Below are 56,012 nucleotides of genomic sequence, written 5' to 3' on the forward strand. Positions count from 1 at the left end.
CCGTTACGAAGCAACGGTAACCATCGCCTCAATCATGATCTGGCTACGCGCGAAACCCGACCGGAGCCGACCATGATCCGTCAGATGCGCTCTAGGAATTGCGCCTCGATGCCGCCGAGGAAGGTGGCGTCATCGGTCGCCGCGCGGGCGGCGAGCAGTTCCGCCGCGCACGGGCCGGCGGTGTAGCGAAGTTGATCGGTGCCGTCGGTGGCCGCTCGATAGATGACCTCGGCGACCACCTCGGGCTCGTCGCCGTCGGTGGCCAGCCGGGTCAGGAAGGCGCCGACCAGCTTCTGGTACTCGGTGAGGCTCTCGTCGTTGGTGAAGTCGAACGAGCGGCCGCCGAAGTCGGTGTTCACGAAGCCCGGCTCGACGATCTTGACGTGGACGCCGATGGCGGCGAGCTCGTAGTGCAGGGCCTCGCTCAAGCCTTCGACCGCGAACTTGGTGCCGTGGTAGAGGGTGCCGAGCGGGAAGGTCACCTTGCCGCCGATCGAGGAGACGTTGATGATCGTGCCCCCACCGGCGGCGCGCAGGTGCGGCAGGACGGCCTTGGTCGTCTCGAGCAGGCCGATCACGTTGACGTCGAACTGCCGGCGGATCTTGTCCATCCCGGTGGCCTCGAGCAGGCCGTACGCGCCGTAGCCGGCGTTGTTGAGCAGCACGTCGATCCGGCCGAACCGCTCCAGCCCGGTGCCGACCGCCGCCGTGATGGAGTCGGAGTCCTGCACGTCGAGCCGCGTGACGAGCACGTTCGCCGACGTGCTGGGCTCGGGCACGCGCATCGTGGCGATGACGTTCCAGCCCTGGTCGGCGAAGTGCTTCGCGGTCGCCTTGCCGATGCCGCTGGAGCTGCCGGTAATGAGAATCGTCTTGGTCATGCCTTCGACGTCAGGGACGTGAGGCCGCCTGGGCACTAGCGGATGACGCCTGGTCACTTGCCATTCGCGCCATCTAGGGTGGATGGATGCGGTTCACCATCGATCCGGGCACCGGGCCACGATGCGCGAGGCGCCGTTGTCCTCGGCCGCCACCACGGCGTACTTCGGCGTCTCGATCGGCGAGGGCGACGCCGACGCCGTCACCTTCTCGGCCGAGGACGCCGCCCGCCCGTTCCTCACCGAGGACGAGTCGATGTGGACCTTCTTCGCGCCGGAGCTGCGCCGCCGCCTCGCCGAGATCGAAGCGCCCGCCACCACGGCCGACCGGGGGCGCGCCGCGCTGCACGAATGCCTGCCGGCCGGCGGCAGCTCGATCAACGCCGTCGCGGCCCAGCTGATCACCAGCCCGCGGACGCTGCAGCGCCAGCTCCAGGTCGAGGGCACCAGTTACCAGGCCGTGCTGACCGGCACCCGGGAGAAGCTGGCCCGCCGCTATCTGGCCGACAAGTCCCTGACCGTGGCCCAGATCGCCTACCTGCTGGCCTATGACGACACCAACTCGTTCTACCGCGCCTTCCGCAGCTGGACCGGCGCCACCCCCGAGTCCGTACGGGCAGGAGTCTGATGGAGATTCTCGAAGGCCCCGCGGTCGTCGCCGAGCCGGAGCGGCGCTGCGTCGGCATCCGGGTGGTCACGCCGTTCCGGGGCATGTTCGCCGTTCGCGACGAGCTGATGAAGGAGCTCTACGCGTACGCCGGCCTGATGTTCTTCCGGCTGCATGTGGTGGACATGGACGGGCCGATGGAGATCGAGGCCGGCGTGGTCACCGACGAGCCGCCGGCGGGCGGCCGGGTCCGGGCCGGAGTGCTGCCGGCCGGCCGCTACGCGACGATGACCTACGTCGGGCACGGCCGGCGCGCGAACGGCACGCTGATCGACTGGATCCGGGCGAACGACCTGGCGATGGACGTCGCCGAGGACCCGGCGGGCGACCGGTTCGGCTGCCGCTACGAGGCCTACCTCACCGACCCGCGCACCGAGCGGATGAAGACCCGCTGGCAGATCGGGTTAGCGATCCGGCTGGCCGATCACTGACGCCGCGTCGCGCAGGTGCCGCAGGAACGTGGTGACCGCGGGCGCGACCGGGCGCCCGGCCGGGGTGGCGGCGAAGACCTGACGGACCGGCTCGTCCTTCGGGTCGAGGCGGACCAGCACCACGCCGGCCGGCGCGATGCGCAGGGCGAGGGCCGGCACCAGCGCGACGCCGAGACCGGCGGCGACGCAGCCGAGCTTGCCGGTCCAGTCGGCGACCACGATGTCGATCTTCGGCGCGAACCCACCCGGCAGGTTCGCGTGCAGCAGGGCGCTCTCGTTGCCGGCCGAGCCGACGATGAACGGGTCGTCGGCCAGCTCGGCCAGGGCCACCGCCGGGCGGCCGGCCAGCGGGTGGCGTGCCGACAACGCGACGAGGAGATGCTCGTCGAGCAGGTGGTGCAGGGTGAACCGGGCGGCGTCCAGGGGCGCGGCCGGCGACGAGCTGACCACGGCGAGGTCGGCGCCGCCGGCCACGACGCGCTCCAGCAGCGCCGGCGTCAGCCCTTCGACCAGGGTCAGCGCCGAGTCGGGAAAGGCGGCCCGGAACGAGGCGAGCGCGCGGGGGACCAGCTCGGCGACGGCGGTGGGGAACGCGCCGACCCGCAGCCGGAGCGGACCGGCCCGCAGCTCGTCGAGGTCCTGCCGGGCGGCGGCCAGGCGATCGAGGATGGCCTCGGCATGGGGCAGCAGCGCCCGCCCGGCCTCGGTGAGCGTGACACCCCGCGGGACCCGGTCGAAGACCCGCGCCCCGGCGTCGGCCTCGAGGGCGGCGATCTGCCGGGAGACCGCCGACTGGGTGAACCGCAGCCGGCGCGCCGCGGCCGTGATCGAGCCGAGGTGCGCGACGGTCCGGAAGACGTGCAGCAGCTGGGTGTCCACGACACGCCATGCTAGTCGCGCATGGCAGGCATGCTCAGCAGTCGTTGGCGGTATGGATCCGGCCACCCTACGGTGGCGGCATGATCGTGGAACTCGACAACCCGCCGACCGTGGCCGCGCCGTTCGGCGACCGCTTCGCCCACGTGGCCCGGGCCGGCTCCCTGCTGCTGCTCTCCGGCCAGGTCGCTGTCGACGACGCCGGGCGGATCGTGGCGCCCGGCGACGTGGCCGGCCAGGCCGAACGCATCTTCGAGATCATCGCCGGCATACTCGCGGGCTACGGCGCGGGCCTCGCCGACGTCGCGCACATCCGCACGTTCCTGACCAGCCTCGACGACCTGCCCGGCTATGCGTCGGTGCGCCGCCGCCTGTTCCCGGCGGCCGGCCGGTCGCTGTCCCCGGCGAGCACCACGGTCGAGGTGAGCCGCCTGTTCCTGCCGGGCGCGCTGCTGGAGATCGAGGTCACGGCGGGCGTGCCGGCATGAACGTCGCCGTCCTCGGCACCGGCATCATGGGCGCGGCGATGGCCCGCAACCTGGCCCGGGCCGGCCACACCGTTCAGGCCTGGAACCGCACCCGCGCGAAGGCCGAACCGCTCACCGCCGACGGCATCACGGTCGCCGGCACGCCCGCCGCCGCGGTGCGCGACGCCGACGTGGTGCTGACCATGCTGTTCGACGGCGCGGCCGTGCTCGGCGTGATGCGTGCGGCGGCGCCCGCGGCCCGGCCGGGCGCCAGTTGGGTGCAGTCCACCACCATCGGGCCGGACACCGTCGACGAGCTGCGGGCTCTGGCCGCGGAGCACGACCTGGTCTACTTCGACGCCCCGGTGCTCGGCACGCGCGAGCCGGCCGAGGCGGGCCAACTCACCGTGCTCGCCGACGGGCCGGCCGAGCACCGCGATGCCGTGACGCCGGTGTTCGACGCGATCGGCGCCCGCACCGTCTGGGGTGGAGGAACGCGCCTGAAACTGGTCGCCAACTCCTGGCTGCTGGCCGCCACCCACGGCGCCGCCGAGACGCTCGCCCTGGCCGAGGCGCTCGGCGTGGACCCGGACGCCTTCCTCGACGTGATCGCGGGCCGCCCGCTCGACATGGCCTACCTGCACCACAAGATCGGTCTGATTCGTGAGGACCGGCTGACGCCGGCGGGCTTCGCGCTGGTCACGGCGGCGAAGGACGCACGGTTGATCGTCGAGGCCGGACAGGCCCATGGCGTACGGCTGGATCAGGTCGCCGCCGGTGTCGAGCGATTCCGTCGCGCCGAGCTGATGGGCCACGGCGCCGAGGACGTGGCGGCGAGCTACTACGCGAGCTTCGACGAACGCTGATGGGTGAAGGTCCTGTCGGAAAGGTGACAAGGGGATTGGTTTGACCTCGCTCGCTGTGTCGAAGGTGGACCTGCCGGCCCACCCCGCCGCCCCAGCCCGTCGCGAGGAGGCATCCCCAGGTGAGTGCGACCAGCGATCAGACGGTACTGCCGGAACTGCGGCCGTCCTGGTGGGAGACCGGGCTGCGGGCCCGGGCCTCGACCGGGCTGGCCGGGGTGTTCACCGAGCTGCCGGGGCTGGCCGGCCGGGCGGTGCGGGTGGCCTGGCGGGCCGACCGGTGGCGGACCGGCGCGGTCGCCCTGGCCACCATCGGGTCGGGCGCGCTGGCCGCGTTCGGGCTGCTGGCCACGCAACGGGTGCTGATCGAGCTGTTCGCCGGCGGGCCCACCCCGGACCGGGTGCGGGCGGCGCTGCCCGCCCTGCTCTGGCTGGCCGGGGCGACCGCGATCCGGGGCGCGCTCGGCATGGCGGTCGGCTACGCGCTGAACGGGCTGACCCCGCGGGTGCACCAGGTCGCCGAGCGGCAACTGTTCGAACGCACCACCTCGGTGGCGCTCGCCGCGTTCGACGACGACGGCTTCAACGAGGGCATGGAACGCGCCACCCGGGGCAGCGAGGCCGCGATCGACCTCGTGTCGGACACCATGAACCTGTTCGCCGGCGTGGTCAGCCTGCTCGCGGTGACCGTCGCGGTGGTGGCGATCAACCCGCTGCTGCTGCTCGCGCTGCTGGTGGCCACGGTGCCGACCGCCTACGCCGCGCTGCGCGCCGGGCACGAGCAGTTCAAGAGCTACCTGGCCAGCTCCACCCGGCGGCGCCGGCAATGGGTGCTGCAGACGCTGATGGCCGAGCGGAAATCGGCCGCGGAGCTCCGATCGTACGGACTCCGCGGTTTTGTTCTCGGCCTTTATGACCAGGTGATGGGGGCGCAGATCGCGGTGGAGCTGGCGGTCGCGCGCCGGGTCACGACGACGATCAGCATCGGCTCGGCGGTCGGCGGCCTCGCCCTCACCGGGGTGTACGTGCTGCTCGGCACCCTGCTCCTGCAGGGCCAGATCCCTCTCGCCGCCGCGGCCACCTGCGTCGTCGCCGTGCAGGCCGCGCAGCGCTCGCTCGCCCAGGTGACCTTCCAGGTCGACCGGGTCTACGTCTCCGGGCAGTTCTTCAGCGAGTACGTCAAGTTCCTCGGCACCGCGGACGACTACGTGCCGACCCACCCCTCGTCGTCCGCGGTCCCGGACGGATTCGCCGAGCTCGGTGTGCACGGCGTCTCCCTGCGCTACCCGGAACGGGAGAAGCCCGCCGTCGACGAGATGTCGCTGACCATCCGGGCCGGCCAGACCGTCGCCCTGGTCGGCGAGAACGGCTCCGGCAAGACCACCCTGGCCGCGATGATCGCCGGCCTGCGCGACCCGACCGGCGGCCACCTCACCTTCAACGGCCGTCGCTACGACGACTGGGACCCGGACGGCCTGCGCGAGCAGATCGCGGTCGTGCAGCAGGAGCACCACAAATGGCCGTTCAGCGCGGCCACGAACATCGCCATGGGCGACATCGACTCGGCCACCGACCCGGCCCGCATCGAGACGGCCGCCGCGATGGCCGCCGCCCACGAGATGATCCAGGAGCTGCCGCACGGCTACGACACGCTGCTCGACCGCACCTTCAAAGACGGACAGGACCTCTCCGGCGGCCAGTGGCAGCGCATCACCGCGGCCCGCGGCTTCTACCGCGACGCCCCTCTGCTGATCATGGACGAGCCGTCCTCGGCGCTGGACCCGCGGGCGGAGGATGCCCTGTTCCAGGCGCTGCGCAACCGCCAGGGCCGGCGCACCACCATCCTCATCACGCACCGCCTGGCCAACATCATCCACGCCGACCAGATCTACGTGATGCACCAGGGCACCCTGATCGAATCCGGCACCCACGCCACCCTGATGGCCCTGGACGGCCGCTACGCGGAGCTGTTCACGATTCAAGCGGCCGGCTACCTCTCCACCTAGGGAGGATGTCGACCGCGCCCGAGCCGGGAAGGTGGGATCAATCAAGCTATCCTCAACGGACATCTCGGCGGGGCGCACGGCCGACCAGTCGCGCAGTGGGGGAAGAATGGCGTTGAGCGCGAGCAATCAGAAGCGCCTGCGCAAAGTGACGAAATGGCTGCTGGGTTCGTTTGCCGGCCTCCTTATCTCGGTCCTGGACCAGTCGCAGGATATTTTCACCGGCAAAGCGACATTAAATGGCATGGTGTCGAACGGCACTGCATGCACCGTCGTCATCGGAGCGCTGATCGCCTCGATGTCGGATGTGCTCTTCGACTTTCAGCATGCTCAGGGCCAGGCACGATGGCCGGTCCTCGCCATGCAATGGGGGCATATTCTGACGCTGAGCACCGCCGCATTCATCATGGGTGCGATGAAGATGCAGCTGACGAAAGACGGTTTTGATCCAAGTCTCTGGTCCGGTTTCAATACCATGTCCCTGATACTCTTGGGCTTCACGCTTCCGCTCGGTCTCGTATCCGTCTTCTTGTCGGAGGGAAGCTGAAGTGGCCGGATTTGAAATCGCGGCAATCGAAGCCGTTGCGTGGATCGGGACCGCTATCACGTCGGCGCTTGCGGGCACATCCCTGGCCGGAAGCATCCTCTTCCGGCGGAAGCGTCAACAGCGAGCAGGCGAGGAACAGGGCGAGCAACCGCCCGCTGCGCTCGATGAACAGCAGATCATCGAGCTGCGGACGCGAGTCATCGAAAGCGCCCGGTCGATGGGGATCTCCGAAGACCGCGCCGAGGCGCTCGGTGAGGCAGTCCTGCGCTCCGCTGAGCAGCAACGTGCCGACCCCGACGCGACGTAGTCCAACCCCGGTTCGGCCGAGCGAGCTTGATCCGGCTGGACGAGGAGGCCCTGACACTGACCGCGACCTGGGCCGTGACGCTGCTGATCGGGCCCCCGCACGGCCTGGAGCACGCGAAACACCACACGGCCCATCAACCAACCTTTCGACCCATTCCGGGGTCGCCGATTGTCTCACTGCGGATCCCGCATCCGGATCCTGTGCCGATCACAGAATTCCGAAGTACGCTGCGATTCGCTAGCGCGGTCCAGGAAAGAAGGGCGAGCGGATGGCCACCTCGGACAAGCAACGTCAGTTCGACCAGATAGTGGAACGGCTGACGACCGATTATCCGTCTCTGCGGCGGGTTCCCCGGCAGTGGCCGCGGCCCGTGCTCATCACGGTCCTGTGCGTCGGCGGCGTGGTGTGGGGCCTGCTGTCGGTGGCCATGGTGGCGTGGGGTGCCGCGGGTGTCGCGCTGACCTGCGCGGTCGTGGCGATCACGGTGGCCGCCCTGGTTGCGGACAGCCACCGGATACGCCGTTAGAAGATCAGGCTCAACAACTTCGGTGATGCCGTACGCATGGCAGTGCCGTTGTCGATGAGCACGCGCTTGCAGCCGTCCGCCTCGACGTAGACGTCGCCGGACGGTGTGCGCAGGAGCGCGAAGCGGGCCGACGGTGTGGTGCACGCGCCCGTCGCGGTGGCGGCCGTGCTGAGTTCCTGGCGGACGGCCGGCCACGACGCGAACTTGCCGCCCGACTCGAAGTCGCCGCCCGGTTTGCCGCTGCCCTGCTCGCCGGCCGGCACCCGGAAGCGGCAGATCTGCACGGCGGCGCCGCTGTCCGCCAGGACCGGCGTCGAGCCCTTGCCGCCGCCCATCTGGCCGGTCGCCCACACCATGTCGGCCCACTGCTGCTCGCACCCCGCCGTGGCCGCCTCGTCCGACTTCACCTGGCCGACCGTGCGGCCGGACACCTTCGTCGTCTTCAGCCCGCCGAAGGCGTCGCGGAACTCCAGGCGGGGTTTGTGGCACCCGTCGACCGGGACGCCGGGGCGGATCCACCGGCCGTCCGCGTCCAGCAGGACCAGGTAGGGCTGTATCCACCCCTCGGCGGTGCAGGCGCCGTTGGTCGGCGGCTCGTCCGGCAGGCGCAGGGCGGCCACCAGGGCGGTGATGTCGTCGGCGCGCTCCTCGACCGCCTCCAGGTCCTCGCCGCCGCCCGGGCGCATCAGCGGGGCGGTCCGGCACAGCACCGCGAACACCGGGGTGAAGCTGCTGTCCAGGTGGGGCAGCGGGCCGGGGGCGCCGCCGTCGCCGAGGACGGGGCCGGGGCTCGGTGCGGGGAGCGCGGCTGCGCACGACTCCCAGCGCGGTTGCACGTCCGGTGGTGCGGCCGCGTCCGGCTGTGTGCCGGTGCTGCCGGCGCAACCGCCGGCCAGAAGTGTCAGAGCCAGGAAAGCTCGCCCGCGCATGGTTCCCCCAGTGTCGTACGGCGAAAGTCGTGGGGTTGAGACGGCGGCCTGCCGCCTGTCGTTCCGCGCCGGACAAACCGATGGCCCGGCCGGCGTCGCCGGTCGGGCCATCGTCGCTAGCGAAACCTCAGAGCCGGAAGCGGCCGATCACCTGCTGCAGCTCGGTGCTGATGCCGGCCAGCTCGCGCACCGCGCTGTTCGCCTCGGCGAGGCTGGCCGTGGTGCTCTGGGTGGCGCTGGCGACGCCGGAGATGGTGCCGGCGATCTCGGTGCTGCCGGCGGCCGCGTCGCTGACGCTGCGGCTCATCTCGCCGGTGGTGGCGGTCTGCTCCTCCACCGCCGAGGCGATGGTCAGCTGGTAGTCGTTGATCCGGGCGATGATCTGGGAGATCTCGCCGATCGCGATCACCGCGTTGGCGGTGTCGGCCTGGATGGCCTCGACCCGGTGGGAGATGTCCTCGGTGGCCTTCGCCGTTTCCTGGGCCAGATCCTTGACCTCGCTGGCGACCACGGCGAAGCCCTTGCCGGCCTCGCCCGCCCGGGCCGCCTCGATCGTCGCGTTGAGAGCGAGCAGGTTGGTCTGCTGGGCGATCGCGGTGATCGCCTTGACCACGTTGCCGATCTCGGCGCTGGACGCGCCCAGCTTGGAGACGGTGGCGTTGGTGTGCTCGGCGACGCCGACCGCCTCGGAGGCGACCCGGGCCGCCAGGTTCGCGCTCTCCGCGATCTCCCGGATGGACAGACCCATCTCGTCGCTGCCGGCCGCGACCGTGCTGACGTTGACCGAGACCGTGCCGGCCGCGGCGGCGACCGCGTCGGCCTGCACGGCGGCTTCCTGGGCGGAGGCGCCGATCCGGTCGGTGGTGCTGGTGAGCCGGGTGGCGCTGGCGCCGAGGGCGTGCGAGCTGTCGGTGAGCTGGCTGACCACCTCACGCAGGCCGTTGCGGGCCTCGTTGACGGCGACCGCCATCCCGCCGAGCTCGTCGCGGGACTGCACCTCGGCGACCACCGACAGGTCGCCCTGGGCGACCGCGGCGAGCGAGGTGGAGACGCTGGCGAGCTGGCGCAGGATGAGCCGGCAGACGAACGCGGCGAGACCGAGCGCGACCAGCAGGGCGACGGCCATGATGGCGATGAGCTGGTTGCGGGCGTCCTGGTAGGACTTCTCGGCGGCCGTGGTCATCACGGTGGCCTCGGACTCCTCGGTGTTCTGCAGCGTGACGATCGCGTTCTTCAGGTCGGCCTGCGTCTGCCGCCAGACCGTGGCGATCTTGTCGCCGGTCGGGGTGTCGAAGCCGGCCGGCGGGGCCTCCTTGAACACCAGCACGTTGCGCAGGTTCTCGTAGTAGTCAAACGTGTCGGCGAGCTTGGTGGCGGCCGCCGTGCTCGCGGCCGAACCGGCGGCGAGCCGGCGGTAGTTGGTCAGAGCCGCCTCGAACGCCTTGTCGGCGGTCTTGGTCTGGGTGAGGTAGGTGTCCTTGCCGGTCGGGATGAGCGTCCAGAGCCACATGCCCTGGAAGCTGTCGCTGGACGCGCCACGCATCGTGCTGAGCTGCACGAGCGCGTCGACGTGCCGCGCCTTCATGTCCTTGATGTCATTGCTGAGGCTGTTCATGCGGCTGATGCCGAAGGCGCCGATACCGAGGGCGGCCACGGCGACGATCAGCACCGACATGTAGATCTTGGTGCCGACGCTGAAGTCGGCGAGCCGGCCGGCCAGCGCGTTCCGTTTAACGGTGACTATTGGTGTTGTGCCCATCTGAGACCTTTCGGTGGCCGCTCGGCATTGGTGCCGTAGTGATCGGCTCCGGAAGGGTCCGGTTGAGATTTCAGACTCACCCGGTGGCGGTCGGGTTGCGGTCGAGATCCTCGTCGACCAGCCGGCCGGCCACGTTGGTGAGCGCCTTGTCGAGCGGGGCCCGGTCGGCCGGGTCGGACATGGCGATGTCGTCCAGGTTCGCGTCGAGCCAGTCCCGGAACGCGTGCTTGATCCGGTCCAGCTGCTCCTCGCCGGCCGGGGTCAGCCGTACGGTCGTGCCGTCCCGGTCGGCGTAACCGTCCCGGACCAGCTCGTCGAAGACCGGTTCGATCACCTCGTGCGGCAGCCGGTGCCGATGCGCGATCGTCGGCAGGTCGGCCCGGCCTGCGACGGTGGTGTGCAGATGGGTCTGGCCGGCCGCCCACGCCTGCGCCGGGCCCAGCGCGGAGCCCGAGCTCGCCAGCACGCCGGAACGGAAGCCCTGGCGCTTCATCGTGGCGCTGATCTGCAGTTCCAGTTGGGCGACCCGGTCGCCGGCGGCGGGCGGGGAGATGCTCTCGGTGGCGGCCGCGCGGGCACTGCCCCGCAGCGGCACCTCCTTGAGGAGCAGGGCCACGAGGAAACCGAGCGCGGCGACCGGGACGACCCAGCGGAAGACGTAATCGATGCTGGAGGCGTACGCATCAATGATCGGAATGGCCGTCGCCGATGGCAGTTGCTTGAGCAGCTCGGGGTTCTGCGCGGCGGCCAGGGTCGACGAGGTGGTCGCCGCGGCCAGCTCCGGCGCCAGATGGTTGCCGTAGAGGGTGCCGAAGATCGCGGTGCCGAACGAGCTGCCGAGGGTGCGGAAGAACGTGACGCCGGAGGTGGCGGTGCCCAGGTCGGCGTAGGGCACGGTGTTCTGCACGGCGATCGTGAGCACCTGCATGGACAGGCCGATGCCGAGGCCGAGCACGAACATGAACAGCGATTCGAGCCAGGCGCTGGTGCCGCGATGCATGGTCGACATGAGGAAGAGGCCGATCGCCATCACCGCGGAGCCGGCGATCGGGAAAATCCGGTAGCGGCCGGTCCGGCTGATCACGGTGCCGGACGCGATCGACATCAGGAACAGGCCGGCCACCATCGGCAGGGTGCGCACGCCGGACGCGGTCGCCGAGACCCCCTTCACGTACTGCAGGTAGGTCGGCAGGAACGTCATCGCGCCGAGCATCGCGAAACCCACGATGAAGCTGAGGGTGGAGCAGACCGTGAAGACCGAGTTGCCGAACAGGCGCATGGGCAGCATGGGTTCCGCGGCCCTGCTCTCCACCAGGACGAACGCGGTGAGCAGCACGACGGCCGCCACGAACAACCCGATGATCGTCGGGGAGTCCCACGCGTACTGGTTGCCGCCCCACGACAGTCCCAGGATCATGCTGGAGGCGCCGGCCGCGACCAGCGCGATGCCGGGGTAGTCGATCACCGGGCGGCCCTCGGCCCTGACCGACGGCAACGCCCGGGCCGACATGACCAGCACCACGACGGCGACCGGGACGTTCACGTAGAACGCCCACCGCCAGCTCAGATGGTCGGTGAACAGGCCGCCGAGCGTCGGCCCGACCACCGTCGTCACGCCGAAGACCGCCCCGAGCGCGCCCTGGTAGCGGCCGCGGTCGCGCAGCGGGATCACGTCGGCGATCAGGGCCATCGCGGTCACCATCAGGCCGCCCGCGCCGACGCCCTGCAGGATCCGCGCGGCGATCAGGAACAGCATGTCGTTCGCCAGCCCGCACAGCGCCGAGCCGGCGATGAACACCACGGTGCTCACTTGGAACACCAGCTTGCGGCCGAACAGGTCGCCGAACTTGCCGGCCAGGACGGTCGCCACGGTCTCGGCCAGGAGGTACGCGGTGACCACCCACGACATGTGCCCGGCGCCGCCCAGATCGGCCACGATCGTCGGCAGAGCGGTCGACACGATGGTCTGGTCGAGGGCGGCCAGCAACATGCCCAGCAGAATCGCGGTGAACACGGTGTTGATCTGCCGCCGGGTCAGATTCACGTTTCCCATCGTGCCCGGCGGGTGATCATCCGGGGCGGAGTTGCCGAAAGTGCCTCAGGGCCGCTGGGCAGTGGCCGAACAGGAAGAGAACATGACTGTCGACACCGGCGTTCGGTCCCGGCGCCGCTGGGTGCGGCCGGCGGCGGTGGGTGTGCTCGCCGCCCTGTTCGGCACGGAACTCGTCCTCGGCTGGCACTCCCTGGCCGCCGCGTTCGGGCACCTGCGGGCCCCGCACCCCGGCTGGCTCACCCTCGCCGTGCTGGCCGAGATCGCGTCGATGGGCGCCTACGCCCGCATGCAGCGCAGTCTGCTGCGCTCGGCCGGCATCAAACGGCCCATCCGCGACCACCTGGCCCTCGCGTACGCCGCCCATTCGCTCAGCGCAACCCTGCCCGGCGGCCCGGCGTTCTCCACTCGCTTCAACTACCAGCAGATGATGCGTTTCGGCGCCACGCCGGCGATCGCCTCGTGGTGCATCGCGCTCAGCGGCATCCTGTCGGCGACGGCCCTGGCCGCGGTAACCACGGCGGGCGCCCTGGCGGCGGGCGGCGCCAGCCACTGGGAGCACCTGGCCGCCCTCGCCGTCGCCGTCCTGCTCCTGGTGATCGGCATCCGCCGGGTGGTCAGCCGCCCCGAACACCTCGACCGGCTGGTCCGCCTCCCGCTGGCCGGCCTGAACCGCCTGCGCCGCCGCCCCGCCACGCAGGGCGGCGAGGGCATCCGCACGTTCATCGAACAGTTGCGCGCCGCCCGCCTGGACCCCGGCCACGGCATGGCCGCCGCCGTCTTCGCCGTCCTGAACTGGGTCTTCGACGCCCTCTGCCTATGGCTGTGCTGCCACGCGATCGGCGCCGGCGCCGGCCTCAACCAGGTGCTGCTGGCCTTCTGCGCCGCGATGGCGGCCGGCACCATCACGATCATCCCGGGCGGCCTGGGCATCATCGACAGCGCCCTGATCCTGGGCCTGCTGGCCGGCGGCGTGCCGACCTCGACCGCGATCGCGGCGGTGGTCCTCTACCGCATCATCAGCTTCGGCTTCATCATCGGCCTCGGCTGGATCTCCTGGCTCGTCATCCGCCACCGCCATGCCCAAGCCCGGCGGCCCGGTCCCGCTCTTCCTTGACCGTCCTTCACGGCCGGGCGGCGTGCAGTGAATGAGCGGTGGCTGCGTCGGCCGGCAGGAATGCCTCCAGTCTCAGGTCGGCGAGGGCGACGCTGGTGGGAGATGTTCGGTTTTCCCAGGGATGCGACCTTCGACCGGGCGTGGGACGAGCGGGCCCGGGCCTATCTGCTGGCGGCCGGATGCGATCCGGACGCCCCGTACCGGCGCGACTGGATGCGGCGGGAGGTGGTGCGCCGGCGGGAGATGCGGCAGCGGGTGCGGGCCGCCGAATGAACGACCCGGCGCAGCTCAGCCGGCGGGGGCCGGCACCGGCTCCTCCTTCGTGGAAGAGGTCGCGGCCGGGGACGGGCGGGTCGACAGCCAGCAGCCGGCCACCACCAGGGCGAAGCCCGCCACCGTGCTCCAGCGCACCGACTCGTCGAGGAAGAGCACGCCCAGGGCGACGGCCACCACCGGGTTGAGATAGGTGACCAGGCCCGCGCGGTTGGAGCCGGCCAGGGCGATCAGGCGGTAGAACGCCAGCAGGGCCACCGCCGTGCAGAACACGCCCAGCAGCGCCAGGGCGGTCCAGGCCGGGGCGTGCACCGGACCGGACGGCCACGTCGCGATCGCGAAGGGGGTCAGGACGATCGCGGTGATCGCGGTGGTGCCGCCGGCCAGGGCTTCCGGGGGGACGTCCGCGGCGCGGCGCTGGACCAGGATCGTCGCCACCGCGTAGCTCAGTGCGGCCAGCAGCACCATGCCGGCGCCGAGCAGGCCGAGCCGGTCGCCGGAGACGTCCAGGCCGACCAGCACTGCCACCCCGGCGAAGCCCAGGATCAGGCCGGCCGTACGGCCTTTGGTCAGCGGCTCGGTGCGGGACATCAGCAGGGCGATCGCGACCGGCTCGATCGCGATCAGGAGGCCGGTCAGGCTGCTGGTGATGTGCTGTTCGCCGTACGTGATCAAGAGAAACGGCCCGATGATGTGCACCGCCGCCAGCAAAGTCACCACGCCGGCTTTGGCGCGAAGGGCGCCGAGCGTGCCCCGCGCCGCCGCGACCGGCAGCAGCACCAGCGCCGCGATGAGGCCCCGGCCGGCCACCACGAACACCGGCGACAGGTCGTCGATGGCCAGCTTGATCAGGAAGTACGGGATGCCCCACAGCACCGCCACCAGCAGGAACAGAAACCAGGCTCGTCGATTCACATCCTGAGCCTGCCGTCGTACGGTGGTAAGCGGTAGTGCTGACTTGCTGGGGTCGTGGGCAGCGGCTGCTGCCGGCCGCGCTGCTGCGGTTCACCGCCGAGCATCCCGGTGTCGAGCAGACGGTGCTGGAAAATGAGCCGGAGGACAGCCTGCCGCTGGTCCGCGAGGGGGCCGCCGACCTGGCGCTGGCCTACCATTTCGACGGCCCGCCGCCGGTCCGCCCGGGTGACCGCTCCGGCCTGACCTGGACCGTGCTGCTGGACGACCCGATGTGGATCGTGCTGCCGGCCGCCCACCCGCTCGCCGGCCGCGAATCGGTGGCCCTGGCCGACCTGGCCGCCGAGCGCTGGGTGCACGGCTGCCTGTCCATCGTCGAGCTGCTCGACCACTACTCCGCGATGGCCGGTTTCGAGATCCGCACCGCCTGCCGCGGCACCGACTACGTGTTCGCCCAGTCGCTGGTCCGCGCGGGCGTCGGCATCAGCATGATCCCGCAGGTGGCGCTCACCGCGGACCTCGGCGGCCTGGCCACGGTCCCGCTGCGGCCGCCGTGCCCGTCCCGCTTCATCGGCATCGTCACCGCCACCCGCCGTTCCCGCCCGCTCGCGACCGCCCTCATGACGGCTCTGCAGGAGACGGTGGCGGGGCTTCCGGTGCTGGCTCGCTGAGCTGCTCGCGCAGGTAACTCCAGACGACGGCCAGGACGGCGGCGACCGGCACCGCCAGAAGGCTGCCGATGATGCCGGCCAGGCTGCCGCCCAGCGTCACCGCGAGCAGCACGACGGCGGCGTGCAACCCCAGGCCACGGCTCTGCACCATCGGCTGGAAGACGTTTCCCTCCAGCTGCTGCACCAGCACGATGATGCCGAGCACGATCAACGCCGAGGTCAACCCCTTGAAGACCAGAGCGATGAGTACGGCGACGAAGCCCGCGAAGAGAGCGCCCACGATCGGCACGAACGCGGTCACGAAGGTGAGCACGGCCAGGGGCAGCACGAGCGGCACCCCGACGATCCACAGTCCCAGGCCGATGAAGACCGCGTCGAGCATCCCGACGAACGCCTGCGAGCGGACGAACGCGCCCAGCGTCGTCCACGCCCGGGTGGCCACCTCGGGCACGTCGCGGGCGAGGCGGCCGGGCAGCTGCCGGGAGAGCCACGGCAGGAAACGCGGGCCGTCCTTGAGGAAGAAGAACATCAGGAACAGCGCGAGTACGACGACCACGACCACGTTCACGACGGTGCCGACGCCGGTGACGGTGGCGGTCACGATGCTGCCGATACTGCTCTGGAGCTTCGCGACCGCGGTGTCGATGGCCGAGGTGACCTGGTCGTCGCCGATGTTCAGGGGCGGGCCGGCCGCCCAGTCGCGCAGCTGCTGGATGCCGTCGACCACGCCGTCGGCCAGCTCGTCCGACTGGGCCGCCACCGGCACCGCGATGCCGACCACGATGCCCGAGACCAGCAGCAGGAACGCCACCATCACGGTGGCCGCGGCCAGTGCCGGGCGCCAGCCGTGCCGGCGCAGGAAGCGGACCGGCGGCCAGGTCAGGGTGGTGATCAGCAGGGCGACGGTCAGCGGCCACACCACCGACCACATCTGGCCCAGCAGCCACAGCGCCGCGCCGGTGGCGAGCAGGATCAGCAGCGACTCGCCGGACAGCCGCGCCGTGGTGCGCACCGCGGCGCGGGTCTTCGCGGCGCTCAGAACGGTCATGATCTCCACCCTATGGATCCCGGGCGGGAGCCGACCGGCGAAAATGCAGGGATGCAGACTTTTGATGTGGTGGTCGTCGGGGCCGGACCGGGCGGCGAGGTCGCGGCCGGCCGGCTCGCCGAGGCGGGGCTGTCGGTGGCGATCGTCGAGGCCGACCTGGTCGGCGGCGAGTGCTCCTACTACGCGTGCATGCCGTCGAAGTCGCTGCTGCGGCCGGGCGCCCTGCTCACCGAGGCGCGCCGGGTCCCGGGGGTGCGCGAGGCGGTCACCGGTTCGCTCGACGTCGCGGCGGTGCTCCGGCACCGGGACGAGATCGTCAACAACCTCGACGACAGCGGGCAGGTGCCGTGGCTGACCGACCGCGGCGTACAGCTGTTCCGTGGGTGGGGAAAGCTCGACGGCGAGAAGCGGGTCGTGGTCGGCGACGAGGTGCTCGAGGCCCGTCGCGCGGTGATCCTGGCCGGCGGCACCACGCCCACCGTCCCGGACATCGACGGGCTGGCCGCGGCGAACCCGTGGACCAACCGGGAGGCCACCACCGCCAAGGAGATCCCGGCCTCGCTGATCGTGATCGGCGGCGGCGTGGTCGGCGCCGAGATGACCCAGGCGTACGCCTCCTTCGGCACCCGGGTCACGCTGGTCGAGGGGGAGCACCGGCTGCTGTCGCGCGAGGAGGAATTCGCCTGCGTGCAGGTCACCGAGTCACTCACCGAGCAGGGCGTGGACATCCGGACCGGACAAACCGCTTCTTCGGTACGCCGTGACGGCGACCAGGTCAGCGTGGTTCTTGCCGACGGCTCCACAATCACGGCCGACCAGGTCCTGGTCGCGGCCGGCCGGACCCCGCAGTCGCGGAACCTCGGCCTGGACACCGACGGTTACGTGCGGGTCGACGACCGGATGCGGGTGCCCGGCAAGGACTGGCTCTACGTGATCGGCGACCTCAACGGCCGCGCCCTGTTCACCCACATGGCGAAATATCAGGCCGCCATCGCCGCGACCGACATCCTCGGCGGCGACATGGTCGAGAGCCACCTGGCCGACGGGCCCGGCTCGCCGCGGGTGATCTTCACCGAGCCGCAGGTGGCCGCGGTCGGCTACACCGCCGCGGCAGCCGAGCAGGCCGGCCTGACGGTGCGCGTCGTCGACGTCGGCACCGAGGCCAACGCGGGCGGCGCGTTCACCGGCGGCGGCCTCGGCACCTGCCGGTTCGTCGTCGACGAGGGCAAGGGCGTGCTGGTCGGGGCCACCTTCACCGGCTCCGAGGTGGCCGACTTCCTGCAGGCCGCGACGATCGCGATCGTCGGCGAGGTGCCGCTGCGCCGGCTGCGGCACGCGATCCCGTCGTTCCCGACCCGCAGCGAGATCTGGCTCTACCTGTTCAACGAACTCGGGATCTGACCAGGGAGAGTCCCTGGCGCGACCCGGGGGTGCCCGGCGCGATGGTTCTCCCAACAGACCTAGGAGGAACGATCGTGGACTTCAAGCTCGAGGTCATCGTCCTGCCGGTAAGCGACATCGACCGGTCCAAGGCCTTCTACCACTCGCTCGGCTTCCGGGAGGACATCGACTACAGCGGTGACGGCGGCTTCCGGCTCGTGCACTTCACCCCGCCCGGCTCGACCGCGTCGATCCTGCTCGGCAACGCCGAGGTCACCGACGCGGCGCCGGGCTCGGTGCGCGGCCTGCAGTTCGTCGTCGACGACATCGAGGCGGCCCGCGCCGAGCTGATCGGCAAGGGTGTCGAGGTGAGCGAGGTCTTCCACGACGCGGGCGGCGTCTTCCACCACTCCGGCACGAAGGCCCGGGTCGCCGGCATCGCGCCGGGCCGCCCGTCGTACGGGTCGTTCGCGTCGTTCACCGACCCGGACGGCAACGAGTTCATGCTGCAGGAGGTCACCACCCGCCTGCCCGGCCGGGTCGAGGAGGTCGTCTACCGCAACGCCCGCGACCTCGAGTCGGCGCTGCGGGATGCGGCCGCCGCGCACGGCAAGCATGAGGAGGAGACCGGCAAGCCGGACGCCGAATGGCCGGTCTGGTACGCCGACTACATGGCCAAGGAGCGCCAGGCCTAGGGATCACCGCCCGGCCGCCGGACCGGTGGCCGGGCATAGGGTGAACGTCATGAGCCAGCGGATCTTGATCACCGGTGCGCGGCGCGGGATCGGGGCGGCCCTCGCCGTCGGACTGGCCCGCCCCGGCCACACCCTCCTGCTGCACCACCTCGACGCCGCCGCCGAGGCCGAGGCGGTCGCCGGGCTCTGCCACGACCTGGGCGCGAACGCCGAGCTGCTCGACGCCGACCTCGCCGACCCGGCCGCGGTCGCCCGCCTCGCCGCCGAGGCCGGCCCGGTCGACGTGCTGATCAACAACGCCGCCCGCGCCTCCAACGTGCCGTTCGGCTCGCTGGCTCTGGACGAGTGGGCGCAGACGTTCGCGGTCAACGTCACCGCCCCGATGCTGCTGTCCCAGGCACTCGCCACCGGCATGGCCGAGCGCGGCTGGGGCCGGATCGTCAACGTCGTGTCGCCCACCGTGCGGATGGGTGGCCCGTCCGGCCCGTCCTACGTGGCCAGCAAGGCCGCCCTGATCGGCCTGACCCGCTCGCTGGCCCGCAGCCTCGGCCCGCTCGGCATCACGGTCAACGCGCTGTCCCCCGGCGCGATCCGCACCGAGGGCGAGGCCGAGCTGGCCGGCGGCCGCGACGCCGAGTCGCACGCCCCGCTGGTCGCCACCCAGGCGGTGCCGCGCTCGCTCGTCCCCGAGGACCTGGTGGCCACCGCCCGGCTGCTGGTCTCGGACGGCGCGGGCGCGCTGACCGGCCAGGTCATCGAGGTGGGCGGCGGCCTGGTCTTCCGCTGACCGTTACTGGCCCTGCTCGCCGGCCTCCCGCCCCGGCGCGGCCTCGTCCGCCTTACGCCGCGACAGGTGATCAGCCAGGGTGGCCGGCCGCCGCGGAGCCGCCAGGGGCCCGCCACCACCGGAGGATCCGGACGGGCCGCCGGTGGCGGGGACTGCCGCGGGCTCGCCGGTGGGGGCCGGGAGGCCGGACGGGTCGTCGTCGGCGGGGCGGCGCGTGCGCGGGATGCGGCCGGCCGTGTAGTCGCTCAGGTCGGCGGGACGGGACTCGCGCAGGTGATCTGCCAAGTCGGCCGGGCGGCGGAGCACCGGCTCGGCAGCGGGGGACTGCTGCGGTTCGGTCATCGGTTGAGGCTCCGGGATGGACGGGATAGGCCGCCGGGGGAGCAGCTGATCGCCGAGACTAGCCGGGCGGCGCGAGGGCGTCTGCCCGTCCTTGGTGTAGGCCGCCTGATCGTTCGGCCGGTGCGGTGAGCGCCGGGCCGGCTGCTGGTCGGCGAGCGTGGCCGGCCGGCCGGAACCGATCCGGGTCGACAGGTCGACCGTCGGCCCGGCCTCGGCGTGCGCCGACGGGGCGTAGGCGTAGTCCGGCTCGGCCGGGTCCGGCCCGAAGAGGGTCGCGGCCGCCCGTGCATAGAACTCCTCGTCCAGCGGCGGCTCGCCCCCTGCCGACGAGTGGGCCGCCGGAGCGTAGAGATCGTCGTCGCTGGACGGCGTCTCGATCTCCGCCGGGTTGTCGGCCTCCGCCTCGTCGGTCGCGATCCGCGCGTCGTCCTCAGCCGATGCCGTCTCCTGGTCGCCGCGGAGGGCGGCCGCGCCGGCGAGCGCCGGTTCCGGCTCGGCGGAGCCCACCGGCCGGACCATGGCGGAGGTGGCCGGCTCGGCGGCGGTGACGTAGCGCGGGTCCGCCGACTGTGCCTCGGCGGAGGCGGCGGGGGCCGGCTCGCGCTCGGTGGGGGTGACGTACCGCGGGTCGGCGGAAGAGGCGGGTGCGTGGCTGGGATCGGCCTCGGGGGCGGGTGCGTCGCCGAGGTGGGTCGCCAGGTCGGCGTCGGCGGAGGCGGGCGCGAGGACGTCGAGCTCGGGCTCGCCGGAGGTGCCATGACGTCCGCCGGAGGCGTTGGCAGCCGGTTCCGCCTCGAAAGACGTCGCCGGTTCGGCGGTGGTGGTCATCGGCGCGGGCGCGTCCGTCGCCGATGGCGGGCCGGCGGCGGGCGCTCCAGCCACCTCCGGCTCGCGGGTGACGGCGGCTTCCGCCACCGGCTCGGCGTCGGACTCCGCCAGAGGAATGAACTCCGGCAGCGGGGTCGCCGGCGCCGGAGCGGTGGCCGACAAGTCGGTCGCGGATATCGATTCGGTGGCGGTCGGGAAATCGTCGGAAGCCGGCGAATCGGCGTAGGCGGGCGGTTCGGGGACGTCGGGGTCGACCGGTAGGGACATGCCGGGGACGACCGGGATCGAGGCGGCCGGACGGTCGCCGGGCCGGGAGTCGTCGTGCCTGCTCAGGCCGGCCGGCAGGGCCAGCGGCCCGGGGCCGGCGCTGCTTGGCGGGGCGAAGAAGAACGAGTCGTCGGTCGGGCGGGGCGCGGGCGCGTCGTAGCGCGGCACGGCCGGCAGGAAGCCGGACAGCTCGGCCAGCCGGGTCGCGGTCACCGCCGGGTCGAACTCCGGCAGGACCGGCGCTTCCGGCTGGGCGAACAGCGACTCCGCCTCGACGATCTCCGCATCCACCGGTTCCTCGTCGGCGACGACGGTCGCGTCCGGCGCCGCCGGCAGGCTCAGCACCTGCGTCTCCTCGAAGCGGGAGAACACCTGGGTGGCGTCGTTGCCGGCGGCCGGGAGCGCGAACGGCGCATCGGGCGCCGGCAGCGCCCGCCCGCCGACGATCTCGCCGGAGACCTCGTCGGCCCACGGGAAGTCGGGGGAGGCGGCCGGCAGCGCGAACGCGTTCGGGCGGTAGGTGAGCACCTGGGTGTCGTCGGACAGCGCGTGGCGCCCGGCGGGGGAGGGCTCGACCTCGTACTCGGCAAGCCCGGCTCGCTGCTGCAGGCGCCGCAGCGGCCCGGGCGCCCACCAGGCCGCGTCGCCCAGCAGGCGCAGGACCGCGGGGACGAGCAGCATGCGCACGACGGTCGCGTCCAGCAGCAGCGCGATGATCATGCCGACGCCGACGAACCGCATGGTGGTGACCGCGGACATGGCGAACGCGCCGGTGACCACGATGAGCAGCAGCGCGGCGGCGCTGATCACGCGGCCGGTGCGGGCCAGGCCGATGGTGACCGCCTCATCGGTGGTGGCGCCGCGGGTGCGCGCCTCGACCATCCGGGAGAGCAGGAAGACCTCGTAGTCGGTGGACAGGCCGAACACGACCGCCGCCATCAGGACCACGATGCCGACTTCCAACGGCGCGGGGGTGACGTCGAGCAGGCCGGAGCCGTGCCCCTCCTGGAAGATCCAGACGAGGGCGCCGAAGGTGGCGCTGAGACTGAGCGCGCTCATCAGCACCGCCTTGATCGGCAGCAGGATCGAGCCGAAGGCCAGGAACATCAGCAGCAGGGTGGCCCCGACGAGCAGGCCGACCATGTACGGCAGCCGGTTGCCGGTCGCCTCGAGACTGTCGACGTTGCGCGCGGTGGTGCCGCCGACCAGCAGCGTCGCCCCGGCCGGGACGGGCACGGCGCGGATCGCGTCGACGACGTCGCGGGCCTCGTCGCTGTACGCGTCCTTGGTGTCGAGGGTGGCGGTGAACACCGCGACGCGATCGGCCTTGCGAGGCACGCCGAGCTGCGCGATGCCGGGGATCTGCCGCAGCGCCACGGCGAACGCGGCGGTATCGCTCGCGCCGCGCAGCACGATCTCCACGCTGTCGCCGGTGAACTGCGGGTAGTCCGACTTCAGGGTCTCGATGGCCACCCGGGCCGAGTCGCCGGCGGGCAGCATCCGCTCGTCGCTGTCGCCGAACTTCACGTTGCGCACCGGTGCGGCGAGCAGAAGCAGAACCACCAGGATGGGTACGGCGACGAGCAGCGGCCGCCGCAGCACGAAGCCGGCCAGTTTCGTCCAGCCGGAACCGGGCTCGCCGGCGTTCTTGCGGCCGGGCAGGCGCACGGGGAGCTTGTCGACGCGCTTGCCGAGCACGGCCAGCAGCGCGGGCAGCAGGGTGAGCGACAGGAACGCGGCCAGGAACACGGCGGCGAGACCGCCGTAGGCGAGCGACTTGAGGAAGCCCTGCGGGAACAGCAGCAGGCCGGAGAGCGCGATCATCAGCATGGTGGCGGAGAAGACCACGGTGCGACCGGCGGTGCCGACGGCCCGGGCGACGGCTTCGGACGGCGTACGGCCATCGTTTTGTTCTTCGCGGAAGCGGCCCACCATGAACAGGCCGTAGTCGATCGCCATGCCGAGGCCGAGCAGGCTGGCCACGTTGACGGCGAACGAGTTGACGTCGTGGAAGCCGGCGACCGCGTGCAGGATGCCCAGCGAGCCGAGCACCGAGGCGCCGCCGACCAGCACCGGCAGCGACGCGGCGACCAGCGAGCCGAAGATGAACACCAGCAGGATCAGGGTGATCGGCACACTGATCGCCTCGGCCTTGCCGAGATCTTTGGTGGAGCGGGCGGAGGACGCGTCGCTGAGCACGACACCGCCGGAGAGCTGCACCTTCGCTCCGGCCACGGCGAACTTGTCGTCGATCTCGCGGTAGGAGTCGAGCTTGGTGGCGTCGTCATCGCCGGCCAGGGTGATCAACGCGACCGCGCTGGACTTGTCCTTGGCGGCGTAGGTCGCCGACTTCGCCGACCAGTAGGAGCTGGACCCGGTGACGGCCGACTTGGGCAGCGCGGCGAGCGAGTCCTTGACCGCCGTGCCCAGCGCGGCGTCGTCGATCTTGCCCTTGGTGGGGGTGTAGATGACGACCAGGTCGCCGCCCTGCGCGCCGAACGCGCTGGTTATCGCGTCGGACGCGTGGCTGGACTCGCTGTTGGGGTCGATGTAGCCGCCCTCGGTCAACTGCGAGAAAAGACCCAGCCCCCAGATGCCGGCACCGACCACCGCGACGAGCGCGACGGACAGCACCGGCCATCGGAAGCGGGCAACCCACGATCCCCAGCCCGCGAACACGAAATCCCCTTTTTCCGTTAACTCAAGAAGTGCTTCAGCGCAGGGTTGCCGCTTGGAGCGCGACCCCGCCGCAGCCGTCCCCGAACGCCTGCACGGTGTTCCACTTGAAATTGATTCTGGTAGCCGCCGGTGCCCGGTACGTGACCGTGTAAACCAGCGTGCGGAAGGTGCCGTCGCGCTGCTGGACCGACCGGGAGGCAGTCGCGGAGCCGGCCGACAGCGAGGCCCGCAACTCTCCCTTCGCGTCGATCACGCCGACGTACAGCCGCAGCGTCCGGGTCGTCGTCGACGCGGGCGCGCTGATGGTGAAGGCATTGCCGGCGCCGCAGGTGCGGATGCCGGTGGTGGTGCCGTCGCTGTGGTCGACCGGATCGCCGCCGGTCCACCGGAAGAACTGCGGGCTCAGGGCATGCTTGAACCGGGGCGCGGTCGGCGTGCCTTCCAGGATCTTGAAGCCGCCGCCCTTGTCGCGTTCCAGGGAGAACGTGCCGTCCAGGCCCCAGTGCACCCAGTCCGAACTGCCCTCCGCGGTCAGGTCCACGGTCCCGGGCACCGACGCCGCGTTGATCTGGATGCTGCCCTGGAAGGGCGGCTTCGTGGTCGGTTTCGGGCTGGTCGTGCTGGGTGTCGCCGACGGCGTCGCGCTGGGCGAGAGCGACGGCGACGGGCTGTCGATCGGGATCGGCGCGGGACTCCCCGTGGGCTGGTCGAGCCCGCCGAGCGCGGCGGTCGGCGGCGGGTCGGGCAGCGGGTTGTCGTTGTCGCCGTTGATGATGCGGCTGGCCACGAAGCCGAAGCCGACCACCACGATGACCCCGGCCAGGATCACCGAGGCCGAGGACAGGATCTCGTGACGCCTGCCCTGGTCAGGGGCGGCGCCGGGGGTCGGCTCCGCGGCGCGGCGGAATCCGATGTGAGCGGTCCGGCGACGAGGACCGCGGCGCGGCGCGGGCTGGCGACCAAAGCCGGTCGGCGGCAAACGAACCCTCCCCTGGTCGTTCGCACGGCCCCGCCCGGCCGTGAAAGCGTTCTCACGAATTACCGAAGCGTGAGACCGATAAACGATCTCATTTCGATCAGTGACGGTGAAGAACGATTTGAGTGACGATCCGGAAGGACGATCACCCCCATCGGCGGTTCGGCGGAGGTTTCCGGAAAGCCCGGTTACCGGTACGGGTACCGTGTCGGAAGTTTCCACCCAAGCCCGTACAGGAGAGTCGACAACATATGAGCACCCAGACCGAGACGGCGAAGCGTCGCGGCCAGGCATTCGCCGGCGCCCTCGCTGGGGTGGCGATCGTCGTCGTGCTGGCCGTGGTCTACTTCGTCGTCAAAAATAATGACGATTCCGACAAGACGCCCACGGCGGCCTCGCAGCCGGCGGCCTCGCAGCCGGCCGCCCAGCCGACCGAAGCCCAGCCGACCGCGGAAGCGCCGGCCGAGCAGCCGAGTGCGGCGGCCCAGCCGTCCGCGGCCGCCGTGAACACCCCGGCGGCGCTGGCCAAGGAGCCCGAGGTGAAGGCGGGCGGCACCGCCAAGCTGACCAAGCTGGTGAAGACGACCCTGGTCCCGGGCACCGGCCCGGCGGTCCAGAAGGGCCAGACCGTCACCGCGAACTACAAACTGGTCAAGTACGCCACCGGCGAGGTGATGGACTCCTCGTGGTCGCGCAACGAGCCGTTCACCACCCAGATCGGCGTCGGCGCCGTCATCCAGGGCTGGGACGAGGGCATCCTCGGCCTGAAGGTCGGCAGCCGGACCCAGCTCGACGTGCCCGAGGCGATGGCCTACCCGGGTCAGGGCGACCTGCGTTTCGTGGTGGACATCCTGGCCGCGAAGTAATTCAGCAAGGACGCCTTTAGGCCGGTCAAGGGCGGAGGCGGGGCGGTCGGACGGGTAATCTCGGCCGGTGCTGATCCTGCTCCCGCCGTCCGAAGGCAAGACACCCGCCGCCGCCGGCGACCCGGTCGACCACGACCAGCTGTGGTTGCCCGGCCTGGCCACCGCCCGGCGGCGGGTGATCACCCGCCTCGTCGCGATGTGCAAGCGGACCAGCGCCCGGTCGGTGGCCGACTCGCTGAGGGTGCTCGGCCTCAGCGAGGGCCAGAAGGACGAGATCCCCCGTAACGCGGCCCTGCCGGACGCCCCGGCGGCGCCGGCGGTCGAGGTCTACACCGGGGTGCTGTACGAGGCGCTGGACGCGGCCACCCTGCCGCCGGCCGCCCAGTCGTGGCTGTTCGAGCGGGCGGTGGTCTTCTCCGGGCTGTGGGGAGCGGTCCGCCTCGGCGACCGGATTCCGGCCTACCGCTGCTCGGTCGGGGTCAGCCTGCCGGGCGTGGGCGGGCTCACCGCGTACTGGAAGAAGCAGCTCAGGCCGGCGGTGCCGGAGGGCCTGGTTCTTGATCTTCGTTCCGGCGCCTACGGGGCCATGTGGTCGCCGGCCGGCCCGGCGGCGACCGTGCGGGTGCTGCACGAGCGTCTCGTCGGCGGGGTGCCGAAGCGGGCCGTGGTCAGCCACTTCAACAAGGCGACCAAGGGCCGCATCGTGCGCGCGCTGGCCGAGTCGGGCGCCGAGTTCGGCTCGATCGGCGACGTGGTCGCTACGCTGCGTGACCTCAAGTACACGGTCGAGGAGCCGGCGCCCGGGCAGCTCGACGTCGTGGTCACCGAGCTATAGCTCCTGGCGGCCGGTCAGGGCGTCGCCGACGGTGGCGTAGACGCCCAGGTGCCGGGTCAGCCCGACGGTGTCGAGCAGCCGCTCCAGGAAGTCGGTCGGGCAGGCCAGCCGCAGCCAGCCGCCGCCCGCGGTGGCCCGGTTGTTGCCGACGACGAAGGTGGACAGGCCGATCGAGTCGCAGAACTCGACGCCGGAGAGATCCACCACCACGCGCGGCGCCGGGCGGTCGAGGACCTGCTCGAGCGTGGTGGTGAGGACGGTGGCGCTGTCCACGTCGAGGTTCCCGCGGACCGTGACCACGACCGAGTCATCCTGATTGCCGACCACGGACACGTGCACGACGGCCACCTCCTAGGCATGAGGCTCTACTTCTGCCCAGAAGGTGACCGAAAGTCACCTCTCGGCGGAACCGGCCGGCACCGAGATCGTGGTCTTGACGGTGGCCTGGTTCAGCTCGCCGATCCGCACGGTGAACTTGATCTCGTACTCGCCCGGGTAGGGGAAGGTGATCGCGCCGGCCGCGTGGTGCCGGGGCAGCAGCGGGAGCAGCGGCTGGGTGACCGGTTCCAGATCCTTGCCGAGCAGCTGCGACGTGACGGTCCACTCGTCGGCCGGCAGCGGCGCGCCGGCCGGGGTGTAGACGAACGCGTGGATCGTGTTGTTGTCGCCGACCTCGACCGGATAGATGTTGAACTGCAGCGTGTAGAGCGGGCAGGTGAGCGTCTGGGAGACGCCGTTCTCGCGGACCGCGCCCTGGTCGACCGCGGCGCTGCGACCCGGGTTGACCTGCACCAGCACGGCGCTCAGGCCGAGGACGACGGCGGTGGCGGCGACCTCGATGCCGACCGTGCGCCGCATCCGGGCCGCTCCGCCGGCGGGCACCTGGCGGCGGTTGACGAGCCGCCGGGCGTAGGCGGCGGCGGTCAGCGTCGCCGCCAGCACGCCCACCTTGGCCAGCAGCAGCCGGCCGTAGTCGGTCTCCCACAGCGCCCGCACCGTGCCGACCTGCACGACCGCCTGCACGACACCGCCGGCGACCAGCCACACCACGGCCAGCGCGGCCCAGCGGGACCAGACCGGCAGCAGCACGCCGAGCACCCGCGGGTCGGTGCGGCGCAGCAGGAAGACGGTGAGCGTGATCAGGCCGCCGAGCCAGACCGCCATGGCCGCCAGGTGCACGACGTCGGAGGCGACGATCGCGGCCGGCAGGGGAGAGGCGGCGGCGTGCCCGGTCAGCGGCCAGGTGACGAGGCCACCAAGACCGACCCCGAGAAGGACCAGGCCTCGGGTACGCGATGACGTGCCCCGCAGAACCGCCGGCAGTAGCGCCCCCGCGATCACCAGGACGGCGAGCCGGGCGAGCAGGGTGAGGCCGTAGGAGCTGGTGAGCACCGGACCGAGTTCGGTCGGGGACACGTCCCACAGGGCCGCGCCGCTGCTGGCCGGGGCCTGCACCCACAGCGAGCCCAGGGTGGCTGCCGCGACGAGGCCGAGACCGGCGTAGACGGTGCGGATCGCCCCGGAGCGCGAGCGGCGGCGGGGCCAGAGGAACGCGAGGAACAACGCGGGTCCCACGGCGAGTGTGAGACCGGCGTACCCAAGAAAGCGCGTGACCGGCGTCGCCAGGGTGACCGATCGATGGGTGCCGGCCTCGCCGGCCTCGGGCGGCCGGGCCGAGGGCGCGCCGACCGAGAAGGTGATCGCGCCGCCGACCGGATGGCTGTCGGCCGAGATGACCCGATAGCTGACCAGATAGGTGCCGAGCGGCTGGCCGGCCCGGCGCACCGGGATCCGCAGCGTCGCCCCGGCGGCGGTGGGTGTGCCGGAGATGCGCTTGCCGTCCGGGTCGAGCACCTGCACCCGGCCGGCCACCGGGGTGACCGACTCGCTGAAGGTGACCACGATCTCGGTGGGGGAGGCGCCGATGACGCTGCCGGGCGCCGGAACCGACCCGATCAGCGCGGCGTGTGCAAAGGCAGGACTCGCGGGTATCAGAAGAGGGCCCAGGGCGATCAGCACGGCCACCAGCAGTCGCGCCGCTCTCGTCACATCGCCCCTCTCGTCACGTCTGGTAGTTCGGATACCGGCAGGGAAAAGTTCAACCCGGTATGACTAGGCTCCAGGCAGGTTACCTGTACCGAAGGAGGCCGCCATGTCCGTTGATCCCCGCGCCGGAACGCCCGCCGAAGCCAGGGACCTCATCGACGTGCCGAGGGTGGTCTCCCGCTATTACACGGAGCATCCCGACCCGGCGGTGGTCGGCGAACGGGTCGCGTTCGGCACGTCCGGGCACCGCGGGTCGTCGCTGAAGACGGCGTTCAACGAGGACCACATCGCCGCGACCAGCCAGGCGATCGTCGAATACCGCCGGGCGCAGGGCACCGACGGGCCGCTGTTCCTGGGCCGCGACACGCACGCGCTGAGCGAACCCGCGATGATCACCGCGCTCGAGGTGTTCGCCGCCAACGACGTGACCACACTGATCGACAGCCGGGACGGCTACACCCCGACGCCGGCCGTCTCCCGGGCGATCCTTGCGCACAACCGCGACCGCACGTCCGGCCTGGCCGACGGGGTGGTGGTCACCCCCTCGCACAACCCGCCCGCCGACGGCGGCTTCAAGTACAACCCGCCCAACGGCGGCCCGGCCGACACCGACGCCACCCGCTGGATCCAGGACCGCGCCAACGCGCTCATCGCGGCCGGCCTCAAGGAGGTCCGCCGGGTTCCGGCGACCCGGGCCCGCGGCTCGGCCCAGGTCACCGGCTACGACTTCCTCGACGAGTACGTGTCGGATCTGCCCGGCGTGATCGACCTCGACGCGATCCGGGACGCCGGGGTGCGGATCGGCGCCGACCCGCTCGGCGGGGCCAGCGTCGCCTACTGGGGCGCGATCGGCGAACGGTACGGCCTGGACCTGACCGTGGTGAACCCGCACGTCGACCCGGCGTTCGGCTTCATGACGCTGGACTGGGACGGCAAGATCCGGATGGACTGCTCCTCGCCGTACGCGATGGCGTCGTTGATCTCCCAGAAGGACCGGTTCCAGCTGGCCACCGGCAATGATGCGGACGCCGACCGGCACGGCATCGTGACGCCCGACGCCGGGCTGATGAACCCGAACCACTACCTGGCCGTCGCGATCTCCTACCTGTTCGCGCACCGCCCCGGCTGGCCCGGCGGCGCCGCCATCGGCAAGACCCTGGTCTCCTCGTCGATGATCGACCGGGTGGCCGGCGACCTGGGCCGGCACCTCGACGAGGTGCCGGTGGGGTTCAAGTGGTTCGTGTCCGGCCTGCTGTCCGGTGAGATCGGCTTCGGCGGCGAGGAGAGCGCCGGAGCGTCGTTCCTGCGGCGTGACGGCTCGCCGTGGAGCACCGACAAGGACGGCATCATCCTCGACCTGCTGGCCTCGGAGATCATCGCGGTCACCGGCCGCACCCCCTCCGCCCACTACCGCGACCTGGTGGCGAAGTTCGGCGAGCCGGCCTACGCCCGGATCGACGCGCCGGCCTCGCGGGAGGAGAAGGCGATCCTGGCCGCACTGTCGCCGGCCCAGGTCAGCGCGAAGTCCCTGGCCGGCGAGCCGATCACCGACGTGCTGACCACCGCCCCCGGCAACGGCGCCGCGATCGGCGGCCTCAAGGTGGTCACGGCCAGCGGCTGGTTCGCGGCCCGGCCGTCCGGCACGGAAGACGTCTACAAGATCTACGCCGAGTCGTTCCAGGGCCCGGAGCACCTCGCGCGCATCCAGGAGGAGGCGCGAGGGGTGGTCTCCGCCGCACTGAAAGGCTGATCTTCTCAGCTCTCCGGCCTGGTAGCCGACAGGTATGCCGCACAGGCATATCTGACCAGGGGAGCGCATGACCGCGAACACCGAGCGCCGCGCGACCGCCGGGCTCGTTCCGCTGCTCGTAGCGGGCTCCATGGTGGTCGGCGTGTGCGTGTGGCTGGCGGTGCACACCGGAACCAGTGTGCTGGCCGGCTACATCGGCGGCCCGGTCGCCCTGGTCGCGGCGGTCTACGGCTGCTGGAAGATCGGCTCCAGCATCATGGTGACCCGGCCGGTCCGGGCGTTCTGGCGGGCGCTGTCGCATGCCGCGGTGCTGCTGCTCATCGGTTCCTGCGTCTCGCTGTCGCTGTCGCAGAACAACGCCGGCCTGTCCCTGGTCGCGGCCGCCCCCAACGTGCTCGGCATCGTCTGGGTGGTCGCCGCGATGGCCCGGCTGCCGCTCGGCGACCCGACCGTGCTCGGCTGGGCCCGCACCCTGCTCGACCTGGTCACGGTGGCCGTGGCCGGCACCCTGATCTACTGGTACGTGGTGCTCAGCTACGCCACCGCCGGCACCGACCTGGACACCCGCATCGCCGCCGGCACCGTCGGCGTGCTCGGCCTGCTCGCCCTGGCCATCGTCGGCAAGGCCGCGGTGACCCCGCACGCGCCGGTCGACTCCCTCGCGCTGCGCCTGCTCTCCGGCGCCCCGATCGTCGGCGCCGCCATTGCGGTGATGCTGATCGCCGGCTCGGCCGGACCGCGGCTGGCCATGTCGGTGCTCACCGGCCCGCTGGTCGCCCTCTCGTTCACCGCGGCCGCCTGGCGGCAGCAGCACGTGCTGGCCCACCCGCCGGCCGAGACCGCGAAGCGGCACCGCACGATGTGGGGCCTGATCCCGATGCTCGCGGTGGTCACCACGGCCGCCCTGGTCATCACGGTCTCGTCGCGGGAGATGAACGACCGCGAGCGCGCCGTGATCATCGGCGCGGTGCTGATCGTCGTCTGCGTGGTCGCCCGCCAACTGCTCGGCCTGCGCGAGAACAAGCAGCTCCTGGCCGGGCTGCGCACCCAGCAGGCCGAGCTGGAGCGGCTGGCCATGACCGACCCGCTGACCGGGCTGGCCAACCGCACCCGGTTCGGCGCCGCCCTCGAGGAGCGGCTCGCCGCCCACCGCGCGGTCACCGTGCTGATGATCGACATCGACGACTTCAAGATGATCAACGACACGATGGGCCCGGCCCTCGGCGACCAGTTGCTCTACCAGGTCGCCCAGCGGCTCCGGAACCACAGCTCGGTCTCCTCGTCCGGCAACGACCTGCCCGCACGCCTCGGCGGCGACGAGTTCGCCGTGCTGCTCGACGCCGATGACGTCGCGGTCGCCGAGGACGCCGCCGCCCGCATCCAGCTGGCCCTGGCCGAGCCGTTCCGGGTCGGCGAGGAGCGCCTGCTGGCCCACGCCAGCATCGGCGTCGCTGTCGCCGGCGCCGGCGACAGCGCCGACGAGGTGCTGCGCAACGCCGACATCGCGATGTACGCGGCCAAGGAGGGCGGCAAGGCGGCCTGGGTGCGGTTCGAGCCCCGGATGCGCCAGGAGGTCGTCAACCACGCCCGGCTCGGCAGCGAGCTGCACAACGCGATCATCCGCAACGAGCTGTTCCTGCTCTACCAACCGGTCTTCGACATCGTGACCGGCCGGCTGCACGGCGCCGAGGCCCTGGTGCGCTGGAAGCACCCGGTCCGCGGGCTGGTGTCGCCCGGCGACTTCATCCCGGTCGCCGAGCGCTCCGGGCTGATCGTGCCGCTCGGTTCGTGGGTGCTGCGCGAGGCGTGCCGCCAGCTGGCCGAGTGGAAGATCGCTCATGGAACCGGCGCGATCAAGGCGATCAACGTGAACGTCGCCGTCCGGCAACTGCGCGAGCCGGGGTTCGTCGACGAGGTCGCGGCGGTGCTGTCCGAGTACGGCCTGCTGCCGGGCAACCTGGTCATCGAGATCACCGAGTCGTCGGTGGCCGACGGCAGGCAGGTGCGCGAGACGCTGCAGGCGCTGCACGAGATGGGCATCCGGCTCGCGCTGGACGACTTCGGCACCGGCCAGTCGTCGCTGTCGCTGCTCCGCGCCTTCCCGGTCGACGTCCTGAAGCTCGACAAGTCGTTCGTCGACGGCATCGCCGACGGCGAGGACCGCGGCCGCCTCGCGGTGGCCGCGGCGGTGGCCCAGCTGGCCGAGTATCTCCAGCTGTCGGCGGTGGCCGAGGGCATCGAGAGCGAGGCGCAACTGGAGCGCCTGCGCGACATGGGTTACCGCCTGGGCCAGGGCTTCTACATGGCGAAGCCGCTGCCCGCGGACGAGGCCGGCGCCCTGATGGCCGCCGACCCCGTCCCGGTGAAGAACTAAGCGTCAACTTCCTTGCGGTCGTCGGTCGCCCACAGCGTGTGGAACGAGCCGTCCTTGTCGATGCGGTGGTACGTGTGCGCGCCGAAGAAGTCGCGCTGGCCCTGGATCAGGGCGGCCGGCAGGCGCTTGGCCCGCAGACCGTCGTAGTAGGCCAGGGCGGACGCGAAGCCCGGCGCCGGGATGCCCTGCTGCGCCGCCGTCGCCACGACCCGCCGCCAGGCGTCCTGCGCGCCGCTCACGGCGTCCAGGAAGTAGTCGTCGACCAGCAGTGTCGCGAGCTGCGGCTGCTTGTCGTACGCCTGCTTGATGTAGTCGAGGAACTTGGCGCGGATGATGCAGCCGGCCCGCCAGATCTTCGCCATCGCGCCCGGGTCGATCTCCCAGTCATATTCCGCGGAGGCCGCCTGGATCTGCTGGAAGCCCTGCGCGTACGCCACGATCTTGGAGGCGAACAGCGCCTGCTCGACGTCGGCCTGAAGATCGCCGCCATGCGTCTGCTGCGCCGCCGGGCCCGGCAGAGCAGCGTCGGCCGCCGCCTTGCGCACGTCCGCGCCGCCCGACAGCGCGCGGGCGAACACCGACTCGGCGATGCCACTGACCGGCACACCCAGATCCAGCGCCGCCTGTACGGTCCAGCGGCCGGTGCCCTTCTGCTCGGCCTGGTCGAGCACGATGTCGACGAACGGCTTGCCGCTCTCGGCGTCGACCTGCTTGAGCACCTCGGCGGTGATCTCGATCAGGTAGGACCCGAGGCGGCCCTCGTTCCAGCCCTGGAAGATCCCGGCGATCTCCGCGGGCGACGAGCCCCCCACCTGGCGGAGCAGGTCGTATGCCTCGGCGATGAGCTGCATGTCGGCGTACTCGATGCCGTTGTGCACCATTTTCACGAAGTGACCGGCGCCGTCCGGGCCGACGTGCACGCAGCACGGCTCGCCGTCCACCTTCGCCGCGATGTCCTCCAGCAGCGGGCCCAGCGCGTCGTACGACTCCTTGGGGCCGCCCGGCATGATGCTCGGACCGTGCAGCGCGCCCTCCTCGCCACCCGAGACGCCGGCGCCCACGAAGTGCAGGCCCTTCTCCTTCAGCGCCGCCTCACGCCGCCGGGTGTCCAGGTAGTGCGCGTTGCCCGCGTCGATCAGCATGTCGCCCGGCTCGAGCAGCGGCGCGAATTCGTCGATCACCGCGTCGGTCGGGCCACCCGCCTTGACCATGATGACAACCCGGCGGGGGCGTTCCAGGCTGGCCACGAAGTCCGCGGCGCTCTCCGACGGGATGAACTTCCCCTCGTGGCCGAACTCCTCGACGAGCTCCTTGGTGCGGCCGTAGGACCGGTTGTGCAGCGCGACCGTGTGCCCGTGCCGGGCGAAGTTGCGCGCCAGGTTGCGCCCCATCACCGCCAGACCGGTGACCCCGATCTGTGCCTTCTCCGACATTATTGACGTCCTTCCCTAGCTGCTTGCAACGCCCTCATTCTTACCTACGGGAATGACCCGATCTTGGTTCGATCCCAGAGGTTGACGGCATCTTGATGGCGCGCCGGGGGCGAGCTGCGCCGGAAGATCTCAACGGCTGTACCCTCGTCCGCATGTCATCGCCAGCCGTGCCCGGGATGCGCTGAATGCGGCGCGGCGAGATCTGGACCATCGGTAGTCGCACCGACCTCCGTTACCGCGTGCTCGTGCTGTCCGCCGACAGTTACAACGAGCGCAAGAACGCGTCGCCCTTCTGCGCGCCCATCGTCCGGCAGCGCGGCGCCACCGAACTCCCACCGTACGCCGTGCCGTTGAGCGAGCAGGACCCGATCACCGGCGTGGTCGTGGTCAACCGGATGCGCCGCCTGCCCGCCGAGATCGGCGCCGAACGCCTCGGCATGGTCACCGGATCGAGCCTGGTGCGACTCACCGAGGCGATGCGCGAGCTTTTCGAGATCTGAGTCCCTTTCGGGTGATCTGCGAGCAGAGTTGCACCGCAGGTCGCATGGGGTCCGGATGAACGGCCGATGACGATGGGACGTTCGCCGAAGTACCAATGAGGCCGTATCGATTTGGTCGACGGTCTCGGAGGGCGCGGCGTGAACCAGGCTTTGAGCACACCGGCCGACGCTCTGATCGAGCGTGCGGTGGGTCTGCTCGCGGGCCGGGCCCGTTGCCACCTCGACGAGGCCTACCACCACCTCGAGACGATGGCCACCGATCAGCGCCGCGAGGTCGCCGAGGTGGCGGCGGGCGTGATCCGGGTGCTCGACGTCAAGGTCGGCGCGCCCGGCCGGCACGCCTCGGTGCCGCAGATGGTCGCGGCCGCCCTCACCGATCCGGCCCGTCCGTCGCGGGCCCGCCGCTCCGCGCCCTGGGTCTCCCTGGTGCAGCGGGTCCTCGACAACACGCCCGGCATGTGCGGTTATCTCTCCGCCGAGCGGGACCGCTCCGGCCGCATCCTCGACCTGATCTGGCAGGCCGCGAGCCCCGGCGCCGCCACACCGGACGGTCAGCGCGGCCGGCAGCTGATCGGCCAGCGCGCCAGCGGCCAGTTCCCCTCCGGCTGGGACGTCTACCAGGACGTTCTCGACTCCGGCTGCCCCGCCGCGGTGGGCCCGTTCCGGTACGGCGACGGCCACTACACGGTCCGTGCGCAACGGCTCGGTCACGGTCTGCTGCTGCAGTGGTCCAAGCTGGACGAGCTGGACCGGTTCGGCAACCTCGGCTGGGGCGAGTGGGACCTGGCCACCGGCGAGGTCTTCTGGTCGGAGAACATGTACCGGATCTACGAGCGCGAGCCGCACCTCGGCCCGCTGTCCGGGGCCGAGACCGACGCGCTGACCGAGCCGGGCGACGCCGCCCGGATCCGGTCCGGTCTGGTGGGGCTGGGCGTGGACACCACCGTCCGGGTCAGCGTCAACGGTCGGATCAAGCAGTTGCGGACGGTCGCCGACGCGGTCCGCGACGGTGCCGGCCGCCCGGTGCGGGTCTACGCGATCGTTCAGGACGTCACCGACCGCGACTACGACACCCGCCGCATCGCCGAGGTCGAGCAGCAGCTGACGGCCGAGCACCGGCTGGCCGGCCACCTGCAGCGGATCATCCTGCCGATCCCGGAGGAGCCGATCGAGCTCCCCGGCCTCAAGGTCGCGGTGCGCTACCTGCCGGCCGGCCAGGAGAGCTTCGTCGGCGGCGACTGGTACCAAGCGACCCGCCTGCGCGACGGCTCGGTGCTGCTGGCCGTCGGCGACGTGGCCGGGCACGGCACCCAGGCGGCGACCACGATGGCCCAGCTGCGCCATGCGCTGCGTGCCCTGGCGGTCACCACCGGCGACCCCGGCGTCCTGCTCGGACACCTCAACCGGCTGACCTGCGAGCTGGAGCGGGAGAACCCGGAGCTGTCGGCCACCGCCGTCGTCGCCCGGTTCGACCCGGAGGCCGGCGAGATCACCTGGGCCCAGGCCGGCCACCCGCCGCCGCTGTTGAGCCGCGGCGGCCGCACGATGCCGCTGGAGCGCCCGCCCGGCCCGATCCTGGGCGTCGTCGACGACGCGGTCTACCCGACGTCCCGGCTGTCGTTCCGCATCGGCGACGTGCTGCTGCTCTACACCGACGGCCTGGTCGAGCACCGGCACCGCGGCCCCGACGACGGCCTCGCCCAGGTCATCCGCACGGTCGACGAGGCGGTGCACGCCTCCCCGCAGCAGCCTCTCGCTCAGCTGCTGGCCCGGCTCCAGCAGACCAACCCGGACGACGACACGTGCATCCTGGCCGCCCGCCCGGTCACCGGCGAGACCCGCGACCTGCGCCACCACCTGCGCCGTCGATAGCGAGAATCCCGTAACCGGAACCCGCCACCCGCAGTCCACCCGGGATCGGGGTGATTCCGTCGGCGCTGATCGGGGTAGCCGGCGGGACGGTGAGCTCGGCGGCGTCGCGGCGGGGGTTGACCACCACCAGGTGGGTTCCACCGCGGACGTACGCGAACGGATAGCCCTCGCTGATCACCTCGATCGAGGCCCGGGTCTGCAACGCCGGGTTGTCCTTGCGGATCCGGATGAGTTCGCGGACGAAGTTCAGCGTGGACCCCGGATCGTTCTCCTGCGCGGCCACGGTCGGGCGCTGCGGATCCGGGTCGATCGGCAGGTAGAGCTTCTCCGCGGAGGCGGTGGAGAAACCCGCGTTCGGGCCGTCGTCCCACTGCATCGGCGTACGGCATCCGGCCCGGTTGTAGAGCGGATTGCAGACCGCCCCCTCCACGTTCGGCAGGTCCGGCAGATAGCGCATGCCGATCTCGTCGCCGTAGTAGAGACACGGCACGCTGCCCCAGGTGAACAGGAACACCAGCGCCGCCCGCAACTGCTCCGGCGTGCGCGAGCCGACCCGCAGCCGGTCGAAGTCGTGGTCGGCGGTGGCCAGCACGATCGGCCTCGCCGGATCGGCCGCCCGGGCGTCCGCCCACGCGTCGAGGAACGGCCGCGTGCTGCCCTTGCCCTCGGCGTCGAAGAACGGCTCCCGCGGGGCCTGGAACGGCAGGATCCCGGCCGCGTGATTGTCGAACAGGCTCGCGTGCGCCTCCTTGATCACCAGGAAGAAATCGGCGTCGAACGCGAACGGCCCACCCACCCGTGGCTCATTGCCTTCCGGGATCAAAACCGCTTGCGGGTACGCCGTATCCAGCCATTCCCGGATCTCCCGCCAGATCGCCACGGTCTGACCCAGGCCCTCGTCCCACAACTCGTCCTTGACCAGTGAGAACGCCATGTCGACCCGGAACCCGGCGACGCCCTTGGCCAGCCAGAACCCGATGATGTCCTTGAGCGCCTGCCGGTTGCGCAACGGCCCCGGGGCGTCGACCGCATCCCGCCACGGCTCGTCGCGGCCGTCCCGCGCGACCCACCCGAAGTTCAGCGCGGGCTGCTCGTCGTAGAAGTTCTTCAGGTAATAACCCGGCCGAGGCCCCGGCGACTCGACCCAGGCCGGTGTGCCCGGAATGTCCCGCGCCCAGGCGCTCTCCGGCAACCGCTCGCACCAGATGTAGCGGTCGCCCTCGGGATCGGGCCCGTCCGCCGCCAGCTCCTTCCGGAACCAGGGGTGCTCGATCGAGGTGTGCCCCGCGACCAGGTCGAGCATGATGCGGATGCCGCGCTCGCCGGCCTTGCCGACCAGCTCCACCAGGTCGTCGTTGGTGCCGTAGCGGGGCGCGATCGACAGATAATCCGACACGTCGTAACCGGCGTCCACGAACGGCGACGCGAAGCACGGGTTGAACCAGATGACGTCGACCCCGAGCGACGCGATGTGGTCGAGCCGATCGATCACCCCACGAAGATCCCCGACTCCGTCCCCGTTCGAGTCGGCGAACGACTGCGGATAGATCTCGTACATCACCGCGTCGGCAAACCAGTCCCCGGCCATGACCGCCATGCTAGTCAGCGAGCGGAGCCACCGCCGCGCATCCGTCTGCGCGCCCGACCGGCTTCGCACCACCATTCGGAGGTTCGATGCGCTGGCCCGGAGTGATCTACGACGTGGGCCGGGCCATGGGTGCGTGGTCGCCCAACTGGCGGCCCGACTTTGCGCCTGAGCTGGTGCGGCGAGAGCTGGAGATCATCCGCGGTGATCTCCACGCCACGGCGGTGCGCCTGTGCGCACGGGATCCCGAGAGGCTGGCCTTCGCCGGCGCATGCGCTCTCGACCTCGGCCTCGATGTGTGGATCTGCCCGGAGCTGTGGAATGCCACACCACCGCGCACACTGGACTATCTCGAGGCGGCCGCGTCGGTGGCCGAGCGGCTGCACCGGCAGGCGCCGGATCGGGTCACGCTCTCGATCGGCAACGAGCTGACCTTCTTCATGCGCGGCATCGTGCCGGGACGCACTCACCATCGCCGGACCCGCACCCCGCAGTTGAGGTCGATACTGCGGGAACGCCGGCACACGCCGCCCCTGCGGGCGTTCCTCGCCGACGCGGTCGCTGTGGTGCGCCGGTCGTACCACGGCCGGCTGTCCTACTGTGCGCTGCCGTTCGAGGACCCGGATTGGACGCTGTTCGACATCGTCGGCGTCAACCACTACCGCAACCCTGGCACCGAGCGTGGTTACGCGTTCGTGCTCGACCGTCTCCTCGCGACCGGGAAGCCGGTCGTGGTGACCGAACTCGGATTCGCCGCCTGCCAGGACGCCGACAACCCGGAATTCCTCAGCACCCTCAACGTGACGCCGCTGAGTTTTGCCGGCGCCCGGCTGCCCCGGGTCGGTAGGTTCATCAGGCCGCGGGTACGAGCGGTCCACCCTCGCGACGAGGCGGCGCAGGCACGGCTGCTCATCGACCAACTGAGCGACCTTGATCGCCGTGGGATGGCCGGCGCCTTCGTGATGAGCTTCAGTTTCCCGCTGGCGCCCTACGACGAGGATCCGCGGCACGACATCGACGCAACAGCCTTGTCCATCGTGCGCACATTGCGTCCGGGCCGTCATGGCACCACCTTCCCGGACATGCCGTGGGAGCCTAAGCAGGCGTTCCACGCCTTGGCCGCCTTCAACCAGGCGGCAACCTGACCGCTACCTCTGCCCGAGCGTTCCGGGATCCGTCCGCCGGCTGAGGCAGCATGACCACCTTGCCGGTGGCCTCGTTGTTCTCCATGTGCCGGTGGGCGGCGGCGATGCCGTCCAGCCCGACGACCCGGTCGATGTTCGGGCGGTAGACGCCGGCCTCGACGTTGCGGATGATCCGCTGGAGGGTGGCCGCGCCCGCGCTGCCCCGGGCGTCGTCGCTGTGGAAGGCGGTGAGCCGGGTCCCGGAGGGGATCATCGCGATCGGCTCGAAGTCCGGGAACAGCCAGCCGCTCAGCGAGCCGGCCACGCAGACGGTCCCGCCCCGCTCGACCCGGCGCAGCGAGTCGGCGACCGTGTCCGCCCCGACCAGGTCCAGGATGTGGCTCGGGCCGGCCGGCCACGGCATGCGGTCGTCCAGGAGCACGTGGTCGACGCCGGCGCCGGCGAGCGCGGCCGCCTTCTCCGGCCGGCGGGTGGTGGCCGCGACCTCGGCGCCGTGGCCGTGCGCGATCGTCGCGGCGGCCATGCCCACCGACGACGTGCCCCCGCGGATCAGCAGCCGGGCGCCCGGCCGGATCCCCAGCGCGTCCAGGGCGCCCTGCGCGGTCAGGTACGTCTCCGGCAGCGCGGCCAGCACCTCCCACGGCAGCGTGCTGGTCACCGGCATGAGCAGGGTGTCCGGCAGTAGCGCGTACTCGGCGTAGCCGCCGTCGAACTGCCGCCCCATCTCGCCCATCACCGCCGCGACGGTCGTGCCGGCCGGCATCGCGGGATCGGTCGAGTCGGCGACGACGCCCACGCATTCGATGCCCAGCACCCGCGGGAACCGTACGCCCGGCGAATGTCCCTGCCGGGTGCGCAGCTCCGACCGGTTGAGGCCGGCGCCCATCACCCGCACCAGGCTCCAGCCGTCCCGCGCCACCGGCACCGGCCGCTCGTGAATTTCCAGAACCTCAGGCCCACCGGCGCGTACGCAGACCGTCGCTCGCATCGTCGTCATGGCCCGAACTGTCGTTCCGGGAGCGCCCGGCCGCCCACCGGTAAAATGCCAAGCTATGCCCGTAGCGCGCCAATCCCGGATCTGGCCGTCCGGCGGCGTGCACCTCTGGCCGTCCGGCGGGACCAGCGCGGCCCATTCCCATCCCCGCGGCCATCTGGTGTACGCGGCGGCCGGCGTCCTGTCGATCCATTCCGAGCACGGCACCTCGATCGTCCCGGCCAACCGGGTCGCCTGGATCCCGGCCCGCTCCACCCACCATCACCGCGCGCACGGCGACACCGACATGCGGATCGTCTTCCTGCCGCCGTCGCTGGCCCGGCTCGCGCCCACCCGCCCGGCGGTACTGCTCGCCTCCGGGCTCGTCCGCGAGGTGCTGCTCACCCTGACCGGCCCGCGCGAGTTGGAGCGCGGGGTCCGCGCCCGCCTGCACCGGGTCCTGGTCGACGAGCTCCGCGAGGCGCCCGAGCAGCCCACCCGGTTGCCCGAGCCGCGCGACGACCGATTGCGGGGCGTGGCCCGGATTCTGGCCGACAACCCGGCCGACAACAGCCCGCTGTCCGCGCTCGGCCCGCGGGTCGGGGCGGGCGCCCGCACCCTGAGCCGCCTGTTCCGCGACGAGCTCGGCATGACGTTCTACGAATGGCGCACCCAGCTGCGCATCTGCCACGCGCTGGTCCTGCTCGCCGAGGGCCACGACACGACCCACGTCGCGCACGCCTGCGGCTGGTCCAACCCGAGCAGCTTCATCGCCGCCTTCACCGCAATCATCGGCACCACCCCCGGCCGCCACCAGCGCCGCACGCGCCCGTGAGCATCAGACCCGCCGGCCGTCACCAGCTCGGGACGCGCCCGTGAGCGTCGGACCCGCCGGCCGCCACCAGCTCGGGTGCCCACCGGCCGGCCACCGGCTCGGGACGCCCCCGGGGAGCGTCAGGCCCGCCGGGCGGCGCGGCGCGTTTGCCAGATGAGTCGGAGGGCCCGCAGCAGTCCGATCGGCTCGCCGTCCGCCGTCCATGCGTCGAGCTGGCCGAACGGATCGCCGGAGAGGTCCGGCGCCGGTGGCGGCTCGGGCAGCTCCAGTCGATCCCGGACGGCGCCGAAGAGTGCGCTGACCACCGTGGCCGCTTCCGGCGCGCTGTCGGCGGCCGCCGACGCCCGGGCCGTGACCAGATCAGGTTCGACGAGGACGGCGTCGAGGCCGTCCGCCGCCAGTTGCAGCTCGCAGTGCGCGATGCCCGTCGCCGACCACCAGGCGCCCCACGCCGGGTCCTCACCGATCACGTAGGCGAGGCGGGCGACGTACCGGTTCGACGTCTGCGTCGTCAGCCAGCTGACCGGCTCAGCCGGAGCGGCCTGCGGGAGCGACGGGAACCCGTGCCACGCCTCGGTGTTGCTGCCGGATTCGTAGCTGAGCACCGTTTCGTGGTCCCAGGGCCGGCCGGTGCTGCGTTCATACGCGGTCGAGGCCACCGGGAGCAGCAGCTCCGCCTCCCGGCGGGCGAAACGCCGCAGCTTGGCCGGCTCCTCCAGAACCAGCTCGTAGGTGTCGCGCCCGGCAGCGACCGCGGCGCAGCGCACGTACAGGAACCAGTCGCCGCGCGCCCGGGCCGCCTTGGCGTGCGGCGGGGTGTCCAGCGCGTACAGAAGCTCGGTCAGCCGGTCCTCGAACGCCGTGATCGTCGCGGCGTCGCGCTCGGCGAGGCGGTCGGTGAGCGCCGCGAAGTCGTCGTCGGTGCGCCGAGAGCCGATCAGCTCCCAGAACTCGTCCAGCTCCATGACCGATGATCTTGGCAGCGCAAGCCCCGCGCCGCCTCCTCCGGTCGGCCACGCCTCGGGCCGGTCCGGCGAGCATGCCGAGCCGGCCCGAGGATGGTTCAGCGCTCGGGCGCCCGAGCGCCCGAGCGCCCGAGCGCCTAAGTGCTCAGCGCTTCAGCGTGAAGGTGAAATCGCCGGAGACCTTGCCGGCCAACCGAATTGCCGAGACGAGCTTCCCGGCCACGATCAGCTGATCGACCTCGGCCCGGGAGAGACCGTAACCGTCGGCGATCAGGCGCACCGGCCGGACCGGGATCCGCGCCGCGAACCGGACCGCGATGTCGATCACCTCGCAGTCCAGATGCTCCCGTCCGCCGGTGTCGAGCCGCCAGGCCCCGTCCCAGTCGAGGGCGATCCGATTGCGGCGCTGCACGATCGGATCCTGGAGCAGCGAAGCCACCAGTCCCAGGTCGTTGTGGTGCAGCCGGTCGAGCAGGTCGGGCGGCACGGAGCGCACGTTGACCCGCTCCATGACCGTGATCTTCACGGTGTCCCCGCAGGCGGTGCAGAGCGCGAGGAGCCAGACATCGAGCAGTTTGTGGTTGGCGTTGATGCGAAATTTGCCGCTCGCCCGGAACCGCCCGGCACCGCACGCATGGCAGCGTCGGCGAACGAGCGGCAGGCAGACAGGCATGACCACCCAGTTTTTGAGCACAGAGATACACCGATTCCAGTGAGAAATTCCGCAGCGAAAAGAAGCGCGGCGCAAACGGCGCGACGCGCTGAATCAGCAGTCGGGAGGTCTCACAGGGTGTACAACGGCACGTCCTGACCTGGACAACGTGGTTGCGCAGCACGCTAGCCAGGCACCGCCGCGCCTTCCACCGGTTTTCCGGCTACCGGGCGAACCCGGCTTCCTGAAGGTCGCGCCGCAGCCCGGCCAGGCCGAGGTACCGCACGGCGTGCCATCCGGCGGTCTTTGCCGCGGTCACGTTCGCCGCGCTGTCGTCCACGAAGACGATCGGGGGCGAGCCGAGGCGGGCGGACATCGCGGCGAAGGCGGCCGGGTCGGGCTTGCGGCAGCCGAGGCGGTAGCTGAAGAACAGCGGCTCGAACCGTTCGAAGGCCGCCGGGTGGAGCCGGGGGAGTGCCTCCTCCTCCAGCGGCCCGTTGTTGGTGAACAGGGCCGCGTCGCCGAGCAGCGCGATGACCGCCCGGTCCGGGCGGAAGGCGCTGCACCAGTCGTCGTCGAGGTCGGCGTCGCGGCCCGGGAAGTCGAGAATCGCGCGGATCGCGGCCCGCATCTCCGCGGCCGACCCGTAGCGGCCTTCGTCGCAGGCGGCGCTGAAGCCGGACTTCCACAGCAGCGCGTCGATGCGTTCCGCCGGAAGGCCGCACCGCGCGGCGAGCCGGGCCAGGCGGTGGGCGTGGTCGAAGTGGAACGCCACGCCGCCGAGGTCGGCGACCAGGCGGCGGGTCTCAGCCACCCCAGAGTCGCAACGCGTGGGTGACCAGGGCGGCGTTGCCCTCGGCCGGGGCGCCGCCGGGCAGGGTCAGGGTGTCCTCGAGGCCGACGCGGGTGGGCAGACCGAGCCGGCCGGCGTGCTCGATCAGCGGCCAGCACGCGTCCTCCTCGCCGTGCAGGAGCCGTTCGCCGCGGTAACCCACCTCGTCGAGGCGGGCCAGGATCGCGTCGGCCGCCGGGACCGCCGCGGCGGCCGGGGTGTCGATCACCTCGATCAGCACGCGTTCGAGGGGCTGCCGGAGCACCGCGCCGGCTTCCTCCGGGCGCCACACGCCGGCCTCGACGCCGACTCCCTGGGACGCGAGAAGGCGTACCAGATCGGCGAAGCCCTCCTCGCCGGCGTTGACCGACGCGAAGTCGGGCAGCTCGCGCCAACCGGCGATCAGCCCGGCCCGGCGGCGCACGTCGCCGCCGCTGATCCACAGTCCGGTGGAGACCCCCACCCGGACGCCCGGGACGGCCTCGCGAATCGCGATCAGCGCCGCGCCGATGTCCGCGGCGGCGAGGGATTCCTTGCCGGCGGCGTCGCGCGGGTGCACGTGCAGCGCCTCGGCGCCGGCCGCCACCGCAGCGACGGCCTCGGCCGCGAGCTCGGCAGGGGAGGCGGGGAAGGGCCGGCCGCCGTTGAGGCAGGCTTTGATCCGTTGAATCACATGGTCAATCTGCCACGCTGATCGGCATGAGTCGTAGCCCTGCCGTCTCCGTCGTCTTCGTCCTGCCACGACGGTGGCGGCCGCATCCTGCTCGCCCGGCGTGCCGCGGCAGCCCGCGACGAGCCCGGGGCGAGCCGCACAAGTTCGACGAGCTCGGCTGGTTCGACCCGGCGGAGCTCCCGTCCCCGGCACATTCACAGCTGCCGGAGACGGTCGCCCTGTTCGTCGAGCGTCAGTAGCCCGGCCTCAAGGCTGCCCGGCCTCGCGACCGGCCAGCACCTGACGGCCGTGCGCCTCCCAGCGCTCCCGAGCCTGCGAATACTGCTGCTCCCAGGCGTCGCGCTGCTCGTCGTACCCCTCGAGCCAATCGCCCGTCTCCGAGTCGAAGCCCTCGGGGTAGATGTAGTTGCCGTCGTTGTCGTACGTGGCGGCCATGCCGTACAACGTGGGGTCGAAGTTCTCGTCGCCCTCGAGGTACGCCTCGGCGGCCTGGCGCAGCGACAGCGAGATGCGGCGCCGCTCCAGATCGATGTCGATGATCTTGGCAAAGACCTCGTCACCGGTCTGCACGACCTGCTCGGGCGACTCGATGTGGCCGACGGCCAGCTCCGAGATGTGCACGAGACCCTCGATGCCGGCGTCGACCTGGACGAACGCGCCGAACGGCACCAGCTTGGTGATCCGCCCGGGCACGATCTGGCCGATCGAGTGCAGGCGGGCGAACTGCCGCCACGGGTCCTCCTGGGTCGCCTTCAGCGACAGGGAGACCCGCTTGCGCTCGGAGCTGACCTCGAGAACCTCGACCTCGACCTCCTGGCCGACCCGCACCACCTCGGACGGGTGGTCGACGTGCCGCCAGGACAGCTCGGACACGTGCACGAGGCCGTCGACCCCGCCGAGGTCGACGAACGCGCCGAAGTTGACGATCGATGAGACGACGCCCTTGCGGACCTGGCCCTTGGCGAGCCGTTCGAACAGGCCGCTGCGAGCCTCGGTGCGGTGCTGCTCGAGCCAGGCGCGCCGGGACAGGACCACGTTGTTGCGGGTGCGGTCCAGTTCGAGGATCTTCGCCTCGAGCTCGCGACCCACGTAGGGCCTGAGGTCGCGGACGCGGCGCATCTCCACCAGCGACGCGGGCAGGAAGCCGCGCACGCCGATGTCGAGGATGAGGCCGCCCTTGACGGCCTCGGTGACGGGGCCCTTGACGACCCCGTCCTCCTCCATGATCTTTTCGATCGACGCCCAGGCCTGCTCGCGAGCAAGCGCGGCGGGATCGGGCGCGGCGTCCTCAGCGGCGTCGTTATCGGCCGGGGCCGAAGGCGCAGCGTCAGCGTCAGCGTCAGCGTCAGCGTCAGCGTCAGTAGAGGGTGAAGCGGCTGGATCGGAGGCCGCGGCTGGGTCGAGCGCAGTCGCGGGATCGGGCTCAGCGGCAGGATCTGGCCCAGGGGCCGGATCAGGCGCAGGCGGGACGGGCGCTGGAGTAGGGGTTGCCGCCGCTTCGGAAGAAACGGGCAGCACGGACTCTGGCGCCTCAGATTCGGGCACCATGGCATCGGGCGAGCTCATCGACTATCCCACCTGTTCGTCGAACATCAGAGCTTACCAATCCGCAGTGGCGCCTCGGAAGGCGGCGTAACCGGCCGGAACACGCCGTCGAGTGCAAGGTCGATGGAACGACCCGCGGCAGCCACGGCCTCAGCGTGGTTGCGTGCGCCCTCGACGACGCCCTCGACCATACCGAACAACAGGATCAGGTCGTCAGGCACCAGGTCTGCTCGCACCTGACCGGTGGCCTGAGCCCACCGTAGAGGCTCGGCCAGCACCCCGACCAGCCGGCGCAGGAAGCGGCCGCGGGTGGCCGCGTCGAGCCGCCGGGCCAGCTCGACCAGGGGCCGCATGGTGACCTGGGCGTGCAGGATCGCGTCGAGGGCGGCGCGGAACGTGGCCGGTTGGTCCCGCCCGGCCGCCACGCAGCGTTCGAGCCCGTCGATGAGGTAACCGATGACCGCGGTGGTGAGCGCCATCCGGTCGGGGAAGTGGCGGTAGAGAGTGGCCTGGCCGATCCCGGCCCGGCGGGCGATCTCCGGCATCCCGACCCGCGGCTGCTCGCTGGACATCAGCTCGCAGGCGGCCAGCAGGATGGCGGTGCGGTTGCGTTGGGCGTCCCGGCGGCGAGTGGGCTGTGCACCGTAGAGCACCGCGACCTCCCCCAGCTTGACATCGGTTACTCACCAGTAAAGTGACCTACGTTACTTGCCAGTAACGATAATGTCATGAAGTTCAAATTCTCGGTACCTGCTCTTACGCTCCCGGCACCGGAGCGCTCCGGCACAGCTCCCACTCTCGCCTCCGGGCGCGGCGGCCCCTGCCACCCAGGTCCGTCGCGCCCGTCCGTCCCGTCGAGGAGTGCGCATGGTGCCACGGCGCTCGTCCCTGCTCGCCTGCCTCAGCACAGTCGTGCTGGCAGCGACCGTCCTGATCGGTGCCGCTCCAGCCGAGGCGGCCACCACCAAGTTCGTCGACATCCCCGGCGACGGCGTGACCCTCAAGGCCAACGTGACCACCCCGGCCACGGCCGGCAGTTATCCCGCGGTCGTCTTCCCGTCCAGCTGGGGCCTCAACGACCTGGAATACGTCGCCCAGGCCAAGGCCATGGCCGAGAACGGGTACGTCGTGGTCTCGTACACCCCGCGCGGCTGGTGGGCCAGCGGCGGCGAGATCGACACCGCCGGCCCGAAAGACCTGGCCGACCTGTCCAAGGTGCTCGACTGGACCCTGGCCAACACGCCCGCCGACCCGGCCCGCCTCGGCACCGCCGGCGTCTCCTACGGCGCCGGCATCAGCCTGCTCGGCGCCGCCTTCGACAAGCGGATCCGCGCGGTCGCCATGCTCAGCGGCTGGACCGATCTGAACTACTCGCTCTACAGCGACCAGACCCGGCACCTGCAGTCGGCCGGCCTGCTCAGCCTGGCCGCGCAGCTGGTCGGGCACCCGGGCGCCGAACTCACCACGATGCTCAGCGACTTCAACGCCAACCGCAACATCGCCAAGGTGATGGACTGGGCCAAGGTCCGGTCGCCGGCTACCTACCTCGACCGGATCAACGCCAACGGGCCGGCCGTGCTGATCGCCAACGCGTGGGGCGACACATTCTTCCCGCCCAACCAGCTCACCGACTTCTACGCGAAGCTCACCACCCCGAAGCGCCTGGAGCTGCGCCCCGGCGACCACGCCATCGCCGAGCTCACCGGTCTGGCCGGCCTGCCCAACGACGTCTGGACCAGCACCCGCGGCTGGTTCGACCGCTACCTCAAGAGCGACAGCACCGGCACCGCGCCCGGCAAGGTCTACCTCAAACCGGACAACGCCGCCGCCGAGACCTGGAACAGCTGGGGCGAACAGACCACCAGCACCAAGCGGTACGGCCTGGGCGCGATCCGCTGGTACGACGGCACCGGCCTGCTCGGCGGCAGCCCCAGCTCCGGCTGGTCGAAGACCCTGCCGAACGACCTGGACACGGTGGCCGACGGCGGCGTGGTGCTGCTGACCAACGGGATCTCCGCGTTCACCGGGCTGCGGCCGACGATCTGGCTGCCGTTCGTCGACCGGGCCCGGGCCGGCGTCTGGGCGGCCGAGCGGCCGTCGAGCACCTTGAAGGTGCGCGGCATCCCGAAGCTGCACGTGAACCTGACCGGCACCGCCGCCAACGGCTCGGTGGTCGCCTACCTCTACGACCTGGACAGCCTCGGCAACGCCGCGCTGCTCACCCACAACCCGGTGACCTGGCTGACCGGCACGGCCGGGAGCCGATCGGCCGACGTCAGCCTCTCCGCGGTCAACTACGACCTGCCGGCCGGGCACTCGCTGACGCTGGTGGTCGACACCGTCGACCCGCTGTACTACGACGCCAACGGCGCCGGCACGGTCACCGTCACCGGCGGTTCATATCTGGACCTACCCGTTAAGTAGTCAGACGTATGGGTCCGGTTACCGTGGGTAATCGGGTTTCATGCATCGCTACGGGGACGAGGTGGCGGCGATCGCGCGGCCGATGCGCGACCCGGGAGACCTGGACATCCTGCTCGACCGGGCCGCGGACGCCCGCGTCGTGCTGATCGGCGAGGCCAGCCACGGCACGCACGAGTTCTATCAATGGCGGGCGGCGCTGACCCGCCGGCTGATCGAGGAGCGCGGCTTCGGGCTGGTCGCGGTCGAGGGGGACTGGCCGGACTGCGCGCGGGTCGACGCCGCGGTCCAGGGCGGGCCACCACCGCGGGCGGCGCTGCTCGGCTACGACCGCTGGCCGACCTGGATGTGGGCCAACGAGGAGACGGTCGACTTCGCCGACTGGCTGCGCGGCCACAACGAGCGGATCGGCGGCCGGGTCGGCTTCCACGGCCTCGACGTCTACTCGCTGTGGGAGTCGATGCGCGAGATCCTGGTCTGGCTGCGCGAGCACGACCCCGGGCAGGTGCCGGTCGCGCTGGCCGCCTACGGCTGCTTCGAGGAGTACGGCGAGGACCCGAACGCCTACGCCTACGCCACCCGCTTCGTGCCTGCCTCCTGCGAGGACCAGGTCGTCCGGATGCTGATCGACCTGCGCGGCGCCGGCGACTTCGGGGTCTGGCAGAACGCCGAGGTGGTAGCGGGCGCCGAGCACTACTACCGGGCGATGATGGCCGGCGGCCCGAACTCGTGGAACGTCCGCGACCGGCACATGGACGCGACCCTCGCCCGATTGCTGGACCACTACGGCGACGGCTCCCGGGCGGTCGTCTGGGCGCACAACACGCACGTCGGCGACGGCCGCGCCACCGACCAGTCGGCACACGGCGAGGTGACCCTCGGCGAGCTGGCCCGCGACCGGTTCGGCGCGGAGAAGGTGCTGCTCGTCGGCTTCGGCTCGCACCACGGCACGGTCGTCGCCGGGCGGCAGTGGGGCGCGCCGATGGAGGTCATGGGAGTGCCGGAGGGCCGGCCCGACTCGATCGAGGAGGTGCTGCACGCGGCGGCGCCGCCACAGTCGCTGTTCGTTTTCCCGCCGCCGGCTGAGCGCCCCGACCTTCTGGTCGACGAGATCGGCCACCGCGCGATCGGCGTGGTCTACCGCCCGGAGCGCGACGCCTGGGGCAACTATGTGCCCTCCGTGCTCGGCGACCGTTACGACGCGTTCCTCTGGATCGACGAGACGAACGCGCTGCGTCCGCTGCACCCGCTGCACATCGACACCCGCGAGCTGGAGACCTATCCGAGCGGCGTCTGAGCGAACGTCAGGACGTCGTCGAACGACGGCGAGTATCCCGACGTGGTGTCGACCACGAGCGTCGGCAGGGGTGCGGCGATCGGCTGCCACTCGCGTACACCCGATGGCGCGCCCGGATGGGCGGCCCGGACCACCACGCGGTCTTTGGCCACGGCCGGCTCCGCGACGCAGCGGATGACCCGCGCCGGCCCGAGATCCAGCAGCGGCCGCCACGGACCGTCCTGGAACGCGGCCTCGGCGATCAGCGTGACCCCGCCGGCGACCAGCGACGACACGGTCGCGACGAAGGTCCGGTAGGTGTGCATCAGGTCGTCGTCCGGCGTCCCGGCGTGCACGATGCCCTCCCGGATCTCGTCGCGGCTGACCACCGGGCAGCCGATCGCCCGGCCGAGCCGGTGCGCGAGCGTGCTCTTCCCGGTGCCCGGCGCGCCACTGACGATGATCAGCACCGGCCGAGGACCACCCGGATCCGGGTCGTGAATTCGAGCGGCCGGGGAAGCTCGGTGGCCAGCGCCGCGATGGCGGCGGAACGGCGCGCGACCGGGATCCGGTCCACCATCTGCCGGCCACCGTGCGAGCCCATCCACTCGTACAGATGGGCGGCGTCGTTGAATTCGCTGGCGATCGCCGCCTCCCGCACCTCAGCCGACGCATAGCCGGCGGCCAGCACCGCCGCGCGCAGGCTCTCGGCCGAGTCGAACATCGGGTGCAGCTTCGGCGGCGCCGGCGGGTCATCGGCGAATCGGCCCAAAAGCTTCAGAGCCTGCGGATAGCGCGGGTCATGCTGGGCGAAACAGCTGAACGCGAGGCGGCCCGAAGGCTTCAGGAGCCGGCGGTACGCCGTGAGCGCGGCCGGCGGATCGGGCAGGAAGAACAGCACGAGCCCCGAGGTGACCGCGTCGAACGACCCGTCCGGATAGTCGGGCAACTGCGCGTCACCCAGCTCCACCGAGACCTGGCCCAGACCGGTGGCCGCGGCCCGGCTGCGCGCCACCATGCCGGGCGCGAGATCGATGCCGGTGACGTGCCCACCCGACCCGACCGCCTCAGCCACCGGCACCAGCACCGCCCCGGTCCCGCAGCCGGCGTCGAGCACCCGTTCCCCCGGCCGCGCATCGACGGCCCGCACCAGCTCAGCGGCGATCGGCCGGATGAAATCCACCCCGACGTTGTCATAGGACTCGGACGCCTCATCGAAGATCCGGACAATCGCGGTGGGCTCACTCATCGGATTCCTTCCATGGAACCCCCGGCTGTAGCCGTGGGGACTGGTTCTCGACGTAGCGTTTGACGATCTCCAAGGCGACGACGTTGTTGCTACGAACCCCGTCCATAGATCGACGATATAGCCTCGTCCGATATATTCGATCAGGTGTTCGAAACGGTGCGGTACGCGTCCTTTGTCGTCAGGCGCGATGCAGTGATCTCGGTCGACGCGGCCGAGGCGGCAATCGGCGTCGATTGGGGTGTGAAGGTCACCGCCACGACCACTGATGCCCGGTTCGACCTGCCGCACCTGGGCCATCGCAGGCGTTGCGCGGCCGAACGAGCGAAAGCCCAGCGCAGGATGGCTCGCCGTCGCAGACCCAGGGGCGCCACCCCGTCGAAGGGTTACCTGCGGGCGAAGCGGCAGGCGGCGCGGATCGAGAGCCAACCGTCGTCTCGGGCTGGGTATCCGCGTCTTCGACTGTGCGGCCTGCGGCTACACCGCCGGCCGTGACGTCAACGCCGCGAGGACGATCCTCGCCACGGCAGAGCGTGTCCGTGCCAGTGCTGACGACATCAGACATTCGATCGCCTCCCTCCGGGACGGGGATCGGGTGCGGTCCGAGCTGGAGATCCCCCGGGAGCCATCCATGGGGAGGCGTTAATCGATGATTATCTCAGTTTCACGCGTCCCCGGCTCGGCTGGAGCCCGCCACGGGGCGCCGGCCGTCACCGTTGCCAGGAACGCGGCGAGGTAGTCGACGGTGATCGGGAGGGTGCGTGCGTTGCCCAGACCCAGTACCTGCCGGACCGGGGCGGCCAGCCAATATGCGCCGTAGTCGGTGAAGTCGAGGCGGCCGGCGTGGGCGATCGTGTACGCCCATGCCTGGGTGCCGCCGACTGCGAACATCTGCCGGGTGCGCAGGTCGCCGGCCGCGCCGTTCTCGCCCGCGCTCAGCAGCAGCAGGGGCTTGGCCAGGCCGTCCGTCACGACCTGGCCGTACGGCGGGCCGTCCAGGTCGGCGGCGCCGCGGCAGCTGCCGTCGGTGCGGCAGGCCTCCAGTGCGGCCGCGCCGCCGAACCCGTGGCCCAGGTAGGTGACCTGGTCGGCGTCGGCGTGCGTGCCGAGCAGGACGGCCACCCGGCCGGCGGCGAAGCGGGCGTCGTCGGCCCAGACCGTGGTGAGGCGGTCGCCGGCCGGGCCGGCCAGGTCGCCGGGGTGGCCGGCCGCCGAGCCGAGTACAGGGTCGGCGCCGATCACGCTGAGCTTGGCGCTGTAGGTCGGGGTCACCCCGGCGACCAGGTAGCCGCGGCTGGCGAGGCGGGCGGCCAGGGCCGCGTACTGCGGGGCGGAATAGCCGAGCCCGGGCAGGAGCACGACGATCGGGAACGTGCCGGCGGCGAGCGGCGCATCGTCGTACGTGCCGGTGGTGATGTTGGTGAAGTTGGTTTCCGCCCAGCCGAAGCGGTGCAGCTGGGCCCACGCGCCCGGGGCGTACTCGGCGGGGGTGCCGCCGGTTGCGGCCGCCGGGTACCACAGCATGATCGACAGGACGCGCGGGTTGCCGCCGACCGGGGCCAGTTCGTCGGTGCGGGAACGGTCGGCGACGTCGTGCACGGCCCGGCCGACCCGGAACGGGCCGTCCGGCGCGAGCGAGACGGGATGCTGCGACCGGTGGCCCAGGAATCCGGCGTACGCGCCGCCGAGAAGAACCGCCGCGGCCGCCGCGGCCGCCAGAGCTCGCTTGAATGTCACCGCGCCATTCTGGCCGTCACCGGCTCGTCGGTGGGGACCGCCGCGCGCTCGGTCGTCGATCGCGCCCACCGCCCGGTCGTCACCAGGCCCAGGACCAGCACCGCCGCGCCCAGGCCGGTCATGATCCACCAGCCGGTGCGACTCGCCTCGGCGAAGCCGGTGCTCTTGGCGGCGACCGCCGCGCCGATCACCGCGACGCCGAGCGCCCCGCCGACCTGCCGGCTGGTCGATGCGATCGCGGCGGCCACCCCGGCCTGCTCGCGCGGCATCCCGGAGACGGCGGTGTTGGTGATCGGCGAGTTGACCATGGCGAAGCCGAACCCGAACAGCACGTAGCAGGCCATCAGCTGCCAGACCGGGGTGTCCGCGGTCAGCCGGGTCAGCGGGAGCAGGCCGGCGATGAACCCGAGGCCGGCCAGGGTGAGTGGCAGGCGGGTGCCGCGCGAGCCGACCAGGCGGCCGGAGATCGGCGCGAAGATCACCGTCATCGCCGCCATCGGCAGCGTCCACAGGCCGGCGTGCAGCGGCGTCAGGCCGCGCACCTCCTGCAGGTAGATCGAGTTCAGGAACAGGAAGCCGGCCAGCGAGGCGAACGCGCACACCGCGATCAGGGTGGCGCCGCTGAACGGCACGCTGCGGAAGAACCGCAGCTGGAGCAGGGGCTCGGCCTGGCGCGGCTCGTAGGCCAGCAGGGCGGCCAGGGCAGCCGCGCCGACCAGGAAACACCCGATGATCCGCGGCGAGCTCCAGCCGGCGGTCGGTCCCTCGATGATCCCGTACGTCACTCCGGCGAGCACCAGGAACACCAGCACCTGACCGACCGGGTCGAGGCGGCGCGGATGGGGCGCCCGGGACTCCGGGATGAACTTCGCGGCGAGCACGACCGCGGCGATACCGACCGGCACGTTGATCCAGAAGATGGACCGCCAGCCCAGCGTGTCGACCAGGAAGCCGCCGAGCAGCGGCCCGACCGCCATGCTGAACCCGACCACGCCGCCCCACACGCCGATCGCGCGGGCCCGCTCCCGCGGGTCGGTGAACGTGTTCGTGATGATCGACATGGCCACCGGGTTGAGCATCGACCCGCCGATCGCCTGCACCGCCCGGAACGCGATCAGCCAGCCCAGACTCGGCGCCACGCTGCACAGCAGGCTGCCCGCGCTGAACAGCACCAGACCGGTCTGGAAGATCCGCCGCCGCCCGATCCGGTCCGCGGTCGACCCGGAAAGAACCAAAAGACTGGCCAGCACGAGGGTGTACGCGTCGATGGTCCACTGCAGGCCGGAGATGCTCGCCCCGAGGTCCTCGCGCAGAGCCGGCAGAGCAATGTTCATGATCGTGGCGTCGAGGCCGACGATGAACAGACTCATGCAGCAGATGGCCAGGACGAGGTAGGGGCGGCGCATCCCTCAGTTCTACCCGCTGACTGCATTATGCAGCGTGTTAGCTGAATCTCCGGCCGCAGGTCACAGCCAGGGCAGCACCGGGGGAGTGGCGGGGGCGGACAGGCGGGCCAGCCAGCCGGCGACGCCCGCCGTGCCCTGCATGAAGCCGGGCTCCGGCGGCAGATCGGGCGGGGTCGCGGTGTGCTCGAAGTTCGACCACGTCACGCCGGCCGGGGTGGTCAGCCGCCGGCCGACGACGTCGTCGGCGAGGCGTTGCGACCAGGCGAGCAGCTCCGGGTCGCCGGTGGCCTGATATCGGTCGATCAGCACCTGGCCCACCCCGGCGGTGCCGCAGCAGCGGGCCACGTTGTCCCAGTAGCCCGGGTAGAGCCGTTCCGGGATCCGGCCGTCCCGCAACCCCTGCAGGCAGGCGTCGATGCCGGCCCGCCAGCGCGGATCCGGCCGGAGCCGATCGAGCAGCGCGAACAGCCGGATCGTGCCGGTCGGGCCGTGGCACCAGCCGAAGTTCACCGTCGGCCGGCCGGGCTTGGGCGGGATCAGCAGCGGCACCGACCACCCGCCGCCGGGCTGGTGACCGAGGGCGAGCAGGCCGTCCGCGGCGCGGACGGCAATCTCGATCAGGTCGGTGCGGCCGTGCGTTTCACCCACTCCGGCCAGGGCGTACGCCACCCCGGCCGTCCCGTGCGAGAAGCCCGGCATGAGATTCTCGTAGTCCGGGTCCATCTGCCAGTGCGGACCCTCGGGCCACTCCTGGGCCAGCCCGACCAGGCCGTCGGCCAGTTTCCCGGCCACCTCCGGGCCGGCGTCGCCGTCCACCAGGGCCACCAGCACACCGGCGTCGCCGGAGATGATGTCGGTGCAGCGTGCCGGGTCGTCGGCGCGGCGCAGCATCCGCTCGGCGATCCCGGCCGTCACCGTCGCCGCGGCCTTGCCGGCGGCGTCGTCCCCGGTCACCCGGGCCCAGGCGCGCAGCGCGACCGCTATCCCGGGCCACCCTTCGAAGAGCCCGTCGTCGAGCCCGCCGGGTGCGGTAGCGGCCAGATGGACCAGCCGGTCGCGGGCGCCGTGCGCCACCCGCAGCACCGCACCGTCCACGCCGGCGGCCACCGCCTCGGTGCAGCCGAGCAGGACACTCGCCGTACCCACGTACAGATCGTCGGCGAGCTGGCTGCCGTCCGCCCAGGCCAGGCCGCCGTCGGTGGCCACCGCCACCGATTCGATCCAGGCGAAAGCCTCGCCCGCCACGTCCCCCGTCACCGTGCTCACCTCTGATTCCGACCAGTCGCGAACCAATGATGCTAAGGCCGGCGCAGGCTCATGCAGACGAACGGGCCGCGCACGCCGGCGCTGAACCGTTCGGCGGCGGCCAGGGCCACCCGCAGCCGGGCGCGCGGTTTCCGGCCGGTGCCGGCCGTCGCGTAGAGCGCGCCCAGCGCGATCTGGTCGGCGCAGCCGACCGCGGCGAATCCGTCCGCGGCCTTGGCGACCTGGTAGTCGTCGTACACGGTGTAGAGGTTGCCGCGCACCCCGACCAGGAACGTGCCGCCCTCCTCACGGTCGGACTCCTTGCGGGCCCAGCCGCCCTCCTTGAGGCAGCTGCGCAGCGCGTCGATGAACCTGGTCGACATGAACGCGTCCAGATCGCCCTTGGGTTTCGGCAGGTCGAGGGAGTACCGGATGAGCTGGCCCATCCGGAATGACGTGGTGAAGCCGAACAGGTAGCGGTCCTTGCGGAACACCTTCGTGTCGGCGCGGACGGTCAGGCTGAAGCCGCCCACCCCGGCGCTGTCGCCGCCTATGTGGACGTTTCCGGCGTGGGCGAGACCGACGATCGCAGTCATGCTGCAACACCACCGGAAAGACCGGCGGCGGTCAATGGCGAAAATAGTCCGCGCGGGCGACAACCATCGGCGGTCCGCTGGGCGTCTTGGCTGGCGACGAGACGTCGTGAGCGGGAAACGGGGAAGTCGTACATGGGATCAGCCGAGGACGAGTTCGACTCGTTCGTGCGCACCCGGACGCATGCGCTGCTGCGTTCGGCCTATCTGCTGACCGGTGATCAGCAGCTCGCCGAGGACCTGGTCCAGTCGGCGCTGACCCGCACCCACCTGGCGTGGCGGCGGCTCGACGACATCGGCAACGCCGAGGCGTATGCCCGCCGCACCATGTACCACCTGCAGGTCTCGTGGTGGCGGCGGCGCAAGGTGGCCGAGGTGCTGCCGGGGCACGTGCCGGACCGGCCGGGCGCCGGCGACCATGCCGGCTCGGTCAGCGTGCGCCTCGCCCTGCGGGCGGCGCTGCTGCAGCTCTCCGCGAAGCAGCGGGCGGTGCTGGTCCTGCGCTTTTTCGAGGATCGTACGGAGTCGGAGGTGGCCGACCTGCTCGGCGTGACCATCGGCACGGTGAAGAGCCACACCGTCCGCGCCCTGTCCCGGATGCGGACGATCGCCCCCGAACTCGCCCCGGATCTGCTGGACGCCGACAGCCGGAAGGGAGCCCTCTCATGAACCGGCCCGGAGTAGCGCTCGTGCAGTACCTCACCGAGATGGCCGAGGAGGTGCACCCTGTCGACCTGGGCGAACGGGTGCGCGCCGGGTCCCGCCGCGTCCGCCGGCGCCGGCGGGTGGCCCTGGTCGCGACCGTGGCCGCCGCGGTCGCGCTCGCCTCCGGCGTCGGCTGGGCGGGCCGGCCATCCCCGAACGGCCTCTCCGACCGGCCGGCCGCCCCGGCGCCGGCCACGATTCCGGCCGGCCTCTACTACCTGGAC

General features: G+C 71.6%; 53 protein-coding genes and 1 pseudogene (1 of these 54 running past the window's edge). 28 read left to right on the forward strand and 26 right to left on the reverse strand.

Going from position 1 to position 56,012, the window contains the following annotated elements:
• Window positions 1-80 precede the first annotated feature (80 nt).
• Window positions 81-881: an SDR family oxidoreductase gene (locus tag AB0E90_RS35865; protein ID WP_360415887.1), complete on the reverse strand. Its 801-nt coding sequence runs from the start codon at window positions 879-881 to the stop codon at window positions 81-83.
• Window positions 882-963: 82 nt separating this feature from the next.
• Here AB0E90_RS35865 and AB0E90_RS35870 point away from each other — a divergent pair, with 82 nt between their 5' ends.
• On the forward strand, window positions 964-1,506 hold the full coding sequence (locus AB0E90_RS35870) for a helix-turn-helix transcriptional regulator (RefSeq protein ID WP_360415889.1): 543 nt from the start codon (window positions 964-966) through the stop codon (window positions 1,504-1,506).
• Window positions 1,506-1,976: a GyrI-like domain-containing protein gene (locus tag AB0E90_RS35875; protein ID WP_360415891.1), complete on the forward strand. Its 471-nt coding sequence runs from the start codon at window positions 1,506-1,508 to the stop codon at window positions 1,974-1,976. Before AB0E90_RS35870 ends, AB0E90_RS35875 begins: the two co-directional genes overlap by 1 nt.
• Here AB0E90_RS35875 and AB0E90_RS35880 read toward each other — a convergent pair.
• Window positions 1,950-2,855 carry a LysR family transcriptional regulator gene (locus tag AB0E90_RS35880; RefSeq protein ID WP_360415893.1) on the reverse strand — a complete coding sequence of 302 codons (906 nt, stop codon included), beginning with the start codon at window positions 2,853-2,855 and terminating at the stop codon, window positions 1,950-1,952. The genes AB0E90_RS35875 and AB0E90_RS35880 overlap by 27 nt on opposite strands.
• An 80-nt stretch (window positions 2,856-2,935) precedes the next feature.
• Here AB0E90_RS35880 and AB0E90_RS35885 point away from each other — a divergent pair, with 80 nt between their 5' ends.
• The 6 genes from AB0E90_RS35885 (at window position 2,936) to AB0E90_RS35910 (ending at window position 7,565) form a co-directional block, all read left to right on the forward strand.
• Window positions 2,936-3,340: a RidA family protein gene (locus AB0E90_RS35885; protein WP_360415895.1), complete on the forward strand. Its 405-nt coding sequence runs from the start codon at window positions 2,936-2,938 to the stop codon at window positions 3,338-3,340.
• Window positions 3,337-4,185, forward strand: coding sequence for an NAD(P)-dependent oxidoreductase (locus tag AB0E90_RS35890; protein ID WP_360415897.1), 849 nt, complete (start codon window positions 3,337-3,339; stop codon window positions 4,183-4,185). The genes AB0E90_RS35885 and AB0E90_RS35890 overlap by 4 nt, the downstream gene beginning before the upstream one ends.
• A gap of 119 nt (window positions 4,186-4,304) precedes the next feature.
• Window positions 4,305-6,188, forward strand: coding sequence for an ABC transporter ATP-binding protein (locus AB0E90_RS35895; protein WP_360415899.1), 1,884 nt, complete (start codon window positions 4,305-4,307; stop codon window positions 6,186-6,188).
• 31 nt (window positions 6,189-6,219) lie between these two features.
• Window positions 6,220-6,732, forward strand: a complete 513-nt coding sequence (locus AB0E90_RS35900) for a hypothetical protein (protein ID WP_360415901.1) — start codon at window positions 6,220-6,222, stop codon at window positions 6,730-6,732.
• A gap of 1 nt (window position 6,733) precedes the next feature.
• Window positions 6,734-7,039: a hypothetical protein gene (locus AB0E90_RS35905; RefSeq protein ID WP_360415903.1), complete on the forward strand. Its 306-nt coding sequence runs from the start codon at window positions 6,734-6,736 to the stop codon at window positions 7,037-7,039.
• A 268-nt stretch (window positions 7,040-7,307) separates the two neighbouring features.
• The gene (locus tag AB0E90_RS35910) at window positions 7,308-7,565 is read left to right on the forward strand and encodes a hypothetical protein (RefSeq protein ID WP_360415905.1); all 258 of its coding nucleotides are present in this window, start codon (window positions 7,308-7,310) and stop codon (window positions 7,563-7,565) included.
• On the opposite strand, the gene AB0E90_RS35915 is transcribed toward AB0E90_RS35910, so the two are convergent.
• The 3 genes from AB0E90_RS35915 to AB0E90_RS35925 all read right to left on the reverse strand — a co-directional run bounded on the left by AB0E90_RS35915 (window position 7,562) and on the right by AB0E90_RS35925 (window position 12,297).
• Window positions 7,562-8,494, reverse strand: coding sequence for a hypothetical protein (locus tag AB0E90_RS35915; RefSeq protein ID WP_360415907.1), 933 nt, complete (start codon window positions 8,492-8,494; stop codon window positions 7,562-7,564). The genes AB0E90_RS35910 and AB0E90_RS35915 overlap by 4 nt on opposite strands.
• 127 nt (window positions 8,495-8,621) lie before the next feature.
• Entirely contained in the window at window positions 8,622-10,253 is a 1,632-nt protein-coding gene (locus tag AB0E90_RS35920; RefSeq protein WP_360415909.1) for a methyl-accepting chemotaxis protein, read from the reverse strand.
• 76 nt (window positions 10,254-10,329) lie between these two features.
• Window positions 10,330-12,297: an MDR family MFS transporter gene (locus AB0E90_RS35925; RefSeq protein ID WP_360415911.1), complete on the reverse strand. Its 1,968-nt coding sequence runs from the start codon at window positions 12,295-12,297 to the stop codon at window positions 10,330-10,332.
• Between the two features lie 91 nt (window positions 12,298-12,388).
• On the opposite strand from AB0E90_RS35925, the gene AB0E90_RS35930 reads away from it, so the two are divergent.
• Both AB0E90_RS35930 and AB0E90_RS35935 read left to right on the forward strand, forming a co-directional pair.
• Complete coding sequence (locus AB0E90_RS35930; RefSeq protein WP_360415913.1) at window positions 12,389-13,420, forward strand: YbhN family protein; 1,032 nt, start codon at window positions 12,389-12,391, stop codon at window positions 13,418-13,420.
• Between the two features lie 102 nt (window positions 13,421-13,522).
• Window positions 13,523-13,693 (forward strand): hypothetical protein, encoded by a 171-nt coding sequence (locus tag AB0E90_RS35935; RefSeq protein ID WP_360415915.1) that lies wholly within the window; start codon window positions 13,523-13,525, stop codon window positions 13,691-13,693.
• Between the two features lie 15 nt (window positions 13,694-13,708).
• Here the strand turns inward: AB0E90_RS35935 and AB0E90_RS35940 are convergent, their stop codons facing one another.
• Entirely contained in the window at window positions 13,709-14,608 is a 900-nt protein-coding gene (locus AB0E90_RS35940; protein WP_360415917.1) for a DMT family transporter, read from the reverse strand.
• Between the two features lie 35 nt (window positions 14,609-14,643).
• On the opposite strand from AB0E90_RS35940, the gene AB0E90_RS35945 reads away from it, so the two are divergent.
• Window positions 14,644-15,276 (forward strand): LysR substrate-binding domain-containing protein, encoded by a 633-nt coding sequence (locus AB0E90_RS35945; protein WP_360415919.1) that lies wholly within the window; start codon window positions 14,644-14,646, stop codon window positions 15,274-15,276.
• On the opposite strand, the gene AB0E90_RS35950 is transcribed toward AB0E90_RS35945, so the two are convergent.
• Window positions 15,224-16,324 (reverse strand): AI-2E family transporter, encoded by a 1,101-nt coding sequence (locus AB0E90_RS35950; protein WP_360415921.1) that lies wholly within the window; start codon window positions 16,322-16,324, stop codon window positions 15,224-15,226. The genes AB0E90_RS35945 and AB0E90_RS35950 overlap by 53 nt on opposite strands.
• A gap of 51 nt (window positions 16,325-16,375) precedes the next feature.
• Here AB0E90_RS35950 and AB0E90_RS35955 point away from each other — a divergent pair, with 51 nt between their 5' ends.
• The 3 genes from AB0E90_RS35955 to AB0E90_RS35965 all read left to right on the forward strand — a co-directional run bounded on the left by AB0E90_RS35955 (window position 16,376) and on the right by AB0E90_RS35965 (window position 19,186).
• Window positions 16,376-17,725 (forward strand): NAD(P)/FAD-dependent oxidoreductase, encoded by a 1,350-nt coding sequence (locus tag AB0E90_RS35955; protein ID WP_360415923.1) that lies wholly within the window; start codon window positions 16,376-16,378, stop codon window positions 17,723-17,725.
• A gap of 74 nt (window positions 17,726-17,799) precedes the next feature.
• Window positions 17,800-18,399, forward strand: a complete 600-nt coding sequence (locus AB0E90_RS35960; RefSeq protein ID WP_360415925.1) for a VOC family protein — start codon at window positions 17,800-17,802, stop codon at window positions 18,397-18,399.
• Window positions 18,400-18,448: 49 nt separating this feature from the next.
• A complete protein-coding gene (locus AB0E90_RS35965) occupies window positions 18,449-19,186 on the forward strand; it encodes an SDR family oxidoreductase (RefSeq protein ID WP_360415927.1) in 738 nt (245 codons plus the stop codon).
• A gap of 3 nt (window positions 19,187-19,189) precedes the next feature.
• On the opposite strand, the gene AB0E90_RS35970 is transcribed toward AB0E90_RS35965, so the two are convergent.
• Window positions 19,190-23,302, reverse strand: a complete 4,113-nt coding sequence (locus AB0E90_RS35970) for an MMPL family transporter (RefSeq protein WP_360415929.1) — start codon at window positions 23,300-23,302, stop codon at window positions 19,190-19,192.
• Window positions 23,303-23,336: 34 nt separating this feature from the next.
• Window positions 23,337-24,131, reverse strand: coding sequence for a hypothetical protein (locus AB0E90_RS35975; RefSeq protein ID WP_360415931.1), 795 nt, complete (start codon window positions 24,129-24,131; stop codon window positions 23,337-23,339).
• A gap of 398 nt (window positions 24,132-24,529) precedes the next feature.
• On the opposite strand from AB0E90_RS35975, the gene AB0E90_RS35980 reads away from it, so the two are divergent.
• Together AB0E90_RS35980 and yaaA are read left to right on the forward strand one after the other, a co-directional pair.
• Window positions 24,530-25,144, forward strand: a complete 615-nt coding sequence (locus tag AB0E90_RS35980) for an FKBP-type peptidyl-prolyl cis-trans isomerase (RefSeq protein WP_360415933.1) — start codon at window positions 24,530-24,532, stop codon at window positions 25,142-25,144.
• Window positions 25,145-25,211: 67 nt separating this feature from the next.
• Complete coding sequence (yaaA, locus tag AB0E90_RS35985; RefSeq protein WP_360415935.1) at window positions 25,212-25,979, forward strand: peroxide stress protein YaaA; 768 nt, start codon at window positions 25,212-25,214, stop codon at window positions 25,977-25,979.
• Here yaaA and AB0E90_RS35990 read toward each other — a convergent pair.
• Window positions 25,974-26,318, reverse strand: a complete 345-nt coding sequence (locus AB0E90_RS35990; RefSeq protein ID WP_360415937.1) for an STAS domain-containing protein — start codon at window positions 26,316-26,318, stop codon at window positions 25,974-25,976. The two genes, yaaA and AB0E90_RS35990, sit on opposite strands and share 6 nt — an antisense overlap.
• Window positions 26,319-26,372: 54 nt before the next feature.
• Window positions 26,373-28,028: a copper resistance protein CopC gene (locus tag AB0E90_RS35995; RefSeq protein ID WP_360415939.1), complete on the reverse strand. Its 1,656-nt coding sequence runs from the start codon at window positions 28,026-28,028 to the stop codon at window positions 26,373-26,375.
• Between the two features lie 103 nt (window positions 28,029-28,131).
• On the opposite strand from AB0E90_RS35995, the gene pgm reads away from it, so the two are divergent.
• Window positions 28,132-29,775, forward strand: coding sequence for a phosphoglucomutase (alpha-D-glucose-1,6-bisphosphate-dependent) (pgm, locus tag AB0E90_RS36000; protein WP_360415941.1), 1,644 nt, complete (start codon window positions 28,132-28,134; stop codon window positions 29,773-29,775).
• Window positions 29,776-29,842: 67 nt separating this feature from the next.
• Complete coding sequence (locus AB0E90_RS36005; RefSeq protein WP_360415943.1) at window positions 29,843-32,149, forward strand: EAL domain-containing protein; 2,307 nt, start codon at window positions 29,843-29,845, stop codon at window positions 32,147-32,149.
• Here AB0E90_RS36005 and gndA read toward each other — a convergent pair.
• Window positions 32,146-33,582 (reverse strand): NADP-dependent phosphogluconate dehydrogenase, encoded by a 1,437-nt coding sequence (gndA, locus tag AB0E90_RS36010; protein WP_360415945.1) that lies wholly within the window; start codon window positions 33,580-33,582, stop codon window positions 32,146-32,148. The two genes, AB0E90_RS36005 and gndA, sit on opposite strands and share 4 nt — an antisense overlap.
• Before the next feature lie 185 nt (window positions 33,583-33,767).
• On the opposite strand from gndA, the gene AB0E90_RS36015 reads away from it, so the two are divergent.
• Both AB0E90_RS36015 and AB0E90_RS36020 read left to right on the forward strand, forming a co-directional pair.
• Window positions 33,768-34,082 carry a type II toxin-antitoxin system PemK/MazF family toxin gene (locus AB0E90_RS36015; RefSeq protein ID WP_360415947.1) on the forward strand — a complete coding sequence of 105 codons (315 nt, stop codon included), beginning with the start codon at window positions 33,768-33,770 and terminating at the stop codon, window positions 34,080-34,082.
• Window positions 34,083-34,220: 138 nt separating this feature from the next.
• The gene (locus AB0E90_RS36020) at window positions 34,221-35,954 is read left to right on the forward strand and encodes a SpoIIE family protein phosphatase (protein ID WP_360415949.1); all 1,734 of its coding nucleotides are present in this window, start codon (window positions 34,221-34,223) and stop codon (window positions 35,952-35,954) included.
• Here AB0E90_RS36020 and AB0E90_RS36025 read toward each other — a convergent pair.
• Window positions 35,908-37,542, reverse strand: coding sequence for an alpha-amylase family glycosyl hydrolase (locus tag AB0E90_RS36025; protein WP_360415951.1), 1,635 nt, complete (start codon window positions 37,540-37,542; stop codon window positions 35,908-35,910). The genes AB0E90_RS36020 and AB0E90_RS36025 overlap by 47 nt on opposite strands.
• A gap of 86 nt (window positions 37,543-37,628) precedes the next feature.
• Between AB0E90_RS36025 and AB0E90_RS36030 the strand changes: the two genes are divergently transcribed.
• The gene (locus AB0E90_RS36030) at window positions 37,629-38,684 is read left to right on the forward strand and encodes a hypothetical protein (RefSeq protein ID WP_360415953.1); all 1,056 of its coding nucleotides are present in this window, start codon (window positions 37,629-37,631) and stop codon (window positions 38,682-38,684) included.
• Here the strand turns inward: AB0E90_RS36030 and AB0E90_RS36035 are convergent.
• Window positions 38,665-39,681 (reverse strand): zinc-binding dehydrogenase, encoded by a 1,017-nt coding sequence (locus tag AB0E90_RS36035; protein ID WP_360415955.1) that lies wholly within the window; start codon window positions 39,679-39,681, stop codon window positions 38,665-38,667. The two genes, AB0E90_RS36030 and AB0E90_RS36035, sit on opposite strands and share 20 nt — an antisense overlap.
• A gap of 55 nt (window positions 39,682-39,736) precedes the next feature.
• On the opposite strand from AB0E90_RS36035, the gene AB0E90_RS36040 reads away from it, so the two are divergent.
• Window positions 39,737-40,492, forward strand: coding sequence for a helix-turn-helix transcriptional regulator (locus tag AB0E90_RS36040; protein ID WP_360415957.1), 756 nt, complete (start codon window positions 39,737-39,739; stop codon window positions 40,490-40,492).
• A 119-nt stretch (window positions 40,493-40,611) separates the two neighbouring features.
• Here AB0E90_RS36040 and AB0E90_RS36045 read toward each other — a convergent pair whose 3' ends face one another.
• From AB0E90_RS36045 to AB0E90_RS36060, 4 genes are all read right to left on the reverse strand, one after another.
• Complete coding sequence (locus AB0E90_RS36045; RefSeq protein ID WP_360415959.1) at window positions 40,612-41,457, reverse strand: DUF4240 domain-containing protein; 846 nt, start codon at window positions 41,455-41,457, stop codon at window positions 40,612-40,614.
• Window positions 41,458-41,602: 145 nt separating this feature from the next.
• Entirely contained in the window at window positions 41,603-42,130 is a 528-nt protein-coding gene (locus AB0E90_RS36050) for a DUF1062 domain-containing protein (protein ID WP_360415961.1), read from the reverse strand.
• A gap of 202 nt (window positions 42,131-42,332) precedes the next feature.
• On the reverse strand, window positions 42,333-42,923 hold the full coding sequence (locus AB0E90_RS36055) for an HAD-IA family hydrolase (protein WP_360415963.1): 591 nt from the start codon (window positions 42,921-42,923) through the stop codon (window positions 42,333-42,335).
• On the reverse strand, window positions 42,916-43,614 hold the full coding sequence (locus AB0E90_RS36060; protein ID WP_360415965.1) for a 3-keto-5-aminohexanoate cleavage protein: 699 nt from the start codon (window positions 43,612-43,614) through the stop codon (window positions 42,916-42,918). The genes AB0E90_RS36055 and AB0E90_RS36060 overlap by 8 nt, the downstream gene beginning before the upstream one ends.
• A 26-nt stretch (window positions 43,615-43,640) precedes the next feature.
• Between AB0E90_RS36060 and AB0E90_RS36065 the strand changes: the two genes are divergently transcribed.
• Complete coding sequence (locus AB0E90_RS36065) at window positions 43,641-43,853, forward strand: hypothetical protein (protein WP_360415967.1); 213 nt, start codon at window positions 43,641-43,643, stop codon at window positions 43,851-43,853.
• 7 nt (window positions 43,854-43,860) lie between these two features.
• Here AB0E90_RS36065 and AB0E90_RS36070 read toward each other — a convergent pair.
• Window positions 43,861-44,874, reverse strand: a pseudogene (locus tag AB0E90_RS36070) (S1 RNA-binding domain-containing protein); the annotation flags it as partial.
• A gap of 332 nt (window positions 44,875-45,206) precedes the next feature.
• Window positions 45,207-45,812, reverse strand: coding sequence for a TetR/AcrR family transcriptional regulator (locus AB0E90_RS36075; protein WP_360415969.1), 606 nt, complete (start codon window positions 45,810-45,812; stop codon window positions 45,207-45,209).
• Between the two features lie 214 nt (window positions 45,813-46,026).
• Between AB0E90_RS36075 and AB0E90_RS36080 the strand changes: the two genes are divergently transcribed.
• Window positions 46,027-47,583: a CocE/NonD family hydrolase gene (locus AB0E90_RS36080; RefSeq protein WP_360415971.1), complete on the forward strand. Its 1,557-nt coding sequence runs from the start codon at window positions 46,027-46,029 to the stop codon at window positions 47,581-47,583.
• A gap of 40 nt (window positions 47,584-47,623) precedes the next feature.
• On the forward strand, window positions 47,624-48,877 hold the full coding sequence (locus AB0E90_RS36085; protein WP_360415973.1) for an erythromycin esterase family protein: 1,254 nt from the start codon (window positions 47,624-47,626) through the stop codon (window positions 48,875-48,877).
• Here AB0E90_RS36085 and AB0E90_RS36090 read toward each other — a convergent pair.
• Window positions 48,859-49,326, reverse strand: coding sequence for an ATP-binding protein (locus AB0E90_RS36090; protein ID WP_360415975.1), 468 nt, complete (start codon window positions 49,324-49,326; stop codon window positions 48,859-48,861). The genes AB0E90_RS36085 and AB0E90_RS36090 overlap by 19 nt on opposite strands.
• A complete protein-coding gene (locus tag AB0E90_RS36095) occupies window positions 49,320-50,105 on the reverse strand; it encodes a methyltransferase domain-containing protein (protein ID WP_360415977.1) in 786 nt (261 codons plus the stop codon). Before AB0E90_RS36095 ends, AB0E90_RS36090 begins: the two co-directional genes overlap by 7 nt.
• A gap of 144 nt (window positions 50,106-50,249) precedes the next feature.
• On the opposite strand from AB0E90_RS36095, the gene AB0E90_RS36100 reads away from it, so the two are divergent.
• A complete protein-coding gene (locus AB0E90_RS36100) occupies window positions 50,250-50,597 on the forward strand; it encodes a hypothetical protein (protein ID WP_360415979.1) in 348 nt (115 codons plus the stop codon).
• A gap of 147 nt (window positions 50,598-50,744) precedes the next feature.
• On the opposite strand, the gene AB0E90_RS36105 is transcribed toward AB0E90_RS36100, so the two are convergent.
• From AB0E90_RS36105 to AB0E90_RS36120, 4 genes are read right to left on the reverse strand one after another with little or no spacing between them, the layout of a single operon-like run.
• The gene (locus AB0E90_RS36105; RefSeq protein WP_360415981.1) at window positions 50,745-51,839 is read right to left on the reverse strand and encodes a hypothetical protein; all 1,095 of its coding nucleotides are present in this window, start codon (window positions 51,837-51,839) and stop codon (window positions 50,745-50,747) included.
• Window positions 51,836-53,245, reverse strand: a complete 1,410-nt coding sequence (locus AB0E90_RS36110) for an MFS transporter (RefSeq protein ID WP_360415983.1) — start codon at window positions 53,243-53,245, stop codon at window positions 51,836-51,838. Before AB0E90_RS36110 ends, AB0E90_RS36105 begins: the two co-directional genes overlap by 4 nt.
• Before the next feature lie 60 nt (window positions 53,246-53,305).
• Window positions 53,306-54,502, reverse strand: a complete 1,197-nt coding sequence (locus tag AB0E90_RS36115; protein WP_360415985.1) for a lanthionine synthetase LanC family protein — start codon at window positions 54,500-54,502, stop codon at window positions 53,306-53,308.
• 41 nt (window positions 54,503-54,543) lie between these two features.
• Window positions 54,544-55,086, reverse strand: a complete 543-nt coding sequence (locus AB0E90_RS36120; protein ID WP_360415987.1) for a hypothetical protein — start codon at window positions 55,084-55,086, stop codon at window positions 54,544-54,546.
• 132 nt (window positions 55,087-55,218) lie between these two features.
• On the opposite strand from AB0E90_RS36120, the gene AB0E90_RS36125 reads away from it, so the two are divergent.
• Together AB0E90_RS36125 and AB0E90_RS36130 are read left to right on the forward strand one after the other, a co-directional pair.
• On the forward strand, window positions 55,219-55,752 hold the full coding sequence (locus AB0E90_RS36125) for a SigE family RNA polymerase sigma factor (protein WP_360415989.1): 534 nt from the start codon (window positions 55,219-55,221) through the stop codon (window positions 55,750-55,752).
• Window positions 55,749-56,012: the start of a hypothetical protein gene (locus AB0E90_RS36130; protein WP_360415991.1), read on the forward strand. The gene runs 795 nt beyond the window's last position; 264 of the gene's 1,059 nt are visible here — the first part of the coding sequence; its start codon is at window positions 55,749-55,751; its stop codon lies beyond the right edge, outside the window. The genes AB0E90_RS36125 and AB0E90_RS36130 overlap by 4 nt, the downstream gene beginning before the upstream one ends.

The sequence above is a fragment of the Actinoplanes sp. NPDC026619 genome, assembly GCF_040638295.1.
In the GTDB taxonomy this organism is placed as follows: Bacteria; Actinomycetota; Actinomycetes; order Mycobacteriales; family Micromonosporaceae; genus Actinoplanes.

What these genes read in the sequence shown, in the direction of transcription:
- AB0E90_RS35875 (WP_360415891.1), top strand. Translation starts at nt 1,506, where the DNA reads ATGGAGATTCTCGAAGGCCCCGCGGTCGTCGCCGAGCCGGAGCGGCGC.
- AB0E90_RS36005 (WP_360415943.1), top strand. Translation starts at nt 29,843, where the DNA reads ATGACCGCGAACACCGAGCGCCGCGCGACCGCCGGGCTCGTTCCGCTG.
- AB0E90_RS36095 (WP_360415977.1), bottom strand. Translation starts at nt 50,105, where the DNA reads ATGAGTGAGCCCACCGCGATTGTCCGGATCTTCGATGAGGCGTCCGAG.
- AB0E90_RS35920 (WP_360415909.1), bottom strand. Translation starts at nt 10,253, where the DNA reads ATGGGCACAACACCAATAGTCACCGTTAAACGGAACGCGCTGGCCGGC.
- pgm (WP_360415941.1), top strand. Translation starts at nt 28,132, where the DNA reads ATGTCCGTTGATCCCCGCGCCGGAACGCCCGCCGAAGCCAGGGACCTC.
- AB0E90_RS36050 (WP_360415961.1), bottom strand. Translation starts at nt 42,130, where the DNA reads ATGCCTGTCTGCCTGCCGCTCGTTCGCCGACGCTGCCATGCGTGCGGT.
- gndA (WP_360415945.1), bottom strand. Translation starts at nt 33,582, where the DNA reads ATGTCGGAGAAGGCACAGATCGGGGTCACCGGTCTGGCGGTGATGGGG.
- AB0E90_RS36045 (WP_360415959.1), bottom strand. Translation starts at nt 41,457, where the DNA reads ATGGAGCTGGACGAGTTCTGGGAGCTGATCGGCTCTCGGCGCACCGAC.
- AB0E90_RS35955 (WP_360415923.1), top strand. Translation starts at nt 16,376, where the DNA reads ATGCAGACTTTTGATGTGGTGGTCGTCGGGGCCGGACCGGGCGGCGAG.
- AB0E90_RS36080 (WP_360415971.1), top strand. Translation starts at nt 46,027, where the DNA reads ATGGTGCCACGGCGCTCGTCCCTGCTCGCCTGCCTCAGCACAGTCGTG.
- AB0E90_RS36035 (WP_360415955.1), bottom strand. Translation starts at nt 39,681, where the DNA reads ATGACGACGATGCGAGCGACGGTCTGCGTACGCGCCGGTGGGCCTGAG.
- AB0E90_RS36085 (WP_360415973.1), top strand. Translation starts at nt 47,624, where the DNA reads ATGCATCGCTACGGGGACGAGGTGGCGGCGATCGCGCGGCCGATGCGC.
- AB0E90_RS36015 (WP_360415947.1), top strand. Translation starts at nt 33,768, where the DNA reads ATGCGGCGCGGCGAGATCTGGACCATCGGTAGTCGCACCGACCTCCGT.
- AB0E90_RS36040 (WP_360415957.1), top strand. Translation starts at nt 39,737, where the DNA reads ATGCCCGTAGCGCGCCAATCCCGGATCTGGCCGTCCGGCGGCGTGCAC.
- AB0E90_RS35965 (WP_360415927.1), top strand. Translation starts at nt 18,449, where the DNA reads ATGAGCCAGCGGATCTTGATCACCGGTGCGCGGCGCGGGATCGGGGCG.
- AB0E90_RS35865 (WP_360415887.1), bottom strand. Translation starts at nt 881, where the DNA reads ATGACCAAGACGATTCTCATTACCGGCAGCTCCAGCGGCATCGGCAAG.
- AB0E90_RS36110 (WP_360415983.1), bottom strand. Translation starts at nt 53,245, where the DNA reads ATGCGCCGCCCCTACCTCGTCCTGGCCATCTGCTGCATGAGTCTGTTC.
- AB0E90_RS35980 (WP_360415933.1), top strand. Translation starts at nt 24,530, where the DNA reads ATGAGCACCCAGACCGAGACGGCGAAGCGTCGCGGCCAGGCATTCGCC.
- AB0E90_RS35870 (WP_360415889.1), top strand. Translation starts at nt 964, where the DNA reads ATGGATGCGGTTCACCATCGATCCGGGCACCGGGCCACGATGCGCGAG.
- AB0E90_RS36030 (WP_360415953.1), top strand. Translation starts at nt 37,629, where the DNA reads ATGCGCTGGCCCGGAGTGATCTACGACGTGGGCCGGGCCATGGGTGCG.
- AB0E90_RS35910 (WP_360415905.1), top strand. Translation starts at nt 7,308, where the DNA reads ATGGCCACCTCGGACAAGCAACGTCAGTTCGACCAGATAGTGGAACGG.
- AB0E90_RS35935 (WP_360415915.1), top strand. Translation starts at nt 13,523, where the DNA reads ATGTTCGGTTTTCCCAGGGATGCGACCTTCGACCGGGCGTGGGACGAG.
- AB0E90_RS35950 (WP_360415921.1), bottom strand. Translation starts at nt 16,324, where the DNA reads ATGACCGTTCTGAGCGCCGCGAAGACCCGCGCCGCGGTGCGCACCACG.
- AB0E90_RS35915 (WP_360415907.1), bottom strand. Translation starts at nt 8,494, where the DNA reads ATGCGCGGGCGAGCTTTCCTGGCTCTGACACTTCTGGCCGGCGGTTGC.
- AB0E90_RS35885 (WP_360415895.1), top strand. Translation starts at nt 2,936, where the DNA reads ATGATCGTGGAACTCGACAACCCGCCGACCGTGGCCGCGCCGTTCGGC.
- AB0E90_RS36125 (WP_360415989.1), top strand. Translation starts at nt 55,219, where the DNA reads ATGGGATCAGCCGAGGACGAGTTCGACTCGTTCGTGCGCACCCGGACG.
- AB0E90_RS35930 (WP_360415913.1), top strand. Translation starts at nt 12,389, where the DNA reads ATGACTGTCGACACCGGCGTTCGGTCCCGGCGCCGCTGGGTGCGGCCG.
- AB0E90_RS35890 (WP_360415897.1), top strand. Translation starts at nt 3,337, where the DNA reads ATGAACGTCGCCGTCCTCGGCACCGGCATCATGGGCGCGGCGATGGCC.
- AB0E90_RS36065 (WP_360415967.1), top strand. Translation starts at nt 43,641, where the DNA reads ATGAGTCGTAGCCCTGCCGTCTCCGTCGTCTTCGTCCTGCCACGACGG.
- AB0E90_RS36120 (WP_360415987.1), bottom strand. Translation starts at nt 55,086, where the DNA reads ATGACTGCGATCGTCGGTCTCGCCCACGCCGGAAACGTCCACATAGGC.
- AB0E90_RS36025 (WP_360415951.1), bottom strand. Translation starts at nt 37,542, where the DNA reads ATGGCCGGGGACTGGTTTGCCGACGCGGTGATGTACGAGATCTATCCG.